Source organism: Amycolatopsis orientalis DSM 40040 = KCTC 9412 (assembly GCF_000478275.1).
GTDB lineage: Bacteria > Actinomycetota > Actinomycetes > Mycobacteriales > Pseudonocardiaceae > Amycolatopsis > Amycolatopsis orientalis.
Genome location: NZ_ASJB01000053.1, coordinates 1 through 57,671 on the forward strand (window position 1 = coordinate 1; position 57,671 = coordinate 57,671).

Sequence of the window (57,671 nt, forward strand, 5' to 3'; positions counted from 1 at the left end):
TTGCAACGACCCCTGGAATCCACCCCCTCGGCTGAGCCGAGGGAAGGGGGCCTTCACGCGCTTCACTTGACCGGACGCGGGGTGAGGTTCACCTCCACCGTGTTGCCCGGGCCGGTGGCGACCGCGGAGACGAGCTCGTTCAGGAATCCACAGCCCTGCAGCGGCGGCAAGGTGTAGGTACCGCTGAGCTTGCCACCCGCCAGCGGGTCGAAGCCCGCCTTGGACTGCAACGGGATCTGCGCGGGCGTCTTCGTCTGACAGGTCGGGCTCGACGAGACCGGGATGCCGAAGACACTGATCCGCGGCAGCTTGACCGTCACCGCCGACGTCGACTTGAGCACCCCGTTGGCCAGGGTTCCCGTGGTCTTGCCCGCCGGCGCGAATTCGATCTTCGCGTTGACCGGGACGAAGCCCCACAGCGTGAACTTCGCGCTCGTCGGGTTCAGCGTGAGGTCGGCGTCGAAGGTCCCGTTCGCCAGATTGATCGCCGCGTCGATACCGCCGCGGAGGTCGATCGGACCGCTGAGCTTCTTCAGCTGCGACTTGCCTGCCAGGTCGTAGCTGTACCGCACACCGGGCGTGCTCTTCGGCTTGGTCTTCGCCGTCACCGCCGCGCTGGGAGCCGACTTGTTGCCCGCCGCGTCCTTCGCGACCACCGTGAAGGTGTACTCGGTGTCGGCCGTGAGGCCCTCCACCGTCGCCGTGGTGCCGGTGACCGACTTCGCCAGGTTCGCGCCGTTGTAGACGTCGTACCCGGTGACACCGACGTTGTCGGTCGCGGCGTCCCAGGCCAGCACGACGGTGGTTTCGGTGGTGCCGGTGGAACGCACGTTCCCTGGCACGCCCGGGGCCACCGTGTCGGGCGCGGCCTGCGTCCGGACGGTCACCGCGGCGCTCGGGGTCGACGCGTTGCCCGCGGCGTCCTTGGCGACCACCGTGAACGAATACTCCGTACCCGCCGCGAGACCATCGATCGTCGCCGTGGTGCCGGGGACCGACTTCGCCAGGTTCGCCCCGTTGTAGACGTCGTACCCGGTGACACCGACGTTGTCCGTCGAAGCGGTCCATTCGAGGCTCGCGCTGGTCTGCGTGGTCCCGGTGGAGCGCGGGTTGCCCGGTGCGGCGGGAGCCTGCGTGTCGGGCGCGGCCTGCGTCCGGACGGTGGCCGCGGCACTGGCGGCCGACGCGTTGCCCGCGGCGTCCTTGGCGACCACCGTGAACGAATACTCCGTGTCCGGCGCGAGGCCGTCGACCGTCGCGGAGGTCTCCGTGACCGTCTTCGCCAGGGTGGCGCCGTTGTAGACGTCGTAGCCGACAACACCCACGTTGTCACTGGCCGCTTTCCAGGACAGCTTGACGCTGGACTGGCTGACGTCCGCCGCGACGAGGTCGGCCGGGACGCCGGGCGCCTCGGTGTCCGGGACGGTCGGCGTCCGCACCGTGACCGCCGCGCTGGGCTCCGACTTGTTGCCGGCCGCGTCCTTCGCGACGACGGTGAAGCTGTACTCGGTGTCGGCGGTCAGCCCGTCGACCGTGGCGCTGGGTTCCGTCACCGACTTCACCAGGGTGCTGCCGTTGTAGACGTCGTAACCGGCCACGCCCACGTTGTCGGTCGAGGCGTCCCAGGCCAGACCGACGCTGGTCGCCGCCGCTCCGGTCGAGTGCAGGCCGCCCGGCACGCTGGGTGCCTGCGTGTCGGCACCGGCCTGCGTCCGGGCGGTCACCGCGGCACTGGCGGGCGACTTGTTCCCGGCGGCGTCCTTGGCGACCACCGTGAACGAGTACTCCGTGTCCGGGCTCAGGCCCTCGACCGTGGCGCTCGTGTCCGTGACCGACTTGACCACTTCGGTACCCCGGAGCACGTCGTAGCCGGTGACACCGACGTTGTCGTTGGAGGCGTCCCACGCCAGCGTCACGCTGGTCTGCGTGACACCGGTCGAGCGCGGGTTCGCGGGCGTCGTCGGTGCCTGCGTGTCCGGGGCCTTCGTGGTGTGGGCGGTCACCGGCGCGGTGGCCGGGGAGACGTTGCCCGCCGCGTCCTTGGCCTTGACCGTGAAGCTGTAGTCCTTGTCCGGCGTGAGCCCGTCGACCGTGACCGAGGTGCCGGTCACGGACTTGACGAGGTTGGCGCCTTCGTAGACGTCGTAACCGGTCACGGCGACGTTGTCGGTCGCGGCGCCCCAGGAAAGCGCGACGCTGTTCTGGGTGACCTCACCGACTGTCGCCGCGCCCGGAGCCGAAGGCGGGACGGTGTCGGGCGCGGCCGTGATCGTGAACGTGTGCAGCACGTTGGCCTGCCCGTTCGCGGGCGTGCAGTCCGCGACGAAGGTACCGAGGCCGGTCTCCGCACCGGAAGCCGTCAGCGGCGTCATCGTCAGCACCAGGTCGTGCACCGACAGGGTCGCCGTTCCCGGCTGGTCGAACCGCAACGACGGCGCGGCACCGCCCGCGTTGACGATCAGATCGTTGCCCACCGGCGGAATCGGCTGCTGCGGGATCGCCGTCGGCACGCCCACCGCGAGATGTCCCTGCGGACTGGACACCAGCGAGGTGGCCAGCGCCGACCCCTTGATGGTTTCGGCGCCGACGAGCCGGAGGCCCTCGGTGGCCGTCTTGCCCGCGTTGGACACCGCCGTGATGTCGATCTTGGGCGTGAACTGGCCCACCGGCACCGTGTCCGGCAGCGTGGCGTTGATGTCGACCGACACGTCCTGGTTGCCGATCAAGGGGAACGGGCAGCTGTAGATCTGGCGCAGCGGCGGGTGGTTACCCGTGCCGACAACGGCTTCCGGGGTGACGGCGGAACCGGTCACCGTATAGGTCTGCAGGACGGTTTCCTGTCCCTGTCCCAGGGTGCAGTCCGAAACGAAGGTGCCGAGCCCGGTCACGGTGCCGTCCGCCTTGAGCGGCGTCATCACCAGCTGGAGACCGTTCACCGCGAGCGTCGCGGTACCCGGCTGGTCGAACCGCAACGCGGGCGCGCTGCCCTTGGCGTTGACGATGAGATCGTTGCCCGACGCGGGAATGGGCTGATTCGGCACGTCGGAGTCGACCTTCACCGTCAACGCGCCCTGAGTACCGGGCATCTTCACGGTCGAAGTCGCTTTCGCGGTGCCCTTGATGGTTTCCGCGCCGACGAGACGCAGACCGTCTGTCGCGGTTTTCCCCGCATTGGACACGGCCGCGATCTCGATGGCGGGAGTCAGCTTTCCGGCCTCGATCGTCGACGGCTGTGTCGTCTTGATCGTCACCGAGACGTTTTGATTGCCGATCAACGGGAACGGACAGGAATAGGTCTGCGTGAGCTCACCCGGAGCCGCGGCGCTGGTGCCCGAACTGACGGCGAGACCCAGCGCCACCAGGGCGGCCGTGGTCACCGCGGCGACTCCTCCGGCCAGTCTTCGATTACGTCTTCTGTGCTTCACAGGTCACTCTCCACTGATCGCTCACAACCCACTGAAACAACGACACGAGAAAAAAGCCTTTACGAGGTCCACCTCGGCGGAATACAGGGGCGCCACAGGCAGGCCACACGGAATTAACACATCCGCGGGCCGAGCAGGCAAGGGAAAGTCCAATTCCGCCGCGGCAATTCGAAACAGTTGTCACCGGCACGCGATTCTTCGTCGGCAAACCTGTCAGGCGCGGGACATCCCGAACGCGATCCCGGCACGGCGCTCGACGGATACTGGCCAACAGTCGACGGCCCGGCGAAATCTTCCACGTGCCCCCACCAGGCGGTTGCGCGCCCTTACCGGGGAGTGCTAAGAGAGAATTAGCACTCTAGGGCCGCGAGTGCCAATCGCCTGGCCTCGGTGTGCTGACGGCGGTGGCCCCGGTGCCGCGGACCACCGCCGGCTTTCACGAACGTTCTCCGAAGGTTGGAGTGCCGGATATGACAGCTGTGCTCGTTTTCAGCGCCCTGGTCACGGGCATCGTCACCGCGGTCGCCGTCGCCGCACGGAAGTACCACCTGGACGACCTCACCCGGAACTGACCAGGATCCCTTTCACCGAGCCGAAGGAGCTTTCATGGGGTTGGAGAGGGTTTGGATACGGACTCTCAGCGATGGCCTCCTCCGCGCCGATCAGGTCATCGGCCTGACCGCGCATGCCACACCGTCGATTCCCGGCAAGGCGCCGCGATGGCTGCTCGATGCCACCGTCTCCCTCCCCGCGGGCAGCGGCACCACCAGCGGCTGGGACATCGGGATCCTGCACCGCACGATCATCCAGACATCCGCCGAGCCCGTCGAAGGCCCCGAACTGCTCGCCCGCCTGCTGGCCCGCCTGGACGTTCCCGGTACGGCCGGGATCATCGAACCGGTCGCCGCTCGTTCGGCGGGTGACGCGGGCGCGGTCCGATTCGACTTCCATTCCTTTACCGAGGACCAGGAAACCGCGACCGGAACCGGCGATCCGGCCCAGTGAGCGAGCCGGTCCCGTCTCGTGAGTGGTAATGACGGTTAGAACCGTCATTACCACTCACGACGGCTCGACAACCCGCGCGGCGCGCTCCGGGTCGGCGTCCGCTGAGCGCCCCACCATCCGTGCTCTCGTTCCCGGACACCGCTAACGTCATGGTCCGTTCGCGTCGAGCCTCAAGGAGGACGGTATGTCCGAGGTCGTTCTGTTCCATCACGCCCTGGGGCTCACGCCGGGGATCACGGGTTTCGCCGACGAGCTGCGCCGTGCCGGGCACGACGTGTGGACGCCCGATCTGTTCGAGGGCCACGTGTTCGACACCTTGGAGAAGGGCATCGCCCACCTCGAACAGATCGGTTTCGGTGCGGTGCTCGAACGCGGTTCCCTGGCCGTGGAGAACCTGCCTTCGGACCTGGTTTACGCCGGATTCTCGGTGGGCGCGCTCCCGGCGCAGAAGCTCGCCCAGACCCGGCCCGGCGCGCGCGGAGCGCTGCTCTACTACGCGTGCGTGCCGGTCTCGGAGTTCAGCCCGACTTGGCCGGAAGGTGTGCCGGTCCAGGTCCATGGCATGGACGCCGACCCCTTCTTCGCCGGCGAGGGCGACCTCGACGCGGCACGCGCGCTCGTCGCCGCCACCGGGCAGGCCGAGTTGTTCCTCTACCCGGGCGACCAGCACTACTTCGCCGACCGCACACTCGCTTCCTACGACGCGGCCGCGAGCGCACTGTTGCTCGAACGCACACTGGAGTTCCTTCAGCGATGACACGCGGTCGTGTCCATAGTGGACAGTCGCTGCCCACTGATCCACCGGAATGTGACCGTCGTCACTGTTGGCCGGGATGTGGCAACCTCCGGCACCGGCGAACGCCTTGAAGCTCAGGAAGCTCCAATAGCGGAACTGGGGAACACATGAAGAGACTGTCCGCCATCCTGACCGCGATACTGGCGGTGCTCGCGTTGGCGCCTGCCGCGCCCGCCGGTGCGACGACCCGGTTCGACCGGGAACTCACGGCACGTATCGCGCAGGCCCAGGCCTACGCCGACAGCAGGCCCGGGGAGACCGGGATCGTCCTGCGGGACCGGTGGACCGGTGCCGTCTACCGGAGCGCGGCCGCCGGGACCCTCATCTGGGCCTGTTCCACCCCGAAGCTGGCCATGGTCGTCGACCTGTTGCTGCGCAATGACTCCGGTGCGGTCAAGCTGACCGCCGAAGACCGGGACCTGATGCACCGCATGCTCAACTCCAGCGACGACGCCGCCGCCCACACCCTGTGGACCCGGTACGGCGGGGAAGCCGAGTTCGCCAAGCGTTTCCCGTCCTACGGGATGACCGACATGCGGTTCACCGACCAGCACCCGCACCACTGGGGCTGGATCCTGACCACCGCGAACGACCTGGACCGGCTGATCAACTACGTCCTGACCAAGCTGCCCCGTCAGCACCGCGACTACATCGTCCACGAGATGCGCAACGTCGACGTCAACCAGCAGTGGGGCGTCTGGGGCGCCGGGTCCGCCGCACGCCCCGGCAACAAGGACGGCTGGTCCGACGACAACGACGACGGCTCCTGGATCATGAACTCGGTCGGCTTCGTCGGGCCGCACGAGCGATTCACCCTCGCGTTGATGAACAACACCAAGGTCATCCAGAACGGCTTCGAAACCGGTCAGGAGACCACCACGAAGATCAGCGAAATCCTGTTCAAGGGCTACTTCAAGGGCTGACCGTGCCGCGCGTCGGGCCCGATGGATCCCCATCGGGCCCGACGCCGCCACTCGCTCAGTTCGGCCGCTGCGGCGAGCGTTCGACGTCACCGCGCCAGGCACCGGTCTCCTGACCGTCACGGTTCTCCACGAAGACCTTGAACCGGTCCAGGTCACCCTGGACACGACGGTCGAGAATGCCGAGCTTGTCGGCCACGTTCTCGACGAAGCCTTCGGGGTCGATGTCCATCTGGACCGTGACCCGGGTGTGCGCGTCGTCGATACGGTGCACAGTCACGACTCCAGCGTGCTTCGGCCCCGACTCGGACTGCCACGCGACACGTTCGTCGGGGTGCTGCTCGGTGATCGTCGCGTCGAATTCGCGGGTCACCCCGCCGATAGTCGTCTTCCAGCGGGTGTGGGTGTCGTCGACCTGCTCGATCGAGTCCACGCCTTCCATGAACCGGGGGAATTCGGAGAACTGGGTCCACTGGTTGTAGACCGAAGGCACATCGGCTTCGACGTCGACCGATTTGGTGATCGTGCTCATCTCGATAGCTCCTTGAAAAGAGACTGGTCGCCGCACCTGCGGTGCGCGGACGCCCTTCGGCTACCCGCCCATCCGGCCCGGCAAACCGATCCGCTATCGATGCATATCTTCGGGACTGGCGACCTCTTCAGAGAAGATCGAGAGCACGCAGGATGAAGAAGCCGGCGACGCCCACGACGAGGATGCCGATCGCGATGAGGGTGATGATCGACGGCCCCCGCGAGGGAATCGGCTGCGGATGTGACAGCCCCGAGGTCTGCCCGGCGTCGGGCGGTGTGTCGCCTGGCGGCACGGATCCGCCCGTCTCCAAGCCAGGGACGTCTTCCGGTTCCGGTCCTGGTGCGCTGCTCATGACATCCAGGGTGACAGGAGCGCCGCCGGCAGGCAGAACGAGCTCAGCGGTGCCCGGTCCGCAACGCGTAACGCCGCTCGGCGTAGGCGAGGTCGTCCCGCCAGAGCCGGGCCGAAGCGCGGCGCATGAGCGGCCGCAGCAGCGGCGCGATCCGCGCGGCCCTGCCGAAACCCGGCCGGTCGGAGGTGGCGATCGTCGCCTCGATGACGCTGGTCCGGGGACGGCCGTCGGGGCCTTCGCCGAGCGGCGTGGCATGGGTTTCCACGACGCTGCCCGCCCCTTCGCCCTCGATGATGGTCATCAGCACGGTGCGCGGTTCCGGGCAGGTGAACTCGGCGATCACCGGGACGCCCAGTTTGCCGGCGAGCCGGAAGGTCACTTCGACGACGAACCGGTCGTCGGCGTCGGCGACGTCGGTTCCCCGCGGGGCCGACACCACCCGCAGGCGGGTGAACGAATACGGATGGAACCAGGCGCCGTGCCATGGATCGAGCCGGTTGGCGACGACGTCCTCCGGCTCGCAGGTACCGGTCAGGGTGGCGACCGCGTCGATGGCGACGCCACCGCTGGGGCGAGGCGGCACGACGGGCCGGTCAGTGGGGCGTTCCCCGCCGAAGCGGTCGAGGCGGACCCAGACGAGCACACCGTCGTCGTAGCACGGCAAGGCCGACCAGCCCGGTCGTTCAGGCCCGATTCTCATTCCGTGCCAACGGCAAACCAGCTCTCCACAGTGGACACGTGCTTCGTCGAGGGGAGCACCGAGGTGCGGGCAGGCTCCCGGGCCGATGACGAGCTCGTTGTCGGCACCACGCCAGGCGACGAGTTCCCGGCCGCCCACCCGGAGGCCGAACGGTTTGTCGCGGCGGATGTCCCGGCTGGCCCCGGCGACGAACCAGTTGCCCGCGGGGCGGGCGTCCGCGCGTTTGACCGCGGCCTCGATGAGCGCGGGGCTGCACTCGCGGTAAGTCGGCTCCTGCCGCGCCCAAGCCGGTTCGCGAAACGGCTGCACCGGCCACCTGGCAGGCCAACGCTCGACCACCTGCCGCCTGAAGTCCACGGGAACACTCCTGATCGACGTCGTCGGGATGAGCTTCTCCGTGGTTCATCCTGTGACACCTGGAGCGGTTCCGCAACGGTTCGCCGGTCGAGTCAGGACTTCAGCCGCCCGGCGGCGAGGTCCAGCGCACCGGCCAGGTCGTTGACCCAAGGCGCTCCGCGGACATTGAGTCCTTCCCAGCCGGGGCCCGCGACGGCGACCTCGAAACCGAGGCGCTGCAACCGCTGGCACAGCACGTCGTCGACGGTGTTCGCGGACATCGACCACAGCACGACGAGCAGCGGGTCCAATTTGGACGCCATCCCGGCCATGGTCTCCCCCGGCACCATCTGGCCGAGGTAGATCGCGGGGATACCCACCTCGATCATCGAAGCGCGCAGGACTTCGACCGGCAGACTGTGCCGTTCGTCCGGGCAGCAGGCGATGAGCACCGCCCGCTCCGGCGGCACCTTCGCGAATCTGGCGACGTATCGCTGGAGAGCGAGCGAGACCTCGGTGGTGAGCGCCCACTCCGATTCGAAGCAGACGTCACCCCGCAGCCAGCGGCCGCCGAGCGCGCGCAGGATCGGCAACAGCACGTCGGTCCACGTGCTCGCCGCGCCCAGCGCGTCAAGCGTCTCGTCGAGCAGCGCCGCGATGGACGCGAATCCCAGCTCTTCCGCGGCCTGTTCCAGCTCGTCTATGCGGCGCTCGAGCGAGACTTCGGGAACCACGTCTTCGACGTCGGCGAAGGCGGCCGCCGCCGCCTCGCGGGCACGGATACCACGCTGGATGAGTCGCTGCATGTACTGCAGCCTGCGGACATCCTCGTCGGAGTAGCGACGATGGCGCCCGTCGGCCCGCAAGGACGGCCCGACACCGTAACGGGATGCCCAGGTGCGGAGCGTGACCGGCGAGACACCCAGTGTCTCGGCCACCATGCCCGGAGTCCACGAACCCCCGGCACGGGGACCGCTACGACCGCTCACCTCACCGACATCCATCCAACACCACGTTTCCCTACCCGTTCGGCCCAGTTTACGAGTCGGCACGAAACAAAGTGCGCGAACACCGTCCACTGGAGGGCCCGGCGGGAGGCGGGGAGGTGCCCGGCGGCGCCGCGGCGTCACCGGGGGGAGGCCGGTGACGCCGGGCGCCGCCCGGCTTCCGGACCCGGCCGCGTGGGGGAGCACGCTGGGCCCGGGAGGGTGATCGAAGGTCGCGCCTTCGATCCGACGGCAGCCGTTTTCGATGCACACACGATCCACGCTTGAAGCGCGAAAGAGCGGGTACTCCTTCACTTTCAAGCCGCTGACAGCGAAGCCTCCCAGGTTGCGACGGCGTCGCTGGATCTAGTAGACAGAGTACACCCGCAGTGCAACGGTTGTGAATCGAAACTCCGATCGGTGAGAGGGGCAGTCGCATGGCGTCGACCATGGCGGCGGAGGTGCTGCCGCCGGACGAGGCGCCGGAGGGGTGGCTGGACATGCTCGGCGAGCGCTGCCGGACCGAAGCGCTCGAATTCGTCAGGGCGCGCGCGATCGAACACTTTTCCGGGCACGGTGAAGGGGAACTCGCGGAAACCGTGCTTCCCGAGTTCGTCGCCGGTGGAAAGTGTCTTCGGCCGATGTTCGCCTATGTCGGCTGGCTTTGCGGTGAGCCGGAAGCCGAGGCCGCGCTCCGGGCGGCTTCCAGTTTGGAGCTGTTGCACTGTTTCGCGCTGGCGCAGGACGACGTCATGGACGGTTCCCCGGCCCGCCGCGGCCGTCCCGCCCTGCACGTCCGCTTCGCGCGGTGGCACACCGACCAGGGCTGGGCCGGATCCGCTGACCGATTCGGCGAGTCCGCCGCGACGCTGGCGGGCGATCTCTTCCTGATCTGGTCGGAGCGGATGTTGCGTGAATCCGGCCTGGCCGCGGAAACGCTGGCCAGGGGCTGGCCACGGTACGACCTGATGCGGGCGGAACTCGCCGTCGGGCAGCTCGCCGACCTGGTCAACGACGCGCGTTCCCTTCCCGGCTGGGAGGAACTGCTGGACGTCCTTCGCCGGAAGTCGGGTAACTACACCGTTCGCAGGCCCTTGGAGTTCGGTGCCGCGCTCGCCGGCTGCGGACCGGACGTGCTGGCCGCGCTGGCCGAGTTCGGCGGGCTGATCGGTGAGGCGTTCCAGTTCCGGGACGACCTGCTCGGTGTTTTCGGCGATCCGACCGTCACCGGGAAACCCGTCGGCCAGGATCTGCGTGAACGGAAGGCGTCCAGCGTGGTGGTACTGGCGGCGGAGATGGCGGGCCGCGGGCAGCGCGCGGAACTCGACGAACTGCTCGGGCTTCCCGTCGTCGGCGGCGAAGCGGTAGCCCGGTGGAGTGAATTGATCGTCGCGTCCGGAGCCCGCGATCGCCTCGGCGAGCTCATCCGGGAACGCACCGACAAGGCGCTGGCCGTCCTCGATCCGGCGGTGTTCCCCGAGCACGCCGCCGAAGCACTGTCCCTTCTCGCCGCCCGGTGCACGGAGCGGGACCAATGAAGACGGTGACCGGCCGGACGGACCGGGTGGTCGTCGTCGGAGCGGGCTTGTCCGGTCTCTCGGCCGCCTTGCATCTGGCCGGGCGTGGTCGCGAAGTCGTCGTCCTCGAACGGGATCCGGGTCCCGGCGGCCGGGCGGGGTCGATGGAGCGCGAGGGTTACCGGCTCGACACCGGACCCACCGTGCTCACCATGCCTTCGATCCTGCAGGACACCTTCGGCGCTGTCGGCGCGGAACTGTCCGACGAACTACCGCTCACCCGCCTCGATCCGGCCTATGTGGCCCGATTCGCGGACGGCAGCGGTCTGCCCGTCCACGCGGACGCCGCGGCGATGACGGACGCGGTCCGGGAGTTCGCCGGTCCCGCCGAGGCGGCGGGATACGTCCGCCTCCGCGACTGGCTGACCCGGCTCCACCACGTCGAATTCGCCCGGTTCATCGACGCGAACATCGATTCCCCGTTGGGCATGGTCCATCCCGACCTGGCCCGGCTGGTGGCGCTGGGCGGATTCCGGCGGCTGGACGCGAAGATCGGCACGTTCCTCTCCGATGAGCGCCTGAAACGGGTCTTCACCTTCCAGGCGCTCTACGCCGGTGAATCGCCGATGCGGGCGTTGGCCCTCTACGCGGTCATCTCCTATATGGACACCGTGGGCGGGGTGTACTTCCCGCCCGGAGGGGTGGCCGCGCTCCCCCGGGCGCTGGCACGGGTCGCCGCGGCGAACGGGATCGCCTTCCACTACGGCGACGCCGTGCAGGCACTCGAACGGACAGGTGACCGGATCACCGCCGTACGCACGGCGGGTGGCGATCGTCATCCGTGTGACGCCGTCGTGCTCACGACCGAGTTGCCGGAGAGCCACCGGCTGCTGGGCCGGGTGCCTCGACGGCCGGTTCCGTTGCGTCCGGCGCCGTCGGCCCTCGTCGTGCACGCCGGCGGCCCCGGTGACGGCTCCGGGATCGCGCACCACACCATTTCCTTCGGGCGCGGATGGCGCTCCACGTTCGACGAGCTCATCACCGCCGGACGCCGGATGACCGATCCCTCGTTGCTGATCACCCGGCCGACCGCGACCGATCCGGGACTCGCCCCGTCGGGCCGTCAGCTCTACTCGATCCTCGCCCCGGTACCGAATCTCGACCGTGGCCCGATCGACTGGCGCAGCGAAGCGGGCCCGTATGCGGAAGAGATCCTCGCGGTGGCCCGCGAACGGCTGCTTCCGGGTTTCGAACCCGAGTTCACCGAGGTCATCAGCCCCGCCGACTGGGCCGATCGGGGGCACGTCGCCGGCACCCCCTTCAGTTACGCGCATTCCTTCGCCCAGACAGGACCGTTCAGGCCCAGGAACTTCCCCCGTGGCACCGACAACGTCATCCTGGCCGGTGGCGCCACGGTGCCGGGCGTCGGCGTGCCGACGGTGCTGATCTCGGGACGGCTCGCCGCCGACCGGATAACCGGTGTGCCGAAACGACGTCCACGGATTCTCGATCTCGCGAGAGAGGAGGCCCGATGACCCGTCGCGAACTGGACGCCGCCGGCATCCACGATCCCGGGCTGCGCTCCGCCTACACCTGGTGCCGTGAGGTGAACGCCCGGCACGGCCGCACGTATTTCCTGGCGACCCGGATGCTGACGCCACCCCAGCGTCCGGCGATCCACGCGCTCTACGGTTTCGCCCGGTGGCTCGACGACATCGTCGACGAACCGGAACCCGGTGCCACGCCACAGTCCCTCGCCGCCCGTCTGTCCTCTGTGGAGGATCGGTTTCTGCGGGACCTCTCGCGGGGAGCGAGCGAGGACCCGTTGCTGACCGCGGTGATCGACACCGCCACCCGGTTCGAACTGGAGGAGAAGCTCTTCCGCGCGTTCTTCACCTCCATGCGGATGGATCTGAGCGTGACCGACTACGCGACCCGCGAGGACCTCGATGTCTACGTGCACGGGTCGGCGGAGGTGATCGGCCTTCAGGTGCTTCCCGTGCTCGGCGTCGTATCGCGCCGTGAAGAGGCCGCGCCGCGGGCCGCGGCGTTGGGCAAGGCGTTCCAGCTGACGAACTTCCTCCGTGACGTCGCCGAGGATCTCGGCCGGGGACGCGTCTACCTGCCCGCCGACGAACTCAAGGAACATCGCGTCGACCGGGAACGGCTGTCGTGGTGCGCCGGGCGTGGTCGCGCCGACTCGGCCGTGCGATCCGCGATCCAGGACCAGATCGCCCGGACGCGGCGCGTCTACGCCGAGGCACGGCCGGGAATCGCGATGCTGCATCCCGTCTCGCGGCCCTGCGTGGCCACCGCCGCGGCACTGTACGGGCGGATCCTCGAGCGGATCGAGAGCGCGGATCATGACGTCTTCGCCGGCCGGGCGACGGTGTCCAAAGGCCGCAGGCTCGCGGTCGCGTGCGGCGCGCTGGCGCGTGCGCAGTGGGCACGCAGGCGGCACCCCGCGCCCGCTCCCCCGGCGGCGGTGGGCTGAATGGGCAAGGCGGAGTACTTGATCGTGCTGGCGGCGTGCGTCCTGATCACGCTGCCGCTGGAGATCGCGGGCGCCCGCGTCTACCGGCGACCGAAACGCCTCGCCGGCGCGCTCCTTCCGGTGGCGGTCGTCTTCCTCGTCTGGGACGTACTGGCGATCGCCGGTGGCGTCTGGCATTACGCGCCGGAGTTCGTCACCGGTGTCCGCGCCCCGTTCGGCGTCCCGCTGGAGGAGGTCCTCTTCTTCGTGGTCATCCCGGTGTGCGGGGTACTGACCTACGAGATGGTCCAGCTGACGCTCACCGCGGTCCGGCGACGCGAAGACCGGCAGGCGGTCCGCCGTTGATGCCCTGGGGTTACACCGTTCCGGCCGTCACCGCGGTGATCGTGGTCGTGTTCCTGGAGCTGGCCGTCCTGAAGACGGGCTTGTTCCGCAAACCCGCCTACTGGCTCACGATGGCCGTCGTCACCGGCTTCCAGATCCCGGTCGACGGCTGGCTGACCAAGCTGTCCGCCCCGATCGTCCTGTACGCGCCGGAGCACATCACCGGCTGGAGGTTTCCCTGGCACATCCCGGTCGAGGACTTCCTGTTCGGTTTCGCGCTGGTGACCGCGGTCCTGCTCCTGTGGGAACGTGCCCGGCTCGGCGAGGAGGCTCAATGAACGGTCTGGAACGGGACGGACTTCCGCGCGCGGACGTGCCTTCGGCCTTCGACACCGAAGCACGCTGGTACGACCGCCTGGTCGGCGCCAATCCCGGCTACCACGAACATTTGCGGCTCTCCGCCCGCCGTCTCGGCCTTCCCGCGGACACGCGCGGCTTGCGGCTGCTGGACGCAGGGTGCGGGACAGGCGCCTCCACCGCGGCCCTGCTCTCGGTCGCGCCCGGCGCCCGGATCACGGCTTTCGACGCGTCCGGGGAGATGCTGGCCCGGGCCCGCGCCAAAACATGGCCCGCGACGGTCGGATTCGTGCACACCCCCGTCGAGGAACTGTCCGATGTGGAGGGACCGTTCGACGCCGTCTTCGCCTCGTACCTGCTCCGCAATCTCGCCGATCCCACCGGGCAACTGCGCCGCCTCCGGCGCCTTCTGCGTCCAGGAGGACGAATCGCCGTTCACGAGTACTCCGTCCAGGACTCCCGCCGCGCACGGTGGACCTGGAACGCCGTATGCGCGGGCGTGATCATCCCGCTCGGCAGGCTCACCACCGGCGACGCGACGCTCTATCGTCACCTGCGCCGCAGCGTCCTCGGATTCGACGGGCTCGGGGCACTCACCCAGCGCCTCCACGACGCCGGATTCACCGACGTCCGCACCGGGACGGTTGCCGGCTGGCAGCGGGACATCGTCCACACCGTGCTCGGGACGAATCCGCCGGAGACGTCATGAATCCACCCCTGGGACGCGACCGTCGAGCCGTCACGAGGCCGGGAGCGCCCGGCCTCTCCGACGCGGGCATGCTGGGACGTCGTCCCACCGCGGCCGTCGTGGGTGGAGGGATAGCCGGCCTGACCGCCGCGACCGCGCTGGCCGAACGCGGCGTCGACGTCACCGTCTTCGAGCGGGAAGACCACCTGGGTGGCCGGGTCGGCGGCTGGCCCGAACGGCTGCCCGACGGCACCGCGGTGACCATGAGCCGGGGCTTCCACGCCTTTTTCCGCCAGTACTACAACCTTCGCGCCCTGCTCAAGCGAACCGACCCGCGCCTCGAACGACTGGCGCCGCTCTCCGACTACCCCCTGCTCGACGCACAGGGGCGGACGGACACCTTTGCCGGGTTGCCCCGCACGCCGCCATGGAACGCCGTCGCCTTCGCTTGGCGAAGCCCCACCTTCACCCCACGGGATCTCCTGCGGCTCAAGGGTCGTGAAGCCCTGCCGCTGGCCACGGTGAGCGTGCCGGAAACCTACGAACGGCTCGACGGGGTCGACGCGGCGTCGTTCCTCGAAGCGATCAACTTCCCCCCGGCCGCTCGGCACCTCGCCTTCGAGGTCTTCTCCCGCAGTTTCTTCGCGGACCCGCGCGACCTGTCCGCGGCGGAACTGGCGACCATGTTCCACCTGTACTTCCTGGGCTCCAGTGAAGGACTCGTCTTCGACGTGCCGAGCGACCCGTTCCCGCAGGCGCTGTGGGATCCCCTCACCGGCTACCTCGTCGCCCGGCGGACCGACATCCGCGCCGGCGTGGCCGTCACCGCTCTTCACCGCGAGCCCGGCGGCTTCGCCGTCGAGACCGGTGACGGGACAGAGCACTTCGACGCCGCGGTACTCGCCTGTGACGTGGCCGGGCTGCGCGAGATCGTCGCCGCGTCACCGAGTGTCGGATCGGCCGCGTGGCGCGGCGACATCGCCGCCTTGCGCACCGCACCACCGTTCCTGGTACGCAGGCTGTGGCTCGACCGGCCGGTGGACGCCGCGCGGCCGCCCTTTCTCGGCACCGGAAGTGTGCCGCCACTCGACAACATCAGCCTGCTCGACCGGTACGAGGGAGAGGCCCGTCGCTGGGCCGCGCGCACCGGCGGGTCAGTCGTCGAACTGCACGCCTACGCGGCCACGAGGGACGACAGCGACGGCCTGGCCAAAGCCGTCGATGCCCGGCTTCACGAGCTTTACCCGGAAACCCGGAACGCGCACGTCGTCGGGAAGACCACGCTGTGGCGCGAGGATTGCCCGCTGTTCGGCGTCGGCGACTTCGCCCGACGTCCCACCGTCGAGACCCCGGACGCGGCGTTGGCACTCGCGGGCGACGGCATCCGGATCGATCTGCCCGTGGCCCTCATGGAACGCGCGGCCGCCACGGGCTGGGCGGCGGCCAACGTCCTCCTGCGGCGCTGGGGGCTCGAAGGCCATCCGCTGCGTTCGGTACCCAACAAGGGCAGGATCGGCCTGCTGAACCGGCTCGCCGCTTCAAACCGGCCACGTCCCGCGCCGGGCTGAAGGGGCCCTTCACCGCATTACACGCGGTGAAGGGCGCTTTCCTCGCATCGGATGCGGGGAAAGCGCCCTTCAGCCCCGTCGGTCAACGGGCGTTTGGGGACTCCCCTCGGGGTTACCCATCCGGACATGCGCAGTGTCGTGGATCGGGCAGCGGTACTCCTGGGACTGGGTTTCGGCGGGTTCGTCGACGGCATCTTCGCCCATCAGATCCTGGGCTGGCATCACATGCTGTCGAGCTGGTATCCCCCCGTCACCCCGGAGGACCTGCACCTCAACATGGTCGGTGACGGGCTGTTCCACCTGCTGTGCCTGATCTTCGTGGTCACCGGTGTCGTGCTGCTGAACCGGGGAGAGCGTCTGGCTTCCCGGGTGCTCTGGGGCGGGATGGCGGCAGGCTGGGGCGTGTTCAACCTCGTCGAGGGCACCGTCGACCATCTGCTGCTCGGCGTGCACCACGTCCGCCCCGGCCCCGGCCAACTGGCGTACGACCTGGGTTTCCTGCTGCTGGGAGCCTTGCTGGTGGTGATCGGCGTGCTGCTCTCACGATCGGCTCGTCCCGCTTCGCGCCGGACGACCGGCTGAGCCGACTCACACCCGTGCCAAGCCGGGCGAGCGGTTCCCGACCGACCCGCGGCTACAGGGGCGGGGGCGCGCCCAGGGTGGGCTTGTCCTTTCCGCCGTGTTCGGCCACCTTGAGCATGAGCCCGGCGGCGACCAGGACGATCTCCCGTTCAGCGGGTGTCAACCTCGATTCGAGAGCTTCGGCGAGCCACCGGTTTCCCTCTCGCACGTGTTCGTGCAGCGCGTCTCGTCCTTGTTCGGTGATCGCGACCCGCTGCGCGCGGCGGTCATGCTCGTCCGGGCGGCGAACGACGCGGCCGTCTTCTTCCAGCGAGTTGAGCACGCGCGTCAGCGACTGCGGCTGCAGACCCTCGATCGCCGCCAACGCCGAGACCGTCAGGGGTCCGCTGTGCCGGAGGTTCGCCAGCACCGACGCACCCACCCTGGTCAGGGCCCCGACGTCACCCGACTGCTGGGCCCGCAATCTGGACGCGAGCCGGGACACCGCCCAGCGCACCGACCCCGCCACCTGCGCCGACTCAGTCATCGAAGCCCACCGACACCGCGGATCGCCGAACTCCGTAGTCGATCAGCCTCCGGCCTATACCAAGCATATGCTTACTATATGTCATTCAAGACGACAGCTGCCAAGATTCAACGACCTCCTCCCTGGCGAGTGTTCCGCGGCCTCCTGGAACGCGATCTGCTCATCACCCGGAAACAGCTCCCGGGTGTCATGGCCCAGGTCCTGATGCAGCCCTTGCTCATGCTTCTCGTGTTCGGCAAGGTCCTCGGCGCACTGGGTTACACGCCACCCGGCTACCCGCGACTGCTCCTGCCCGGGCTCATCGCGCTGAACGCCTTCTTCGCGGCGACGCAGAACGCCTCGTTCCCGCTCGCCATGGAATTCACCACCCGCACCATCGAGAACCGGCTCCGCGCGCCGGTGACCCTCCCCTGGATCGTCGCCGAACGCATAGTCGCGGCGTCCGCGCGCGGGATCATCACGGCGGTCCTGATGGCACCGCTCGGCGCCCTCCTGCTCGGCGGTCTCGACTGGCCCCTGTCCGGCCTTCCACCGGCCTTGTTCTTCACCGTGGCCGGCGCGCTGACCGGTGGCGCCGTCGGGGTGACGATCGGCTCGCTCGTGTCCCCGGCCCGCATCGGGATCACCTTCTCCTTGGTGATGCCCCCGTTGCTCTTCACCGGCTCCGCCCAGTTCCCGTTCCCGGAACTCACCGCGGTCCCGTGGTTCCGGGCACTGTGCTCACTGAACCCGATGACCTACGTCAGCGAAGGACTACGCGGCGCCCTCACCCCGGAGATCTCCCATCTGCCGGGTTGGACGTGCGTCGGCGGGCTCGTTGCCGCGGCGCTGATCTTCCTCCCCGCGAGCCTGTGGTCGTTCAAGCGCAGGGCCATCGTCTGATCCGTCGGCCACCTGATGAGCGGGCAAGCCCCCAATTCCACGAGTATTAAGCGAATGCTTGGTAACTGTTGAGCTGGACGCGGTTCGCCCAGCCACGCCGAAGATCGGTCCATGATCGTGACCCCGGCCTCACCTCACTGAGGCGGCGACACGCACCTGGCCGACTCGCTCCCCATGCGGCTGACCAGGCCGTCGTGGCGGTCGCCGAAGGTGGCCCGCAGGGAGATCGTGGGCCTGAACGGGCACAGCGCCCGCATGCACGGGAAGCTTTCCGGCGAACTCACCGGCAGCCCTTAGCCGGTACCCGTGACCGGGAAACGAGCCAACGGTCAGCCGGCCGGGCTGCGGCGTTCCAGGAACACGGTGTCGTGCCAAGTGCCTTCACGCAGGACGATGCGTTCGCGGATTCCGACGGTGCGGTAACCGGCACTGTGATGCAGGGCGATGCCGGCGCGGTTGTCGGTGAGGATCGACGTCTGGAGGGTCCAGATCCCGGCGGCGTCGGCTTCGGTGACCTGCTTGAACAGCAAGGCTTTCCCCACTCCGCGGCCACGGTGGCTTTCCGCGACGCAGACCGACGTCTCGGCGACCCCTTGCTGGTGCTCACGCGCCGACATGGGCGTGGCCGCCGTCCACCCGACGACCTCGCCGTCGATCTCAGCGACCCAGCGATGCCCGGAAAGCCAGTTCCCGTCGAGCGCTTTACGAGTCGGGACTTCGATTTCGAACGTCGTCAGTCCCGTGGCGACGCCTTCGCCGTAGATCCGGCGCACCGCGCTCCAGTCCTCTTCGGCCAGTGCACGGACGGTGACGTCTTCGGGCAGGTTGTCCGGGCAGCACGGACGCGGCGCGAGCAGGCCCATCACCGCGTCGGCGGCGTGGGGAAGCCCGCTGCAGCAGGCCTGGTTGATCGTCACGACGGTGGCCGTGCCCTCTTTGCGCAGGTGCAGGAATCCCACCTCGGCCAGCTTCCGTACGTGATGGGAGCAGGTGGACTGGCTGGTCCCGAGGATCTCGGTCAGCGCGCCGACGGTCAGGCCGCGAGATGCGGTCGCGACGGCGTGCAGGAGTTTGACCCGCATCGGTTCGGCGAGGCAGGCGAACCAGCCCGCGTACGTCGCGGCTTCGCGCTCGGGCAGGAGACCGGCGAGGGGAACGGGCACAACCGTCGTCATGCCGTCAGTATCGACCAGGATCGATGGTTGCGTCAATCGATTCTGGTCGATACAGTCCCCGGCATCGCTTCAATCGAGACAGATCGATGAAAGGTGCATGGGGATGAACGAGCTGCCTGTCGTGGTGATCGGAGCCGGTCCGGTGGGACTGGCGGCCGCCGCCGAGCTGCTGGAACGGGACATCGAGCCGCTCGTGCTGGAACGTGGGGCGCGGGCCGGGGCCGACGTGGCGGCCTGGAACCACGTGCGGTTGTTCTCGCCGTGGTCCGAGCTGGTCGCGCCCGCGGCCGGGCGACTGCTGGCGGAAACCGGCTGGGTGCGCCCCGATGGCGACACGTATCCGGTGGGCGCGGAGTGGGCGAAGCGGTATCTGCGCCCGTTGGCGACGGCTCTCGACGGGCGGGTGCGGTTCGACGCCGAGGTGGTCGGAGTGGCGCGCCGGGGCCGGGACAGGGTCGTGGACAGCGGCCGGGACCACGAGCCGTTCACGGTCCACGTCCGCACCGCCGACGGTTCGGAAGAGCGCATCACCGCCCGCGCGGTGATCGACGCCTCCGGGACCTGGTCGACGCCGAATCCGCTTGGCGGCGAGGGACTTCCCGCCATCGGTGAACGGGCGGCGGCGGACCGGATCGGCTACCGGGTCCCGGACCTGGGCGACGAAACGGTGCGGGCGCGGTACGCCGGCAAACATGTCGTGGTCGCCGGCAGCGGGCATTCCGCGTTGACCGCACTGGTCGCGTTGTCCGGCCTCGCGAAAGACTCACCGGAGACACGGATCAGCTGGGTGCTGCGCCGCGGCGCGGTCGGCAACACCTTCGGTGGCGGCGAGGCCGATCAGCTTCCGGCACGAGGCGCGCTCGGACTGCGGGCCCGGGCGGCGGTGGACTCCGGCCTGATCGAGGTGGTGACCGGTTTCCGCACCGACGCGGTCGAACGCGACACCGACGGACGGCTGACCCTGATCTCCTCCACCGGACAGCGGATCGAGCGGATCGACGAGGTCGTGACCCTGTCCGGTTTCCGTCCCGATCTCACCTGGCTGTCGGAGATCCGGCTGGAGCTGGACCCGACACTGCAGGCACCGGTGGCGCTCGCGCCGCTGATCGATCCGAACGTCCACTCGTGCGGAACCGTTTACCCGCACGGCGCGGCGGAACTGTCCCATCCGGAGAAGGACTTCTACCTGGCCGGGATGAAGAGCTACGGCCGAGCGCCGACCTTCCTGGCGATGACGGGCTACGAACAGGTGCGCAGCATCGCCGCCCAGCTGGCCGGGGACCACGAAGCCGCCGCACGGGTCGAACTGCGGCTGGCCGAGACCGGCGTCTGCGGCGGTGCCGGTTTGTTCGACGAACCGGACGACGCGCCGGCCGCTGGTACCTGCTGCGCGGCTCCGGAACTCCTGACCCTGTCCGCGCCGTCGGCCACGGTCCGCTGATCGCGGCACGGAACCACCGCACGAACGCGGCGTCACCGTCATCTGGCAGGTGAGCGAAGACCAACGGTCCGGGCGGGGCGGAAGTGCTCCGCAATCCCGCCCGGACCAACGGCTACCGTTTCGGCCCCGTCCATTGGAGCTGACTCTGTGGGTTGTCCGGATCGACCATCATGACCGTTCTCCCGCTGGTGACCCCGTTCTTGACCGCTTCGGCGACCTCCGTGTCACTGGGCTCGCGGCCGAGTTTCGCTTCGAGTTCGGTATAGATGTTCCGGCCGACATGGTTGTTGTACAAGTCCATCAACTCGGCCGAACGTTTGCCCAGGTTCGCCGACGTCGTCTCATGCGCGTCGGTGAGTTCTTTCGCCCGCTCCTTGCCGAAGTACTTCGTCAGCAAAGCGCTCCACAACGCATGTTGGTGGGCGTTGCCGATCGCCCCGTCCTTCGTCGCGTCCTCGCCGAAACCCTGGGAATCGCCAAAGTGTCCTGCGGCATTGGCCTGAGCTTCCTCGGAGAGGTTGTTCATCAGGATCAGGTCACTGAGTTTGGCCTGCTCGAAGATGGCCTTTTCCGCCGGGGTGACCTCCTTTTCCATGCGGAACTTCCGGTACATCACCTTCGGGCCCGCGTCCGGCCTCGTTGTCATCGTCGGGTACTGAATCTCCATTTCCCGCCTGGTCAAGTCGTCGATCACGGGTGACTTACCGGTGGGGTCGGTCAGGATGACCGGATTGTTGTGGGCATAGGTGTAGGCGGCCAGGTTGCCGGGGTTGGTGATACCACCCGCGGCCTTGGAGCCGGACATGAATTCGGCAAGGGCCGGATCCGCGCTCGCCCAAAGCTGCGTTCTCGGGTTGTAATAGCGAGCCCCGTGGTAGTAAAGACCGGTTTCCTCGTCGAGTTCCTTACCCGTGAACTTGTAGGGCGTACCGCTTCCCCCCGCCTTCTCTTCGACCCACGTCTCCCCGAACGGCATGTACTCGAGATGCTCGGTGACGTTGCCTTGCCTGTCGGTGACGTAACCGGACGACCCGAGGTGGTCGGCGTGGAAGTAGGACTGGGTGTTCTCGGGGCCGTCGGCGGCGACGGTCTTGGTGGTGAGGCGGCTGTCCCCGATGAAGATGTGCTTGAACCCCGTCCCGTTACGTTCGCTGTAACCGCGGTTGGGGTAGAGGGACAGACCGTCGCCCTGTTTGATGACGCGTTCGCCCGCCATGTCGTAGGTGTAGCCGACGGTGGCTCCCTGACAGCCTGCCGGGGTTTGCGGGACCGTCGCGGTGGCGGCGTCCTGGTTGCAGGCGAGGCGGTTCTCCTCATCCCACACGTACTGGCGGCGTTTGGTCTCGCCCGCCGCGGTGTTCACGGTGTCGGTGAGGTTGCCGTTCGTGTCGTAGGCCTGGGTGATCGGGCCGACCTTGCTCGGTGCGTGCGGCTTTCCGCTGCCGTAGTCGTACTTGTAGTCGTAGCTGGTGTCGTCCTCCCCCGCGACCGGCTCGATCGGCCCGACCGTCAGCGGGCCCAGCGACGCCGGGCTTCCTCCGCCGCCCCCGGCCGGTGACGCCGCACCCTGCCCGCCGCGGTTCAGCGACACCGCTTGCGTGGAGGTGCCGGTGATTTCGTGGTGCTGGGTTTTGGTGGTGGTGTTGTGGATGGAGTCATAGCTCAGCGCCAGGGTGTACTTGTCCTGCTGGTTGTCCTTGGTGGTGTACTGGCCGCCGGCGGAGGTGAGCTGGTAGAGGTCGTCGTAGCCGTAGGTCTGGCTGCTCGGCCCACCGATTGCGCCACCGGCCGCCACGGTGTTGCTCAGCTTGGTGATGTTGCCGACGTTGTCGTAGGTGTAGCCGAGGTTCTGGAACTCGGTGGCACCCGGCGTCTTCGACTTCAGCGTGGCGAGTCTGCGGTCGGCCTGGTCGTAGGTGTAGGTGGTGCGCACCCCGTTCCCGGCTTGCTGCAGGACTTTCTGGCCGAACTTGTCGTAGTCGAGGCGACCGAGGTAGAGGTAGTCGGTGCCGTTCTTGGTGCCGGTGGCGCGGGTGACCTGGCCGCCGGTGTCGTAGTCGTAGCGGAGGACCTCGCCGTCGGGATAGGTCATCTGCAGGACTCGGTTGAACGCGTCGAAGCGCCATCCGGTGGTGTAGCCGCGATCCGCCTGACCGGCGATCTTGATGGTGCGGGTTTCCCGGGTGGTCTCACCCGACGGGCCATAGCCGCGGGTGACGGTGCCCGCCGCGTCGCGGATCTCGGTGATCCGGCCTGCGGCGTTGTCCGGCGCACCGGGTGCGCCGTGGGTGTAGGTGACGTTGTTCGCCGGGAAGGTCGGGTAGCGGACCGCGGTGAGACGGTTGTGGTCGTAGTCGTACTCGACCTGTTTGCCGCCTGCGGTGATCTTCACCGTCAGGTTCCCCGCCAGGTCGAAGCGGGTCTCGGTGCGGCCCGCGTCGGGGCTGTCGAGCACGGTGCGGCGGCCGAGGGTGTCGTAGTCGGAGCGGGTGGTGTTGTTCTTGTCGTCCACCACGGTGGTGAGCTGCCCCAGCGGGTCGTAGCCGTAGCTGGTCCAGATCACGGGCTGCCCGCCGGCCGGGTTGAACTCCTTGACCGCGGTGGTCTTCTCCCGCAGGTCGGTGTAGCCGCGCTTCTGCTTGCCGTTGCCGTCGGTCGCGGTGGTTTCGAATCGGGTGACACCGGCGCGGTCGGGACCGAAACCGTAGGCCACGGTGGTCGTGACCTCGTCCGGCTGGACCGTCTTGACCGGCCGGTCCAGCGCGTCGAACGACACGCGAGTCGGGGTCACCGTGTCGAAAGCGGCGTTGAACGTGGTGTTGCCGCTCCCCTTGGGCTCGGTCACCGGGTGGTACTGCTCCACCGCGCGGCCGAGGAAGTCGAACTTGGCACGGCCGGACACGGTCATGACCTGTTCGGGGGTGTCCCCGGGATTGTCCGCGACCGACGCGTCCTTCTTCGTCTGCAGCACGCGTTTGAGGCCGTCGGAGAAGGTGACGGTGTCGATGGTGTCCTCGCGGACACCGGTGGCGTCGCGATCGAGGTGCCGGGTGGTGGCGTAGGGAACCGCGGCTTCGGGGTGGTAGTCGAAGTCGATCGTGACCTTGCCGGATCCGATCTCGTACGGTCCGGTGACCGTGTCCAACCGGCCCACGCTGTCGTAGCCGCGTAGCACCTGTTGGCCGTTCTGGTCAGTGGTGCGATCCGGCTGCCCGTACTTGAGGTTGTGCGTCGCACCCGACCGCAGGCCGAAGCTGTCCACAATAGACTCGATGTGCACGCCGACGACGGTGTCGTAGCCGTAGTCCAGCCGGTACCGCTGGCCGGTCTTGTTGGCCGGTTTGGTCACCGACTTCAGGTTCCCGTCCGGGAAGTACTCCAGATCGATGTTCGCCGAGACGGTGTCGGTCAGGTACTGGCGGACTTGCCGCACCGTTCCCGTATTGCAGTCCATTGTGGACTCTCGGTGCCGCGAGACGGCGCCGTCGGCGGTGCCGCGCTGCCTGACCAGATTGGCGGTACCGACGATGTTGCGATCGCGGCACGCCGGGTCGGACGCGCTGTAGCCGTAGGTGGTTTCCACATCGTCTGCGACACCCTCGTCGGCGGCGTCGAACGAGCGGATCAGGTTGCCGAAGTCGTCATACGCCATTTCGGTGTAAGTGGACTTGCCTGGTTTATCGGCACCTTCGTAGAAGCGTTTGTCCACTCGGGACAGCGCGGCGAACGCACTGCCCGGCGCGGTGTCGCGGAGCTGATAGCTGTTGACGGTTTCGGTGAGCGGCCGTCCGGCGTTGTCGGCGGTCAGGCTGCGGGCGACCAAGCCGGTCGTGTACGGGCTGTCGGTACGGTACTCGTCGGTGGTCGAGCGGTAGAGCGCGTCGGCCGCGCCAGGGTCGCGCTGTTCGGTGACGACCTTGCCGAAGCCGCGGAATTCGCGTTCGAGCCGGTCGTATGTGCCCTGTTCGTAGCGGTAGGTGGTGAGCTGGGTGTCGGCGCCGTCGCCGGGATGGCCGTCGGACAAGGCGGTCCGGGACAGCACCCAGCGGGATTCGGGCATGGCCTGGGTGTTGCCGGTGCGGGTGTAGTCCAGCTCGACCCGTCCGCCCATCGGACGCGTCATCGCACGGAGCAGGTTGGTGCGGCCGGTCTGGTTGGCCGCGACCAGCATCTCGTTGTCGCGGGTGGATTTGACGTGGTCGGCCAGCCCGTCGCCGTTGACGTCACGCAGGCCGATCTCGGCGCGGCCGATACCGGTGGAGGCGTTGACACCGGGATTGAACACGAACGTGCCGACAGGGGTGGGGACAGGGAAGGTGAAGTAGACGCCCGCGCCGAGGGTGGCGTTCTTGTCCACGGCGATGTCGGTGAAGCTGCCGCGGAAGGGAGTGGGCGCGGTGAAGCCGGTGCCGGTGTTGATGGCGACCTTGATCGGGTTGGCGCCATCGGTGAAGACGCGGTCGGCCAGACCGTCGCCGTTGATGTCGAGCATGCTCGCGTTGGTGAACGAGGTGCCGAGTTCGGCGGAGAGACCGCCGGCGAAGCCGTAGTTGTCGACGTTGAACCCGAGGTTGACGCCGAGGTTGCGAGTGGAGGCGTCGTTGATCGGGCCCGCCGGCCAGGGTTCCTTGGCGGCGAAGCTGTAGCCGAGGTTGAGTTGGACGTCGCCGTTGGCGAAGACCTTGTCCGGTAGACCGTCGCCGTTGATGTCGACGAGATCGACCCGGGTGTCGGACTCACCGCCGCCGAGACTGCCACCGATCCCCAGCGCCGGTTGGACCGGGCCGGAAGTGGCGGTGTTGTTGCTGCTCCCGGCTTCGGGCGCGGCCAGGCCCAGCGCGCTGGCCAGTGTCGCGGCCTCGCTGCCCGCGGAGTACGACACGTTCCCGGACAAGTTGTCGGTTTCGCGGACGTTGCCGCCGAGCGTCCCCCGCCGGGAGCCGAGCGCGCCGTTCATGTCCGTGAACTGGATCTCCTTGGCGCCGACCACATCCGGGAACCGGTCACCGTTGAGGTCGACGTAGTCCACCGACCCGGCGGTGATGCCACCGACGACGGTGCCCCCGAACGGACCGGCGGACAGGGTGCCGGACACCTGGCCGGTGACCCCACGGCGCATCACCGTACGGTCGCCTGCGACGTCGGCGTCGGTGACGATGTCGATGGTGTCCGCGCCGAGGCGGGAACTGGTCGCCATGGTGCCGGTGAACCAGGAGGATTCGTCCTGCGCGGCCCAGCCGCCCTTGGCCGGGTTGGCGGCGAAGATCGCGAGCCGGGGCATCGCGATCCGGGGGTTCGCGGCGAACCCGGGGATGTCGGCTTCCTTGGGTTCCTTGGGAAGGGAGTCCTTGAAGCTCTGGTCGATCGCGAGTTCGGCCTGCTTGATCGGCTGGGTGGCGCGGTCGCGGTTGGCCTGGTAGCCGATCACACCCCAGCCGCGGTAGGGCTGCGGGAACGCACCCTGCTGAGCGGAGCCGTGCATCGCGCTCGGTGCCGGGCTGAACGTCGGCCATGGGGACGTGAGGTCGTAGGTGACCTTCGCGGACTGTTCGGCGACCAAACCGAACAGGTAGGGATCCGTTGTGGAGTGGTCGAGATACAGCTCGTCGCCCTCGGTGACCGGGACGACCACGTCCAGGTCCTGGCCGGGCGAGCCGTACTGCCCGTTGACGATGTCGACGACCCGCTTGCCCAGCAGCTGCCCACCGCGTTTCTTCACGGTGAACGCGATCTTGTTCGGCCCGGGAAAGCCGAAGTTGAGCTTCACGCCCGGCCGGATCCGCAGCTTCCCGGTCTTGGTCACCTTGTAGGTCTGCTGCGGCGCCGTGAGGGTGTCGGCGGGATACATGTCCACGTCGAACGGCGGGCTGATCACCAGCGTCGGCTGCCCCTTGTCGTCGACCAGGGACTCCACCCCCGGCGCGGCCGTGTAATGCGCCTTCGGCACCCACGACACCGCGGAGACGTCGATCGAGGAGTCGGTTTTGATGTGCCATGACATCTTCTCGAACTGGCTGACCGGGAGGCTCATGTCGATCGTGGTGGTCCCGGTCGACCCGGCGGGCAGGACCTTGCGGAGCACCTCCGCCGGAGCGTGCACCCCGTTGCCCTTCGTGATCACCACGGTCACGTCGTCCGAGGTCGCCTTGCTCTTGACCACGTCGCCGGTCAGCCGCAGCGTGCCGGTCACCGGCACCATCACCTGCGACGAACGGCCGCCGAGGGTGAAGTCCGACGACGCGCGGAACACGGTGTTCGCCAGCCCGTTCACGTCCGTGCCCGCGGGCACGGTGGTGTAGGTGATCGTGGGGTCCCACGCCACCGTGTCGTACTTTCCGTCCAGAATGGACTGTGTGCGGAAGTAGAGCGCGTCACCCTTCTTCACCGCGATCGCCGACACGTTGGCGGGGGTGAACTCGGTGTGGTCGTCCGGGCCGATGCGCTGCGCCCAGAGTTCGGTGTCCTTGGCCTGGATGGTGACACGCACACCGTCGGCTTTGGTGTACGCGGCGCGCGCGGGCGAGGGGTCCACGGTCAGTTGCACCCGGCCGTCGACGCGCACGGTGCCGTCGAACGGCGCGACCCAGCGGCGCACCGAGTCCAGCAGCGGCGAGTTGTCGACCTGCTGGTTGAACTGGGCGGTCTGGTCACCGACGATCTCGCCGGTCACCGCGCCACCGCCGACCGGCGCCGGGGTACGGGTGGAATCCGCGCTGTAGGCGGGATTCCCGTTGGCGTCGAGGTAGCCGAACAACACGCCGCCGTTGTTGACCAGATCGGTGATGCCGTCGCCGTTGACGTCGCTGAAGAACCGGTCCGACGTGGTCGTGGTCCCCACGAAGTCCAGCTGCGCGGCGACAGCGAGGACGAACGCCTCGACACCGATCGTGCCCGACAACGTCCGCTCGGTGGAAATACCCGGCAGGTCACGCAACTTCAGCGGTGTGTCACCGAACTTCGGCGTGCCGCCCGGCGCGGCCTGATTGGGCCGGTAGTAGACGTCGTTGTCCTTGCGGAAAACCTTGTCCGGCAGGTTGTCGCCGTTCACGTCCACCAACGCCGACAGGCCATCGGACTGGCCGGCGTTGAACCCGACCTTCAGCCCGACGCCACCCTGCTTGACCGGCAGCCCCTGCACGTTGTAACCGGCGAACAGGTGCGCACCGAACCCGACGGAGGTGTTCGCCGAGATCGCACTCGCCTCACCCTCACGGATGTTCACGCCCAGGTCGTCATCCGGGACCGACCAACCTGCCGCCTTCGCGAACCCGGTGTAGTTGCCGTCCTTGTCCCGGACATCGTCGAAGTAGTCGAACGAGTGGGTGTTGAACAGCTTGTTGTCCTCACCGAACTGCGACACCGTCGCCAGCAGCGTCTTGGCGAACGCGCCGGCCCGGTAGTTCAGCTCGTAGGCGCGCACCAGCTGGTCGTCCAGCTTGACCTCGATCCGGCGCAGCAGGTCCGCGGTCACCTTCTTGAACCCGCCCCGGGCGTCGATCTGCACGTCCGCGCGACGTGGTTCGCCCCGGTCCCGGTCGCGCAGGAACGTCACCGAGTACTTGCCCTCGACGTCGCCGTGGCCGGTGTAGGTGATCCGCCGCGGATACAGGTTGCTGCCCGGCACCGTCGACTTCTCGGTACCGCCGTCGTCCACCCGCGCATACCGGTAACGCATGACATTGTCGTTGGTGTCACGGACTTCGCGGGCCGCCCAGGTCGCGATGCGGCCCTCCTTGTCGGCCAGCGTCGTATCGGGTGCCCCGCCGAACACCGTGCGCGTGCCCGCCTTGTCGGTGACCTCCCACCAGTAGTTCGCCGGTCTGTCCCCGTGGCGGACGATCCGGTCGAACCGGCTCTCCGCCCGGACGTGGAAGACCTTCTCCGCCGTCCGGGCCTGCAGCTGACCCCGATGGGCCATCGGGGTCAGCTGCTCACCGTTCAGCAGATAGGTTTCCGTCTCCAATCCGGCGTCGTACCGCGGCACACCCCAGCGGGTGTCCACCGTGATGGACGGCAGGGCAACGTCCCATCCCACCCCCAGCCAGCCGTTCGCCCCCGAGGAGTTGTAGGCCACCGACAGCTTCGGCTCCAGACCTGCCCGGCCTTGGGGAACTTCCAGCGGATACGACAATCGCGCGTCGCCCCGGTTGTTCGCCGACGGCGGTCCGATCAGGTTCACCCCGGCTCCCGGATCGGCCGCCTTGATGTCCTTGATCTGGTTCGGATCGAAGGACGTCCCCTCCGGATGTTCCGGCGCCGTGACTGCTCCATCCGCGCCCGACCCTTGCGCCGTCCCGCGTAGCGAAGGCGGTGCCGCGCCCGGGACCGTCATCGCCACCAACGCCAGGATCAGCGCGACCACCACGGCCCGGCGGTGCTGACGAACCGGACGAGTCCATGCGAAGGCAGCCATGCCCCCGACCCCCTTTTGGATCGATGAATTAGGCCAACTGGTCCCGTCCGGCGACAACGACCGTCGTGCACGGGATCGAAAGGTGCTGCGGGAGCGAAAGCACGCGGCGGACAACCGTGACCTGACAGGGCATCCGGGCGAGTATCGATCTCGGCGACGGTATCGACCGTCGATGAAATCCCGATGAAACACCACTTCCGGGAATTCCTCTTGCTACGGGAGGGTGTTCCCTTCATCGGAACACAGGGGGATCCGGGCCAGTTCCGCCGGGCACGGGCCGGGGTGCACCACGCCGAGCCTCCGCGTCGCGCGGGTCATCGCGACATAGAGATCGTTGTGACCCAAGGGTCCGGCGGTCATGATCGCCGCCGGGTCGACGATCAGCACCGAGTCGAACTCCACTCCTTTGGCCTCGCCGGGCGTGAGCAGGACGACCGGGTCCGTGAGGTCCGGCGGGACCGTGACCGGCAGCGCCACCGCGAGCCGGTCCCGGCGCACCGTCGGCGCGATCACCGCCAGACTGCCCCCGTCGTGGCGCGCGACGAGGCGGGCGACGACGTCGGCCAACTCAGCCGCCGTGGTGCGCGACCGCCACGGCCGCTCGCCGGTCGAGCGGACCGACCGGGGAGGCCGCGACTCAGGGTGATGCGCGGCGAACAGGTCCTCGGTGGCGGCCATGATCTCCGCCGGGGTCCGGTAGTTGACGGTCAGCCGGGCCAGCCGCCAGCGCTCGCCGACATACGGCCGGAGCACCTCGGCCCAGCCGATCGCGCCCGCCGCGCTCCCGGTCTGGGCCAGGTCACCGACGACGGTCATCGATTTGGCCGGGCACCGGCGCATCAGCATTCTCCAGTCCATTTCGGACAGTTCCTGCGCCTCGTCGACGACCACGTGCCCGAAGGTCGCCACGGCCTCCCCGAGCACCGCGGCGGCTTCGTCCAGCAACGGGATGTCCGCGGTACTCCACGAGGTGCCGCCGGTCAGCCCGGCGATCACCCCCTCCGCGGTCAACGGCGGCCACAGCTCGTCCAGCACACCCCGGACACCGGCGTCGGCCAGCAACGCGGCCCGCAGCCCGGCCCGGTCGGTGTCGTCCAGCAGGTCGCGCGGCGCCGGGAGCTCGTCCGGATCGACCACCACGCCCGCAGCCGCCAGCGCACGCAGATCGGCCGCGCTCAGGCTGCCGTCGGCGTTACCACCGTCGATGGCCTCGCCCTCCTCGGTGAGCACGACACTTTCCATCCGGCCGGCCAGGTCCCGCGCGAGCCGGTCCACGACCTCCTTCTCGAAGAGGAGCCGCGCCTGGCGGTACGGAAGTCCCCGGCTTCTGACGGAATCCACGATGTGCCGTAAGACAGCGGGTTCCAGCGTCAGCACCTGCTGCTCGAACTCGAATTCGACGGTCTCGTCGGGGATCCGCACCCGCGCGCGCACCGCGGCCGCCACCCGGTCGGCCATTTCCGCGCGGCCCTTCTCCGCGGCGGATTCGACCCGCTCGGCCTTGCCACGCCACAGGTCCGGCACCGTCGCCGTGACCACGGTGTGCTCGCCGAGACCGGGCAGGACCTGGCCGATGTAGTCCAGGAAGACCCGGCTGGGGCCGATCACCAGCACGCCGCGTGCGCGCAGCCGCGGCCGGGTGTAGAGCAGGTAGGCCAGCCGGTGCAGGGCGACCGCGGTCTTCCCGGTACCCGGGCCGCCCTGCACGACCAGCACGCCGAGGTGCTCGTCGCGCACGATCCGGTCCTGCTCCGCTTGCAGGGTGGTGACGATCTCGTGCATGCGCCCGGTTCGGTCCACGGACAACGCGGCCAGCAGCGCCGCCTCGCCGACCAACCGGTCTTCGCCGGTCTCCGCGTCGAGCAGTTCGTCGTCCAGCGCGAGCACTGTTCGCCCGCGGGTGGTGATCCGGCGGCGCCGCCGCACGCCCTGCGCGTCGACCGCCGTCGCGGTGTAGAACGGCCTGGCCGCCGGTGCCCGCCAGTCGAGCAGCAACGGCTCATCGCCGTCGAACAACCCGATTCGTCCGATGTGGACACGTCGGCCGTCGGTCAGGTCCAGCCGTCCGAAGCACAGCCCGTCCTCCACCGACTCCAGGCGGGCCAGTTCCCCGCGCCAGAATTCTCCTTCCCCCTCGGCCGCCTGCGCGCGCAAGGCGTCCAGCCGCCGATAAAGATCCGTCAGGTAGCGCTGCTCGATCGCGAGTTCCCCACTGCTCATGCCGACGAGGATGCGGGGGAAATCCGGGAAGGAACAGTCTTGTTCTTTTCCGCGGTGTCAGCCGCCCTGCGATCGGGCGGGCTGAAGGGGCCTTTCCTCTCATCTCATGCGGTGAAGGGCGCTTTCCTCGCATGAGATGAGACGAAAGCGTCCTTCAGCTCTCAGGAAATCCGCCGGGGCGCGAGGGTGACTTTGAGGACGTCGATCCCGACCGGGGTCCGGTGGGTGTCCAGGTCCGTGATCCGCCAAGGGTGGTCGAGCAGGGCGGTGAGGGCGATACGGGCCTCCATCCGGGCGAGGTGGGCGCCCAGGCAGAAGTGGATGCCGTGGCCGAAGGACAGGTGCGGGTTGGACTTCCGGTTCGGGTCGAAGGTGTGCGGGTCGGCGAAGACCGCGGGGTCGCGGTTGGCCGCCGTGATCATCGCGACCACCCGTTGGCCTGGTTGAAGTTCCTGACCGCCGAGGGTGGTGGGCCGGGTGACGAACCGATCCGTTCCGCCAGTGGGCGGCAGGTACCGGAGAACCTCCTCCACGGCCACGCGCATGTCGGCGGGCTTCGATGGGGAGACAAGGCAAAGGACCGCGTTCACGAGCAGGGTTTTGGTGGTCTCGTGGCCGTTGATCAAAAGCAAGGTGCAGAAGTCGATCACCTCGTCCTCGGTGAGGTCCGACGTCATCAGGGTTCCGATGATGCCTTCCGGCCGCTCGAATTCCTCGCGGAAGTAGGCACCCATTTCCGTCAACGCCTGATGGAAGGCGGTCCGGCGGGTCTCGTCCGCGGCGAACGTGCCGAAGAACGACGTGATGGCTTCGGTCCACCGGACGAAATCCGGCCACCGCTCCGGCCGCACGCCGAGCAGGCCCGCGATCGTATGCACAGACAGCGGATAGGCCACCTCGCCGATCAAGTCGAAGGTCGACCCGGCCGAGGCGAGAAGAGCGTCGACCTTCGCCGTGATCGACGGTTCCAATGCCGACACCGCCCGTGGGGTGAACACCTGGCTGACGATCCGGCGTAACGCATGATGCCTGGGCGGATCGGTCGCCTGCAGGCCACGCAACAACGGGTTCGAGCTGTGCGGGATCGGTTGCGTGCTGTGGCGCAGTTCGTCGGAGGAGAACACCGCGTGATCGGTGAGCACCCTGTTCACGTCGGAGTACCGGGTGGCCACCCAGCCGCCGAACGGCTCGTCGAACCGTAGCGGGCCGACTTCTTGTTCGTGGAAAGCGAAGATCTCCTCGATGGACATAGCCTCAGGGTGCTATCCGCCCACGGTCCGCCGCTTGGAAAAACCGGACACACGACGACCCGACCGCGCGCCGGAACTCCGCGAGCATATGCGGCTGGTCGTAGAACCCGCTGCGGACAGCGATCTCCGCCCAGTCCGGCACCGGAGACGACCGCGCCAACGCCATCGCCCGGTGCAACCGCACCACCCGCGTGTACGCCTTGGGGCTCAACCCGACCGCGACCAGGAACCGCCGCCGCAACTGCCGCTCGGACAACCCGACCGCGGCCGCGTGCCGGGAAACCGGCGCCCCAGGATCCGCGCGCATGGCCTGGAGCACCTGATCTATCACCCCATCGACCGGACGGGCCGGTGCCCGCAGCGCCCGTAGGCCGTCGTCGAGCCCCGAACCGGGAAACGGCATCCCCGACAAGGGCACCTCGTCCGCGGCGATCCCCAGCACCGAGGCACATGTCCCCGGCCGCAGCCGCACCCCCGTCAACGGCTCGGTCAGGCTCCCGGTCCTGGCCTCGGTCTCCGGCCCGGTCAACCACAACGAACCGTCCGCGAAGACCAGCAGGTCCACGGACGGTTGCGGTAACGCGGGCGGCAGCTCCCCGCTGCGCCGCCATACCCGGCTGACGCGGTCAGCCAGGTCGGCGGGCGGGGCGAAGTCGCTGGTCACAGCCCGGGGCCCGCGATGTAGTGGCGGCGCAGATGGGCGTTCCCCCGGTCGGTCACATCGGTGCTGTCGACGTACTGGTCGATCGCTCCGACCGGAGGCAGTGCCCTGATGGCCGAGTTACTGATCGTCGCGACAAGGGCGTCGGTGAACCGGTGAGCGTCCAGAACCCGGAACGGCCGGTCGTGGAAGTACCGGACCGTCGCCTCCAGCGGCTCGGTGAGACCGAGATCGTTGTGCATCTCCGCGGCGATCTCGTAGGCGGGAGAAAGGTGCTGCTCGCGCTCTTGCCAGCTTCGCGCGGCCAGCGCGCCGGACAGATGCGGAGTCAACGCCGGGGCGCAGGGCAGCGCGGCGAAGGCTGTGCCCAGCCACTTGCTGTAGGGCGGGTACACCCGGTTCATCAACAAGCACAACTTCATCAGGTCACGGACCTGCCGCGCGGCCACCACGGCCGAGCCCAGGTCGTCGCCGACCTCGCCGCAGCGGCCGACGAAAGGCTCTTCCTGGGACAGGCGCATCCACTGACATGCCAGGACATAGCGCCACACGTCGTCCGGGAACCAGGCCAGGTGATCCCGGTAAGGCTCCAGCAGGCCGAGCCCGTCGTGGAAGACCGCGCCCCCGGTCAGCTCTCGCAATACTTGTGTCGGGACCGTCAACCAGGCCGAAATCGGCAGGCCGCCCTCCGGGTCGGCGCCGAGCTGCTCGCTGAAGAAGCCCCGCAGATCCAGCACGTGCACCCAATGCCGGGCCGGTGCGCCCGACGGGAAGGCGAAACGGACCGGGTAACCGCGGAACTCGGCAGGCAGCTCGCGATCGAGTACGGCGTCCAGATCGGCGCCACGGGCGTCAAAGTCTTCACGGTCAAGGAAAACCTGCATTCGCGGACCCCAGGCGTGGTCGGTGGAACGCACCGTGTCGTAGCCCTGCACCTCCGAGCCCCAGCCGAGCAGCGCCACCGAATACGGCACCTTGCCCAGCACGTTCTCCAGGATCGGCGCGACGATTTCGGTATGGAACAGCCGGGACAGCTCAAGCCCGGGCTGGAAGGATCGCGTCACGTCAGCCACCCTGGCAGGAGTGGCCGACGACGGCCAACCGGATTTCGGCGAAGCCCGTCCTTCCTCGATCTCGGCGGCTAGGTTGGGGTACCACCCAGTCGAAGGAGCTCGTGATGCGTGTCGCCGCCGCCCAGGTCCGTTGTCCGTGGATGGACCGGGAAGCCGGGGTGCGCAAGGTGATCGAGTTCGTGGGACGGGCCGCGGAAGCAGGGGTGGAGCTGGTCGTGTTCCCGGAGACCTTCCTGCCCGGTTATCCGATCTGGCTCACTCAGCCCGAAGGCGCGAGGCTCGACGACGCCAAGCAGGAGTCGGCGTATGCGGCGTACCAGGAGGCCGCCGTCGAGCTGACCGGCCCCGAGCTACGCCTGATCGTCGAGTGCGTCCGGGACCAGGGTGTGTTCACCTATCTCGGGATCGCCGAGCGTGGGCCGGGACGCGGCACCGTGTACTGCACGCTGCTCGCGATCGACCCGGTGGCCGGGGTGTGTGGCGTGCACCGGAAGCTCGTGCCGACCTTCGAGGAACGGTTGGTGTGGGGCAACGGGGACGGACACGGTCTTCGAGTGCACCAGGTCGGCGGGGTACGGGTCGGCGGTCTGTGCTGCTGGGAGAACTGGATGCCGTTGGCGCGGCATGCCCTCTACGCGCAGGCTCCGGACCTGCATGTGTCGGTGTGGCCGGGATCGACGAGACTGACCGGCGACATCACCCGGTTCATCGCGCTGGAGGGCAGGATGTACTCGCTCGCGGCCGGTGCGCTGATCGATTACGCGGACGTGCCCGCCGGATTCCCCCTGCGGGATGAAATCCTGGCTGCCGGGCAGATCTCCCCCTATGACGGCGGTTCCGCGATAGCCGGGCCGAACGGCCGGTGGATCGCGGAACCCGTCAAGGACGAGGAACGGCTCGTCATCGCCGATATCGACCCCACGACGGTGCGTGGTGCCCGGCAGAATTTCGACCCGACCGGGCATTACGGCAGGCCGGATGTCTTCCGGGTGACCGTGGACCGGAAGCGGTTGACGTCCGCGACTTTTCTTGACTAGTTGGTGCCAGGTCTCTTTCAGCGCAAGGCTTTCTCGACCAGCGCGACGGTCGCGCGCGGGTTGTCGACTTGGAGGACCAGACGCGTGTAGCGCTCGTCGGCGAGTTCGATCACGACGGCCTTCGACGGATCCTTGACGTCCCAGAAGACCTTCTCGCCGTCGAGGTGGAACGTGCCCGCCGTGATCACGCCGGGCAGGTGGGCGCCCGGCGCGCGGATTCCCTTGGGGTCGGCGGCGATACCGGGATCGGCGGTCGCGCCGCGGACGTTGGCCAGCGGGATGGTCAGGCTGCTTTTGAAGGCCCAGAGCTTGTCGAGACCCTCAATGACGACAACGAGGTCCTCGCCGTCGATGTTGACCAGTGCCATAGCTGTTTTCCTTGTCAGTCGGGAGAATCGAGACGGTGGGCCCGCGCGGCGCCTGCCCCTTCGACGTTGCCGCGCAGGAGAATGCCCAGTGCGGCCGCCGTGAGGGCGGCGGCAAGGGCGGTGGAGATACCGAGCGCGTCGGCGATCGCCTGGTCGACGGTGGCCAGCGCCGCGGCCACCTCGGCGGCCACTTCCTCGTCGGCCGTCGCCTGTTCGACCGCCGCGAGCAGCAGCAGACCGAGGTTCGCCGACGTGACGAGCCGTAGCGCGGTCGCGGTATCCGTCGCCGCGACGAGCGCTTCGGCCAACGGCTGGACGTCGTCGGCGATGTGACGGCGCAAGGCGACCAGGTAGAGGCCACGCTTGCTGCCGAACGTCTTGTACAGGCTGTTGCGGTGCACGCCGAGGTGGTTGACGAGATCGTCGATGGACACGCCGTCGTACGCGCGGCCACCGAACAACTCCACTGCGGCGCGCACCACCTCGTCCTCGTCGAACGCCCTCCGCCTGCCCATGCCACAACGATAGACTTTTGAGGAACGATCAGTCAAGAACGATCGTTCCTCAAAAGTCAGGCGCCCTCTCGCCCGGCGCGTTCCCAGAGCCAGCCGAATCGGTCGATGCGCCACAACTGGGCCACGATGAGCAGGGTCGCACCGAAGATCGTCGGCCACGGATCGAGCCGGACCAGTCCCCACGCGATGAGCACGAAGCCCGCCGAGCCCAGCACCACCAGGATGCGAAGAACCTGCTTGTGGCCGGGCGGTACCGCCGATTTGTCGTGGACCCAGACGCGTTCTCCGTAGATTCCCCTGGCGGCCCAGGTCCGCGGTTCGACCGGCGGGAACGCCGAGGGGTTGACGAACAGCCACACGATGACGGCCGCGATCGGCACGAGGCACCACCAGCCGATCCAATCGCGACTCCAGATGGCGAGCAGCATCGCCGGGATGGCGGCGAACCGGGTCCACACGCTCCACGGGTTGGCGTGCCGACGCCATGCCTCGTCGTCCATGCGGAAGGCGCGGGCGATTCCGTCGATGAGTCCCATGGACTGTCCTTCCTCGGATCAGGTGAGGTCTTCGATCGCGGAATACGCCTTCAGCCAGCGATCGTCGGCGAACAGGCCATCGGTGAGCATCTCCATCCCGGCACGGGCACCCCGGACCGCGGTCGCGGTCTCCGCGGTGTCCCCGCCGAGAAATCGGCCCACCTGATCACCGAGCACCAGCGGCGCCAGCAGCCAGGACACATAGACGACCGTGCGGGCTCGCGGATCCGCCGACGGCCGCACCCAACCCTCGCGCTCCCCCTCGGCGAGCCATTCCTCGGTGCGTTCCACGATCTCGGCGAACAACGTCGACGCGGCCGCCGTGCCGTCGAGCAAAGCCCGCCCCAGATAGCGCCGGATCGGCGTCGCGGCCTGCAGTGCCTCGCCCAGCGCGGCGGAGCTTTCGCCGCCACCGCCACGGATCGCCGCGATCACGTGCTCGTCGCAGGCTTGCCGCAACCCCTCCTTCGACCCGAAGTGATGCAGCACCAGCCCCGGTGACACCCCCACGTCGGCGGCGACAGCACGCACCGAGGTACCGGCCACCCCGTCGGCACCGAACCGCGCCAAGGCCGCGTCGCGGATCCGCGCCCGGGCCGTCAAATCCGAATCTGAACGCATGGTCAGATGATTGAACATCTGTTCAGCCGCGTCAAGCCCCGACGGCACGGCCGGCGCTCAGCCGCCGGTCGTGCCGTCGAGCATTTCGCGCAGGATGTCCAGGTGGCCGTTGTGACGTGCCGTCTCCTCGACGAGATGGTGCAGGATCCAGCGCAGATCGACGTGGAGACCGTTGCGGACCGCTCGCCGGGCCCGCTCGTCCAGGCCGTGCGCGGCGACCAGTTCGCGGTAGCGAGCGCTCTGGGCGGCGTACTCGTCGAGTATTCGCGCGAGCGGGAATTCGACGGCGATCCGCATCTCGCGGTCGGGGTCCTCCTCGGTCCACGGGCCCTGGTCCTCCTCACCGAGGAAGACCACCTGGAACCAGTAGTACTCGACCCAGCGGAGGTGGTTGAGCACCCCGCACAGGGTCATCAACGGCGAACCCGGCAGGAGCGACTTGCGAGCGTTCTCCTCCGAGACGCCGTCGCATTTGGCACGCGCGGTGTCCCGGGCGTAGTCGAGGAACGTGGTGAGCTGGGTGCGCTCGTCCCACGCGGGCGGCGTGTCATCGATTCTGGTCATCGCGCGAAGCCTCCCCGATCTTCGCGTCCGACGCGAGGCGATTAACGGGCCCGACCTGCCCGAACCGGCGGCGCGCAGGGTTCAGGATCGCCCCGCCACGAAAGGCGTCACGCTCAGCAGATGCGCCTTGAAACCCTCGCCGTAGGTGCTGGTCGGGGTCCCGGCGTAGTCCTGGATGAGGACGTTGCCGCCGCTACAGCCCCACGGGTTCCATGTCCACGCCGTGTACCCGAGGCGGTGCGCGTCCAGCCACGCCATGACCTGGTCCAGGTAGTCGTGCGCGCACGAATCCTGACCGATCTCCCCGGCGTGCACCGGAACCTGTGCGGCGACCGCGCCGATCTGGCCGTCCCAGCAGGCGGAGGTCTTGCAGGCGTTGAAGTTGTACGAATGCCACGACGCGACCACGTTGTTCAGCGGATCGACCGGCCGGTAGGTCAGCCACTGGGAGAGGTCGTTGGTCCAGGTGAGCCCGGCGGTCATGACGACGTTCGTCGCGCCGGTCGCGCGGACCGCGTCGAGCAGATCCTGCATCCCCGCCACCTCGTAGCCGATGCCGGTGCACTGGCCGCCGTCGCGCAGGCAGCGCCATTCGGCGGCCGCGTTCGCCCAGTTGTCGGCCGCGTCCGGATAGGGCTCGTTGAACAGGTCGAACACGACGGCGTCGTTACCCTTGAACGCGGTGGCGACCTGGGCCCAGAACGTCGGTGTGTGCTGCATGCTCGGCATCGGCTTCTGGCAGGTGGCGTTGACGTCCGCACACGCCGACACGTTGCCGGTGTACTGCCCGTGCGTCCAGTGCAGGTCGAGGATCGGGTTGATGCCGTTGGCCACCAACAGGTTCACGTAGTCCTTGACCGCCTGCTGATAGGCGGGGCCGCTCGGCGAGCCGGACAGGCCCAGCCAGCAGTCCTCGTTCAGCGGGATGCGCACCGCGCGGATGCGCCAGGTCTTCATCGCGTCGACCGACGCCTGGTCGACCGGCGCACTGTCCCACATGCCCTTGCCCTGCACGCAGGCGAACTCGCCGCCGGCACGGTTGACGCCGAGCAGCCGGTAGGCCTTGCCTTCGGCGGTCAACTGGTTCCCGGACACCTTCAACGCCGGCGCGGGCCCGCCCGCCGGCGGCTCGGTCGGCGGGACTCCGGTGCAGGCGGCGCCGTTGACCGCGAACTCCGCCGGGGTGCCGTTGCTGCCGCTGTAGGAGAAGTTCGCACCCGGCTGGACACTGCCACCGGCCGCGATCGTGCCGTTCCACGTCTCGTTGCGCACGGTGACCTGCTTGCCGGACTGCGACCAAACGCCGTTCCAGCCCTGCTGAAGGGTCTGGTTGCCGCTGTAGGAATACGTCAGGGTCCAGCCGTTGGCGGCCGTGGTGCCGAGGTTCGCGATGGTCACGGAGACGCCGAAGCCCGAGCCCCAGTCCTTCGCGGTGTAGTCCACGCGGCAGGCGAACGCCGCGGCCTCGGTACTCGCTCCGGAGACCGGCGCCGCCGACAGCACCACGGCGGCGCAGGCACTCGCCACGACGAGCAGTTTTCTTGCCGTCACACCCATGGACACTCCTTTGTGCACGGTGAACCGATCGCCCTGAGAGCGCTCCCAGACTGGCCACGGTGACCGATCGGAGGATGTCGTGTCAATTCCGGACGCGACTCCGGACGGGAATTCATCCACCCGCCGACCGGTGATTGGGCCGGGCGGGCCAATCGCTCCCCGCGCGGGCTGACGGTGCCGGACCGGCTGCGGACGGTCACGCCTCGGCCGGTTTCCGCCCGTTCTCCCCTGTCCCGCCACGAAAGCGGATTAGCCTGCCGCAGTGGACGGTCAGCCTGGGACGAACCTGCTCGGAGAACTGCGGCGCGTGGCCGGACTGACGCAGGAGGAGCTGGCGGAGCGCACCGGGCTGACGGTGCGCGGGATCAGCAACATCGAACGCGGCCGTGTCGCCCGGCCGCGGCGGCGGTCGCTGGAGGCACTGGCCCGCGGACTGGGCCTGCGGAACGATCAGGTCGCCGGGTTCGTGCGGCACTATCTGCCGGACGCCGACCCCGCGCCGAGGCCGACCAGTGCGCCGCCTCCGGTTTCGGTGCCCGCCCAGCTGCCGTCCGGCAGCACGTCGTTCACCGGACGGCGTGCCGAACTCGCGACACTCGACGGCCTGGCCGCCCTTCGCGACCGGGCCGTGGTCGTCGCGGTCCTCGAAGGCATGGGCGGAGTGGGAAAGACGTCGCTGGCCGTGCACTGGGCGCAGTCGGTCGGTGCGGAGTTCCCGGACGGTCAGCTGTTCGCGAACCTGCGCGGTTACGGCCCGGGTGCGCCTGCCGATCCGAGCGAAGTGCTGCACTCGTTCCTGCGCGCGTTCGGCGTGCCGGGGGCCGAGGTGCCGACGGACCTCGACGGCCGCTCGGCACTGCTGCGGAGTGTGCTGGCCACCCGTTCGGTGCTCGTCGTACTCGACAACGCGCGGTCCGCGGACCAGGTCCGGCCGCTGCTGCCCGGGCACGCGGGCTGCGTCGTGGTCGTCACCAGTCGCTCGACGTTGCACGGGCTGGCGGTGAGCGACGACGCCCACCGGGTCACCGTGCCGCCGCTCGACGACCACGAGTCGGTCGCGCTGCTCGGCCGGTTCACGGGCCAGGCCCGGCTCGGTGCCGACGAAACCGCGCTCGCCGACATCGTGTCCGGCTGCAGCGGACTGCCGCTCGCCCTGCGGATCGTCGGGGAACGGCTGGCGCACGAACGCGGTTTGGCGGAGGTGGCGGCGGCGATGCGGTCGGCGAACGACCGGCTCGACGCGTTCACCACCGAGGAGGCGAGGACGTCGCTGCCCGCGGTGCTTTCGTGGTCGTACGAAGCGCTGCCCGGCGACGTCGCGAGCGCGTTGCGGCTGCTCGGGGCCCACCCCGGTCAGCACTGGGATCCGGCCGCGGCGGCGGTACTGCTGGACGCCGACGCGGTCGAGACGCGGCGGCTGCTGCGGGCGCTGGTGACCGGGCATCTCCTCGACCACCGCGCGGACGGCCGTCACGAGTTCCACGACCTGGTCCGCGACTACGCGCGCAGCCTCGCCGACGAACGGCGACCGGCCGCGATGCGCCGTCTCGCCGGGCACTACCTGTCCGGCGCGGCCGCCGCCGCGGACGCGATCGCACCGCGTGACCCGAACCGGCGGCCGCTCCTGACCCCGGAAGTCGGCGGCCGGACGTTCGAGGATACCGAGGAGGCGGCGTCCTGGCTGGCCACCGAACTGCCCACGCTGCTCGCGATCGCCGAGGAGTCGGCGGCCGCGGACGGCACCGCGTACGCCCGTGACCTGTCCACCGTGCTGTGGCAGGCCCTGCGCCTCCACGGCCACTACGACGTCTTGCACAGGTTGCACGGCTTCGCACTCGCCGAGGCGCGCCGGGCCGGGGACCCGTTCGGCGAACAGCAGGCGCTGACCGACGTGGCCGCCATCTGCGCCCGCGTCGGCCGGTACGACGAAGCCGTCGAGCACCTCACCGCCTGCCTCGAAGTACCGGGCAGCAGGACCGCGACCGCCCGTGCGCTCACCACGTTGGGCACGGTGTACGCGCAGCTGGGCCGGTACCCGGAAGCGGCACACCACCTCCGGGAGGCCGTCGACCTGGCCCGCGAGGTCGGCGACACGCTCAACGAAGGCCGGGCCTACGGCAATCTCGGGTTCGTCCACGAGCATCTGGGTGAACTGGACGCCGCGCGGAGGAGTTATCAGCGGGGGCTGGACATCGCCGAGCAGATCGGCGACAACGCCGCCGTCGCGATCGGGCTGCACAACCTCGGCGACGTCTACCGCGCGCTCGGCCGTTACGAGGAGGCTCGCGAGCACCTCGACCGGTCGCTGATCGTGAGCCGGGCGGCCGGGCACCGGGAGGCCGAGGGCTACGCGCTGGTGTACCTCGGGCTGGTGCACCTGCACCTCGGCGACCCGGTGACCGGGCGCGAGTACGAGGAGCAGGCACTCGAGATCGCCGCCGTGACCGGCATCCGTCCACTGGAAACGCTGGCGCACAACGGCTTGGGCGACACCGCACGGGCGGGCGGAGATCGTGCGGCGGCGCTGTCGCACTACCTGCGGGCCCGCGACGTCGCCCGGCTGACCAGCGAGCAGCACGAGGAAGCCCGGGCACTGGAAGGGATCGCGGCGACGTACGAGGACGCCGGGGAGACCGAGAAGGCCCACCCGTACCGCCGGCGCGCACGGGCACTCTATGACGCCATGGGTATTTCCGGCCGCGCGTGAAGGCTCCCTTCTCGCGGCTGGGCCGAGGGGTCCCGGCGAAGTCGGGATCGTGCAGGTCGGGGACCCGCGCACCTCGAGTGTGGAGGATTTGGGACGTTGAACGTCCCGATTCCTCCACACTCGAACCCCGCATGGTCTGTGCCGCTCCCAGGACCCCTCACTAGCGGTAACACTTGCGCGCCGCCAGCCACAGTGAGTGACCGCCTGGGGGCGAAGGCGCGGCCCGCGACGAAACCGTGCGCCTTACCCAAAAGAGACGCTTCGGTCTCGGCTCACCTGCCCGGCGACTCCCTGCGACTTTGCCGGGACCCTGCGGCTGAGCCGAGGGAAGGGGCCTTCACTGCGCCCAGACGCCAGGGCCATTGCCGGTCAGGCACCCATTCCTCATGGCGCAAGCCGACGATGAAGGAATTGGGACATTGAACGTCCCGATTCCTTCATCGTCGCAGGATCACGCCCCCGCCCCAGTGGGGAGGATTCCGGCCGTTCGATGGCTGGAATCCTCCCCACTCGACCAGGCAGACGCTTTGCCGGGACCTGACATCCCTGCCGTCACGCACGCGACGGTCCGAGACTGAGCCCCATGTCCTGAAAGTCCCCTTTATCGCCTGGTCAATCGCGGTCCGTGTGCCCGCGGTTCCGGTTGGTGAGCGACGTCGGGCGACCGGAACTTCCGCCCCCGAAGTTCCGGTCGGTTGTTCATGGCCGTGCCGGTCCGGCCCCAGTTGAATCTGCCGAGGTCCACTTCGGACCGACTGGGGCGTAAAGGAGTTCGGCGGAGTTGCGGGCAGAACTGGGCATGGCCGGCCGGGTACACGAGGCGTTCGAGGACCAGGCGGGCAGGACACCGCACCGCGAGGCGGTCGTCGCCGGGGACCGGCGGACGACCTACCGGGAACTGGACGGGGCCGCGAACGCCGTGGCGCACGCGCTGCTGCGCCGAGGTTTGTCGCGCGGCGCGCTGGTCGGCGTGCGCCTGCGTCGCGGACCGTGGCTGGTGCCTGTCCTGCTCGGTGTGCTGAAGGCGGGCTGCGCGTACGTCCCGCTCGATCCGGCCGCCCCGCGTGCGGCGGTCGCCGGGATCGTCGAGGACGCCGGGCTGCGACTGGTCGTGGTGGACGAACCCGGCGCGGACGAACCGGCTCCCGTGCTCGCCGTCGCGGACATCGACCTCGCGCACACTTCGTCCCCCGGCGTCACGGGCGCGGGTTCGGACCTCGCCTACGTGATCTACACGTCCGGCTCGACCGGACGGCCCAAGGGTGTCGAAGTCGAGCACCGCAACGTGCTCGCGTTGCTGCGCTGGGCCGCCGCCACGTACACCGACGAAGAACTGCGGGGTGTGCTCGGCGCCGCCTCGGTGTGTTTCGACGCGTCGGTCGCGGAGCTGTTCCCGCCGCTGGTCACCGGCGGCAGTCTCGTTCTCGCCGAAAACCTGCTGGCACTGCCCGATCTCCCGGCCCGCGACGAGGTCACGTTCGTCCAAGGTGTCCCGTCCGTACTCGCCGTCCTGGCCCGCACACCGCTGCCGCCTTCCGTGCGCACCGTCGCCATCGCCGGCGAACCGCTGAGCCGCGCGCTCGTCGAGCGGATCCACCGCAACGACGGCGTCCGCCGGATCGTCAACTGCTACGGCCCGACCGAGGCCACCGTGAACTGCTCGTCGTACGAGGTCGGCCGCGACGAGCCCGCCGACCCGCCCATCGGCGTCCCGCTGCCCGGCGCGGGCTTCTCCGTGCGCGACCGGCACGGCCGTCCGCTCGAGGACGGCGAAACCGGCGAGCTGTGGGTCAGCGGCGCGCTGGTGACCCGGGGCTACCTCGGACGGCCCGAACTCACCGCGAGCAAGTACGTGACCGAGGACGGCGTCCGGCACTACCGCACCGGCGACCTCGTCCGGCGGCACGACGGCGTGTACCACTTCGCGGGCCGTGTCGACGACCAGGTCAAGGTCCGCGGGTTCCGGGTCGAACCCGGTCAGGTGCAGGCCGTACTGCTCACACACCCGGCGGTCGGCAACGCGGTCGTGCTCGCCCCGGCCGACGAGTCCGGGGAACGACGGCTGGTCGGGTTCGCCGAACCGCACGGCGACCGGCCGACCGAAGCGGAACTGCTCGGCTGGTTGCGGGCCCGGCTGCCCGGCCACCTGGTCCCTTCCCGGATCGCGGTACTCGACGCGATCCCGCGCGGCACCACCGGGAAAGCCGACCGGGCGGCCTTGGCGGCCTGGGTGTTCGATCGCGACCACTCGGCCGAGTTCGTCGCTCCGCGCACCGGCACCGAACGGCTGGTCGCCGAAGTCGTCACGGCGGCCTTCGGGGTGGCGGACCTCGGCGTGCACGACCGGTTCACCGACTCCGGCGGGCACTCGCTCGCCGCGGCACGAGCGGTCGCGCGGCTGCGTGAAGCCACCCGCCGCGCGATCAGCCTGGAGGACTTCCTGGCCGACGGCACGGTGGCCGCCGTCGCACGGCGGCTCGACGCAGCATCGGCCGTCGAACCGGCGGCGGAACCGGTCGCCGACCCGCGACGCGAGGTCTTCCCGCTCACCCACACGCAACGTGACCTGTGGACCCTCGCCCAGCTCAGTCCGACGGGCACCGCCACGACGGCCGCCTGGCGCCTGCGACTCCACGGCGTGTTCTCCCGCGAGGCACTCCAGAGCGCCGCGGACGCGCTGGTGGCCCGCCATCACGCGTTGCGCGGCACCGTCCAGGAGCACGGCGGTGAACCGCTGTTCGTCATCGGTCCTCCGGCCCCCGTTCCGCTCGACGTCCACGATGTCCAGGGGGCCGACGCCGAGGAACTGGCCGCCGCCGCGGCACGGCACGCGTTCGACCTGAGCATCGAAACGCCGTTGCTGCGCATCACCGCGCTCCGCGTCGCGGACGAAATCACCGAGCTGATCGTCGTTTCCGACCACATCGCCACCGACGGCGTTTCGATCGGCGAGATCATGACCGGCCTGGCGGGAGCGGAGGCACCGGAGCCGCGGGCGCAGATCGGCGACGTCGCCCTGCGCGAACAAGCACTCGACCGGAGCGAGCGGCTGACGCGGTACTGGTCGGCCGAGCTGGCCGGAGCGGTCCCGCCGGACGCGCTGTTCGACCGGCCCGCCCCGGGGGCACAGCAGTTCCTCGGCGAGCGGGTGACCGTTCCCCTGCCCGAAACCCTGCGCGCGGCGGTGGACCGGCTCGCCTCGGCGTCCGGGGTCACGCCGTTCGCGGTCTACCTCTCCGCACTGGGCGTGCTGACCGGGTCGCTGGTCAACGGCTCGGACGTCCTGCTCGGCACCGCCGCGGCACGCCGGGATTCCGCCGACCTCGCCCATACGGTGGGGCCACTGGTGGAGGTGCTGCCCGTCCGGCTGCGCCCCGATCCGGCCGCTTCGTTCCGCGATCTGCTGCGCGCGGCCATGACGACCACCGTGCGGGCGATCGACCACCGCGGCCTGTCCTCGGGCGAACTCACCGGACTCTGGGGCGGTGATCGTCCGGCGGGGATGCCGCTCACCCCCGTGTCGCTTTCGGTCCAGCCGTCAGGGCTCCCGCTGTCGGCGCACGGGCCCGGCGTCCGGCTGGACCTGCTCGGCGAACTGCCCACCCGCGGCAGCCACACCCCGCTGACGGTCTTCGTCAACGAGCACGTCGGCGGCGGCGAGCTGATCGTCGAGCACGATCCGGCCCTGCTCTCCCCCGCCCGCGCGCGCTGGTTCAGCCGGTCACTGCTGCACATCCTGCTGACCGCGGTGTCCACACCGGACGCGGTTCTGTCCACTTTGGATTTCGTCACGGACGAGGCGCGCGCGGAACTGGGCGACTGGGGCACCGGCACCCCGCTGCCACCGTCCGAAATGGTCAGTGTCCCGGACGCCGTCCTGCGCCATGCCGAACGGACGCCGGACGCGCTCGCGGTGTCCTCGCTGACCTACCGGGAGCTGGTCGCGCGGGCCGACCGGGTCGCGAGCGCCCTGCTCGCGGCAGGTGTGCGGGCGGGGGACGCGGTCGGGGTGTGCCTGCCCCGCGACGAACTGCTCCCCGCGATGCTGCTCGCCGTGTGGCGGGCGGGCGCCGGATACCTGCCGCTCGATCCCGATCTGCCGGCGGCACGGCTTACCCAGCTCGTCACCGAGGCGGACGTGAAGGTCATCCTGACGCGCGGAAGCGCACGGGACGCCGCCGCCGCGTTGCCGGTCACGGTGCTGGACGCCGACTCGGCACCGGACGCCGCCGATGCGGAACTGGTCGTGCCGAGCGGGGACTCGCTGGCGTACGTGCTCTACACCTCGGGCTCGACCGGCCGCCCCAAGGGCGTCGAAGTGACCCATGCGAACCTGCACGCCTTCGTCCGATCGCGTCAGGTGTCGCACGGCATGGCCCCGGGCGACACCATGGCGGCCGTCGCGCCGCTGGCGTTCGACGTCTCCGTGGAAGAACTGTGGTGGCCGCTCGCCTCGGGGGCACGGTGCGCGATCGCCGACCGCGACCGCGCCGTCGACGGCCACCGGCTCGCCCGGTGGATCGCCGAAAGCGGCGTCACCATCGTCGACCTGACACCGACGAGCCTGCGGATGCTGCTCGCCGCGGACTGGCCGGGCGATCCGTCGCTGCGGCTGCTGCTCGGCGGTGAAGCACTCGACCCCGACCTCGCCGCACGTGTGCTGCCGCTGGTCGGCGAGTTGTGGAACGGGTACGGCCCGACGGAGGCGACGGTGGCGGCGACCGCGCACCGCGTCACGCCCGGGTCCACCGGGGTGCCGATCGGCAAGCCGACGCCGGGTGTACGCCTGTCCGTGCGCGACGGCGGGGGCAGGCCCGTGCCGTCGGGCGCGATCGGCGAACTGTGGGTCGGCGGGAGCGGTGTCGCGCGGGGCTACCGCGGGCAGCCGGAGGCGACCTCGTTCGTCACCGAAGAGGACGGCCGCTGGTACCGCACGGGCGACCTCGTCCGGTGGCGGCCGGACGGCACGCTGGACTTCCTCGGTCGCGCCGACGACCAGGTGAAGGTGCGGGGCAACCGGTTCGAACTCGGCGAGATCGAGGCGGCGCTGCGGTCACTGTCCGATGTGGACGACGCGGTGGTGACGGTGATCGCGGACGGCGCCGACGCCCACCTGGCCGGCTACCTCACCCCGGCGACGGCCGACCCGTCGGCCGCTCAGCGGCACGTCCGCGCACTGCTGCCGGGGTACATGGTGCCGAGCCGATGGCTGACCCTGGACGCGCTTCCGTTACTGCCCAACGGAAAACTCGACCGCCGCGGCTTGCCCCCGCTCCCGGCCGCCACCACTGCCTCCTCGGCGCCGCTTTCGCCGGACGAGGCGGTGGTCGCCGAGGTCTGGCGATCCTGCCTGGACGTCGGCGAGATCGGTCCGGACAGCGACTTCTTCGCGCTCGGCGGCCGGTCGCTGGCGGCGACACGGGTGGTGGGTTCGCTGCGCGAGCGAGCGGGCCGCCGGATCACCGTGCGGACGCTGTTCGACCATCCGGTGCTGTCGGACTTCACCGCCCAGCTGGGCGGCCTGCGAGTGGAACCGGCGGGCCCGGTCGAAGAACTGGTGGCGGTCGTGTGGGCCCAGACCCTGGGCTACGACCGGGTCGGCGCGCTGGACGACTTCTCGGCACTCGGCGGCGATCCGGCGAAGGCGGCTCAGGTGGCGGATCACCTGGCGGCGGCGCTGGGGTTCCCGATCCCGGCGGAGAGCGTGCTGGAGCGCCCGGTCCTGCGCGAGTTCGCCAAGGCGTTGAACACCCTGGCCATGACGGCCCTCGAAACCGTGCCCTCGGGCGGCACGGTATGACCACCGACCAAAGGCACCCCATGACCGAGACGGTCCCCGCAGCACAGCATCTCCAGAGCCTGCTCGAAAAGCGCGCCGCGGCCGCCCTGCGCGGCGGCGCCGGTGAACGCCCCGCGCCGCTCTCCCCCGCGCAAGCCCGGCTTTGGTTCCTCTCCCGCTTCGAACCCGACGGGCACGCCTACAACATCCCCGTCACCGTCGAACTCACCGGGCCCGTCGACACCACGGCGCTGCTCGCCGCCGTCCGGGACGTCGCCCAGCGGCACGTCGTCCTCCGCAGTGTCTACCGGGAAGCCGACGGTGAACCGCGCGCGGTTCCCCTGCCTGCCGATAGGGTTCCTGTGTCTACTGTGGACACCGCGGACCCTCTGGACGAGGAGGCCGACCGGCCCTTCGCCCTCGCCGACGAACCGCCCATGCGGGCCACCCTCTTCCAAGCGGCGGAAGACCGGCACCTCCTGCGCCTGACCTTCCACCACATCGCGATGGACGCGGCCTCCGTCGACGTCGTGCTCGAAGACCTCGCCGCCTGTTATGCCGCACGGATCGGCACCGGCCCCATGCCGGAACCGCCGTCCCGCCAGTACGCGGACCTGACCCCTCCGCGGCCGCACGGCGAAGATCTCGACTGGTGGTGCCGGAAGCTCGCCGGGACCGGGGTGCTGGAACTTCCCGCCGACCGGCCGCGTCCCGTCGTCGCCTCCGGCGAAGGCGCCGAGGTGCCCGTCGAAATCCCGGCCCCGCTCACGAACCGGCTTCAGGACGTCGCCAGGGAGACCGGTTGCACGCCCTTCGCCGTCCTGCTCGCCTGCTGGCAGGCGCTGCTCGGACGTCTCGCGGGCACGGACGACGTCGCGGTCGGCGTCCCGGAATCGGGACGGCGAGGCCCCGGTTCGGAGCGGGTCGTCGGCTGCTTCGTCGACACCCTCGTCCTGCGCACGGATCTCTCCGGAGTCACCACCGGCCGCACCCTGATCGCCGCCGTCCGAGACACCGTGCTCGACGCCTTCTCCCATCCGGACGTGCCCTTCGAACGGATCGTCGAACGGCTCGCGCCCAAGCGGAGTCTCGACGCCTCGCCGGTCTTCCAGGTCATGCTCAACGTCCTCGACGATCCGCCGGGCATGCCCGGGTGGCCCGGCCTCGACGCGCGGGTACTCCCGGCGCCGGTGCGCGGCGTCAAATTCGACCTGAACCTCGCACTGTCCCGAGTGGACGGTGCCTACCGTGGTGGGCTGTCCTTCCGCACGGATCTGTTCGACCCGGGCACGGCCGAGCGGATCGCCCGCTGGTTCGTCGCGCTCCTCGACGGCGTCACCGCCGACCTCGACCGGCCGGTCGCCGACGTCCCCCTCGAAGCGGTGACCGGCCCGGTGCTCGCCGGGCCCGCGCCGGAGGCCGCCGAGTACCCGCCCGTGCACGTGCTCATCGAGCGGTCCGCCGACCGCGTCCCGGACGCCGTCGCCGTGGTCGGCGCGACCGGGTCGCTCACCTACCGGCAGCTGGACGAGCGGGCGAACCGGCTCGCGCACCGGCTCCGCGAACTGGGCGTGACCGCCGACGAGCCGGTCGGGCTGCTGCTGGAACAGGGCACCGACGTCGCCGTGGCGGTGCTCGGCATCATGAAGGCGGGCGGGGCGTACCTGCCGATGGACACCACCTACCCGCGCTCGCGTGTGGCCGCCATCCTTGACACCGCGAAGGCGCGGATCCTGCTCGTCCAGCCCGGCCTGGACGTCGCCGTTCCCGGCGTCACCGTCCTGACCGTCGACGACGCCGTCGCGGGCAGGCCCGCGACGCGGCCGGACATCGCGGTGGCCGGGCACGACCTCATCCACGTCATCTTCACCTCCGGTTCGACCGGCTCGCCCAAGGGTGTCGCGGTCGAGCACCGCAATGTCGCGCACTACCTCGCCGGGATGCTGCCCCGGCTCGGCGATGTCGGCGGAGCGTCGTTCGCGGTCGTCTCCACCCCGGCCGCCGACTTCGGCCTGACCTGCGTGTACGGCGCCCTCACCACCGGCGGCACGGTGCATCTGGTCGACCGGGACACCGCGATGGATCCGGAGGCGTTCGCGGGCTACCTGGCGGAGCATCCGGTCGACGTCCTCAAGTGCGTGCCCAGTCATCTGGAACTCCTGGCACGACACGGAGATCTGGCCTCGGTGCTGCCGAGGGCACTGCTGATCCTGGCGGGCGAGGCCTGCCCGTGGTCGCTGGTCGAACGCGTCGAGGCGGCCAGGCCCGGGCTGCGGGTGCAGAGCCACTACGGGCACACCGAAAGCACGATGATCTCGATGACCTGCGACGTGGCCGCCATCCCCGGCCACGAGCGGGATGGTTACGTGCCGCTCGGCACGCCACTGCCCGGCGTGGTCGGCTACCTCGTCGACCGCGCCGGTGCGGTGGTTCCGCCCGGTCTGGCCGGCGAGCTGGTGATCGGCGGACCGCAGATCGCGCGTGGCTACCTCGGCGACGACACCCAGACCGTCGAGAGGTTCCGGCCGGATCCGCTCGGCACGGGCGTCCGGTGTTTCCGCAGCGGGGATCTGCTGCGCGTACGCGACGACGGCACCGTGCAGTTCCGCGGCCGCGCCGACGACCAGGTGAAGGTACGCGGCAACCGCGTCGAACTGGGCGAGGTCACCGCGGCGCTGCGGGACGTCGACGGGGTCGCCGAGGCCGTGGTGCTGCCGGTGGGCGACGGCCTCGACCGGCGTCTGGCCGCCTGGCTGGTCGGGCCGGGACTCGACGTGGCCGCCGTGCGCCGGACGCTGCGGGAGCGGCTGCCCGACTACATGGTTCCCGCGTCGCTGACCGTGCTGGATCGCTTGCCGCTCAACGCGAACGGCAAGATCGACCGCGCCGCGCTGCCCGACGTCGCGGCCTCCGCCCCGGCGGTGCGCCGCCCGGTCGCCACCCCCGCGGAACGTCTGGTCGCCCGGGTCTGGACGGAGGTCCTCGACCGGTCCGACATCGGCGCGGACGACGACTTCTTCGCCGTGGGCGGCCATTCGTTCGCCGCGGTCCGGGTCGCCGGACGGCTCGGTGAGGCGTTGCACCGGGAGGTGTCGGTGCGGACGCTGTTCGAGTACCCGGTGCTCGCGGATCTGGCCGCGATGCTGGAGGCCGACACGGACGGCGTGTCCGGCGGCGCGCCGATCCCCGTGCGACCGGACCCCGAGGCGCCCGCGCCGCTGTCGTCGGCGCAAGCCCGGCTGTGGTTCCTGGACCTGCTGGAGCCCGGATCCGCCTACAACCGGGACATCGTGCTGCGCCTGCGCGGTCCGTTGGACACCGGCGCACTGGCCCGTGCGGTCCGCGAGGTCGCGGCCCGGCATGTGGTGCTGCGCAGCGTGATCGAAGACCGCGACGGTGTCCCGATGGCCGTCCCGCTGCCAGTGGACGCGATCTCACTGTCCGTTGTGGACACAGTGGATACGGACGACGTCACGGCCGCGTACCGTGCCGAAGCGGAACGGCCGTTCGCGCTCGACCGCGAACCACCTTGGCGGGCGAAGCTGTTCCGTGTCGCCGACGACGACCACGTCCTGGCGATCACCATCCACCACATCGCCACCGACAACTGGTCGCGGGGCATCATCGGCACCGACCTCGCCGCCGCCTACAGCGGTCGGGCGCCCGCCCCGGTTCCCGTGCAGTACGCGGACTACGCGGCCTGGCAGGCCACACGGCAGCGTCCGGAAGACCTCGACTGGTGGTGCGAGCGCCTCTCCGGGCTACCGCCCCTGCTCACCCTGCCCACCGACCGGCCGCGTCCGCCGGTGGCCGCCTGGTCCGGCGGGCACGTCCGCTACACGCTCCCCACCGGACTCACCGCGACGCTCCGCCGTGTCGCCGGCGAGACGGGCATGACGCCGTTCATGGTGCTGCTCGCCGGCTGGCAGGTCCTGCTCGGCAGGCTCGCGGGCGCCGACGACCTCGCCGTCGGCGTGCCGGAGTCCGGCCGCCACCACTCGGACGTCGAAGCCACGGTCGGCTGCTTCGTCAACACGCTCGTGCTGCGCACGGATCTGGGCGGCGAGCCGACCGTGCGCGAACTCCTCGGCCGGGTCCGGGAGACCGTGCTCGGCGCGTTCGCACACGCCGAAACGCCCTTGGAAGCGATCATCGAACGGCTCAGACCGGATCGCACGATGTCCGCGACGCCGCTGTTCCAGGTGCTGCTCAACGTCCTCGACCAGCCCGCGCCCGAACCGGAGATCCCCGGTCTCGACGTCACGCCGCTGGCCTCGACGACCGAACGCGTGAAGTTCGACCTCAGCATGGCGCTGGTCAACGAAGGCGACACCTACTCGGGCGAACTCGCCTACCGGACCGACCTGTTCGACGCCTCGACCGCCGAGCGGATCGTCACGGACTTCCAGGATCTCCTCGAAGTCCTTCTGTCCGATGTGGACGCTACGGTCGGCGTCACGGTCACTCCCGGGGAAACGGTCGCCCCCGTCGCGGCGAAGCGAGGAGGTGGCGTCCCGGCGACGCCGTCCGAACAGCGGGTCGCCGAGGTGTGGGCGCGTGTGCTCGACGTTCCCGAAGTCGGTGTCGACGACGACTTCTTCGCGCTCGGCGGGCATTCGTTCACCGCGGTGCGCGCGGTGCGGCTGCTCGACGAACGGCTGCGCGTCATCGACCTGTTCCTGCGCCCGACCGTCCGCGAACTGGCCGCCTACCTCGACGCGGGCGAGGAGACCGGCGGCATGCTCCACCGCCTGTCCCCCGTGCGGGCCGCCGCGGCGGAGGTGACGCTGATCTGCGTGCCGTACGGCGGCGCGTCGGCCGCGGTGTTCCAGCCGCTGGCCAACGAACTCGACGGCGTCGACGTCCGCGCGGTCGAGCTGCCCGGCCACGACGTCGCCCGCCCGGACGAGGAGTTCGGCACGATCGACGAGATCGTGGCCGCCCTCGCCGACGAGATCGGCCGGACGGTCACCGGTCCGATCGCGCTGTACGGGCACTGCGTCGGCTCCGCCGTGGCCACCGCGCTGGCCGCCCGGCTGGAGGCCGACGGCCGGACCGTCCTGGGCGTGGTGGTGGCGGGCAGCTTCCCCGCCGCCCGCCTGCCCGGCCGTCTTTCCGCGTGGCTGCAACGGAAATTCCCGCGCGAGCGGTGGGTGTCCGACCGGCTCTACCGTGACACGCTCCGCGCGGGCGGTGGCCTCCTCGACGACATGGACGAGAAGGCGAGTGCCGCGATGCTGCGGGGCCTGCGGCACGACGCCGCGCAGGCGCAGGCCTGGTTCGGCCGCGAACTCGGCACCGAAACCCGGCTGGCCGCGCCGATCCTGTGCGTGGTCGGGGCGAGCGACCCGGCCACCGAGCTGTACGAGGAACGGCACCGCGAATGGGGTGCCTTCGCCGATCGCGTCGACCTCGCCGTCCTCCCGAAGGCCGGCCACTACTTCCTCCGCCACCAAGCGGCGGAAGTCGCCGACGTGTTGCGTACCCGGCTCTCCCGATGGGCGAACGGAGAACTGCCGCCGCGCGTGGAGGACGTCCCGGTGGCCACCGGACGCCGGGGACTGCGGGCCTTCTACACGGTCGCCGGTGGCCAGGCGATGTCGATGATCGGCAACGAACTCAGCTCGTTCGCCCTCGGCGTCTGGGCCTACCAGCGCAGCGGGCGGGTGTTCGACCTCGCGCTCGTGGTGCTGCTGGCGCGGCTGCCGAGCATGCTGCTGACCCCGGTCGGCGGCGCGCTCGCCGACCGGCTCGACCGCCGCCGGATCATGCTGGCCTGCGATGTGGTGAGCGGGGCGGCGATGGTCGCGCTCGCCGTCCTCGTCGCCTTGGGACGACTGGATCTTCCGACGGTCTGCGTGATCGTCGGGGTGACGTCGCTGGCCTCGGCGTTCCACCGGCCCGCCTACCTCGCCGCGATCGCCCAGCTGGTGCCGAAGCCGTACCTGCCGCAGGCGAACGCGCTGGCCGACATCGGCATCGGGCTCGGTACCGTGCTCGGGCCGATCCTCGGCGGTGTCCTCATGGGACTGTCCGGTCTCACGTCGGTCGTCGTGGTCGACGCCGCCACCTTCGCCGTCGGCGTGGCGACCCTGCTGGCCGTGCGGTTCCCCGACCGGCTCTTCTTCACCCGGCGGGAGCCGTTCCGCAAGGCGCTCACCGGCGGCTTCACGTTCGTGCTGCGCCGCAAACCCCTGCTGGCGATGGTCGGCTACTTCGCCGTGGTCAACTACTTCACCGCGCTGATGTGGGTGGCGATCACGCCGCTGGTGCTGTCGATCGGGACCCCGGGTGAACTCGGGTTCGTCAGCGCCGCCGGGGGTGTCGGCGCCGCGGTGGGGGCCGTGGTGGTGATCTGGTGGGGCGGTACGAAACGGCGTGCCACCGGGATGATCGGCTTCGTCGTCGGCTCCGGCATCGGGGTGCTGCTGATGGGCGTCTGGCCGTCGGCGGTGGTGATCGCCGCGGGCCTGTTCGTCCGGCTGGCCTGTATGAGCATCGGCAACGCGCACTGGCTGTCGATCATCCAGACGAAGGTCGGCCAGCATCTGCAGGGCCGGGTGCTCGCCATCAACGTCATGCTGGCCACGGCCATGTCCCCGCTCGGGTTCCTCACCGCGGGCGCGTTGTCCGACTGGTTCGGCCCGCTCGCCCGCGGGTTCCGCGCGCTGGATCCGGTCACCGCCAACGATTCCCACGCCGGGGTCGCCGCGCTGATGGTGTTCTCCGGGATCGTCCTGGTGGTCTGGGGTGTGCTCGGGCTGCGGTACCGGCGGTTGCGGGACATCGAGGACCTCCTGCCGGACGCCGCCCCGCCCACCGAGGTCGACGCCGATCTCGACCGCGTCCAGGCGCTGGCGGACCGGGCGGTGGCCCGGTGACCCGCCTGGTGACCGGGGCCGACGTCGAGCGGGCCGCGGACCGGATCCGGTACTCGGTGCGCCGCACGCCGGTGCTCGGCCCGGTCGGCGAGCTGTGGATCAAACCGGAGAACCGGCAGCGGACCGGTTCGTTCAAGGTCCGCGGGGCGCTCAACGCGGTCGCCGGACTGACGAACGCGGGCCAGGTGCTGGCCCAGTCGTCCGGCAACCACGGCCGCGCGGTGGCCTACGCCGCGGCCCGCCAAGGGGTGAAGGCCACGGTGGTACTGCCGGAAACGGCACCCGCGTTGAAGATCGACGCGGTCCGCGCGCTCGGCGCCGAAGTCGTCGTCGTGCCACCGGGAGAACGGGAATCCGCGACGGCCGCCCTGCTGGCCCGCACCGGCGCCACCCTGATCACGTCGGCGGACTTCGCGGTGATCGCGGGTCACGGCACGGTCGGCGCGGAGATCGTCAGCGACCTGCCGGACGCGGGTACCGTCCTGGTCCCGGTCTGCAACGGCGGCCTGCTCGCCGGCGTCGCCGTCGCGGTCAAGGCGTACTCGCCGTCCACGCGGGTCGTCGGCGTGGAACCCGCACTCGCCGCCGACGCGGCCGAATCGTTCCGCACCGGCCGCCTGACGCGCTGGCCGGTGTCGCGGACCTACCGGACGATCGCCGACGGCCTGCGCGCGCCCGTGCTCGGCGAACTCGCGTGGGAGCACGTCAAGTCCCTTGTGGACGACGTGGTCACCGTCGACGAGGAAAGCATCGTCGCCGCGCAGGCGTTCCTGTTCGACCGGTTCGGCGTGGTCGCCGAACCGAGCGGTGCGGTGGCGACCGCCGCCCACCTGACCGGGCGCGCCGGGCCGCCGGGGAAGTCGGTCGTCGCCGTCGTCTCCGGCGGGAACGTCGCCGCGCCACCACTGGGGACGAGAAGAGAGCAGGTGTCCGTTGAACTCGGCTGAGATCGGCGGTGTACTCGCGACGATCGGGAACACTCCCCTGGTCGCCCTGGATCGCGTCGTCCCACTGGCAGGCTCCCGGGTGTTCGCGAAACTGGAGAAGTTCAACCCCGGCGGCAGCGTCAAGGACCGGACGGCGCTGAACATGCTGCACGGCGAAATCCGCTCCGGCACACTCGTTCCCGGCCGGTCGGTGGTCGTCGAGTCCACTTCGGGCAACCTCGGCGTCGGGCTCGCGCAGATGTGCGCGTATTTCGGGCTCGACCTGGTGTGCGTGGTCGACACCCGCACGACCGCGCAGACGCTCGCGTTGCTCCGGGCCTACGGCGCCAAGGTGGAGGTCGTCACCGCCCCGGTGGACGGCGACCTGCTCGGCGCCCGGATCGCCAGGGTGCGCGAGCTTCTCGCGCTGCTGCCGGACGCGTTCTGGCCCGATCAGTACGCGAACCCGCTCAATCCGGCGGCGCACGAGCACACGATGCGCGAGATCGCCGACGCTCTCGACGGCCGCGTCGACTACCTGTTCTGCGCGGTCAGCACCGGCGGCACGATGCGCGGCTGCGCCGACTACATCCGGCGCGAAGGGCTGGACACGAAGCTGGTCGCCGTCGACGCGGCGGGCAGCGCGATCTTCCACGTGCCGACCGAAGAGCGCCGGATCCCGGGCCACGGTGCCGGACGCCGACCACCGCTGGTCGACCCGTCCGCGGTGACCGAGGTCGTCCACGTGACCGACCTCGAATGCGTGCGCGCCTGCCGCACGCTCGTCGCGCGCGAGGCCATCCTGGCGGGCGGTTCGTCCGGCGCGACCGTGGCCGCGCTGGCGAAGCTGCGCGACCGCATCCCGCCCGGCTCCCGGTGCGTCCTCGTCTTCCCCGACGACGGCAACCGCTATCTCGACACCATCTACTCCGACGCCTGGGTCCGCGGTCACTTCGGTGAAGTACCCGAAGTGACCACCCGCGTCCTGGCCACCACCTCCTGAGGAGTTTTTCCTTGCGCCACCTCATCTCACTCGACGACCTGACCGATGACGAGCTGCGCGCCATCGTCCGCCGGGCGGTCCTCCTGGCGGAACGGCCGCGCGCGACCTATTCCACTTTGGACGGTATGGTCGTCGGCATCCACTTCCGCAAGACGTCCACCCGCACGCGCACCGCGTTCTCGGCGGGCGCGCTACGGCTGGGCGCCCGGATCATCGCCTACGGCCCGGACGACCTCCAGACCAACACCGGGGAGTCCATAGAGGACACCGGACGCGTGCTGTCGTCGATGCTGGACGTCCTGGTGGCGCGCACCGCGGCCGATCCGGCGGAGCTGCGGGCCATCGCGACACAGGACCGGATGGCCGTCGTCAACGCGATGAGCGCCGACGAGCACCCGACCCAGGCACTGGCCGACCTGACGACGATCGTCCAGCGCTTCGGCCGCGTCGACGGCGTCCGCATGCTGTATCTCGGCGAGGGCAACAACACCGCGGCGGCACTGGCACTGGCGCTCAGCCGTTTCCCCGGCACCGAACTGCACCTTCGCACCCCGCCGGGTTACGGCGTCGACCCCGACGTGCTCGAACGCGCGGGCAAGCACGCCGCCCGCCACGGTTCGTCCCTTGTGGAGCGACACGACGTCCTCGATCTGCCCGCGGACGTCGACATCGTCTACACCACCCGGTGGCAGACCACCGGAACGTCCAAACCGGACCCGGACTGGCGCACGGTCTTCGCGCCGTTCCAGGTGACGACGGAGCTGTGGCGGACCAGCCCGAACGCGCTCTTCCTGCACGACCTGCCCGCGCACCGGGGCGAGGAGGTCACGGCCGACGTGCTCGACGGGCCGCGCTCCATCGCCTTCGCCCAGGCGGAGAACAAGCTCTACAGCGCGATGGCCGCGCTCGAGTGGTGCTGCGGGGAGGAGCGGGCATGAGCTGGTTCGACGTGGC

General features: G+C 69.7%; 40 protein-coding genes (1 of these 40 running past the window's edge). 22 read left to right on the forward strand and 18 right to left on the reverse strand.

Annotated features, from left to right (window positions below; genetic code table 11):
* Positions 1-62: 62 nt before the first annotated feature.
* Positions 63-3,377: a fibronectin type III domain-containing protein gene (locus L324_RS17450; RefSeq protein WP_235783557.1), complete on the reverse strand. Its 3,315-nt coding sequence runs from the start codon at positions 3,375-3,377 to the stop codon at positions 63-65.
* Positions 3,378-4,031: 654 nt separating this feature from the next.
* Between L324_RS17450 and L324_RS17455 the strand changes: the two genes are divergently transcribed.
* The 3 genes from L324_RS17455 to L324_RS17465 all read left to right on the forward strand — a co-directional run bounded on the left by L324_RS17455 (position 4,032) and on the right by L324_RS17465 (position 6,149).
* Entirely contained in the window at positions 4,032-4,430 is a 399-nt protein-coding gene (locus L324_RS17455) for a hypothetical protein (RefSeq protein ID WP_037309088.1), read from the forward strand.
* Positions 4,431-4,614: 184 nt separating this feature from the next.
* Positions 4,615-5,187 carry a dienelactone hydrolase family protein gene (locus L324_RS17460; RefSeq protein WP_037309091.1) on the forward strand — a complete coding sequence of 191 codons (573 nt, stop codon included), beginning with the start codon at positions 4,615-4,617 and terminating at the stop codon, positions 5,185-5,187.
* Positions 5,188-5,333: 146 nt separating this feature from the next.
* Positions 5,334-6,149, forward strand: coding sequence for a serine hydrolase (locus L324_RS17465; protein ID WP_037309093.1), 816 nt, complete (start codon positions 5,334-5,336; stop codon positions 6,147-6,149).
* A gap of 55 nt (positions 6,150-6,204) precedes the next feature.
* Here L324_RS17465 and L324_RS17470 read toward each other — a convergent pair whose 3' ends face one another.
* The 4 genes from L324_RS17470 to L324_RS17485 form a co-directional block, all read right to left on the reverse strand.
* A complete protein-coding gene (locus L324_RS17470; RefSeq protein WP_037309096.1) occupies positions 6,205-6,678 on the reverse strand; it encodes an SRPBCC family protein in 474 nt (157 codons plus the stop codon).
* A gap of 127 nt (positions 6,679-6,805) precedes the next feature.
* The gene (locus L324_RS17475; protein ID WP_037309098.1) at positions 6,806-7,030 is read right to left on the reverse strand and encodes a DUF6480 family protein; all 225 of its coding nucleotides are present in this window, start codon (positions 7,028-7,030) and stop codon (positions 6,806-6,808) included.
* 43 nt (positions 7,031-7,073) lie between these two features.
* Positions 7,074-8,087, reverse strand: coding sequence for a Rieske (2Fe-2S) protein (locus L324_RS17480; protein WP_081736377.1), 1,014 nt, complete (start codon positions 8,085-8,087; stop codon positions 7,074-7,076).
* A 92-nt stretch (positions 8,088-8,179) separates the two neighbouring features.
* The gene (locus L324_RS17485; RefSeq protein ID WP_037309104.1) at positions 8,180-9,070 is read right to left on the reverse strand and encodes a MerR family transcriptional regulator; all 891 of its coding nucleotides are present in this window, start codon (positions 9,068-9,070) and stop codon (positions 8,180-8,182) included.
* A 419-nt stretch (positions 9,071-9,489) separates the two neighbouring features.
* Between L324_RS17485 and L324_RS17490 the strand changes: the two genes are divergently transcribed.
* The 8 genes from L324_RS17490 to L324_RS17525 all read left to right on the forward strand — a co-directional run bounded on the left by L324_RS17490 (position 9,490) and on the right by L324_RS17525 (position 16,582).
* Positions 9,490-10,590 carry a polyprenyl synthetase family protein gene (locus L324_RS17490; RefSeq protein WP_037309107.1) on the forward strand — a complete coding sequence of 367 codons (1,101 nt, stop codon included), beginning with the start codon at positions 9,490-9,492 and terminating at the stop codon, positions 10,588-10,590.
* The gene (gene crtI / locus L324_RS17495; protein WP_037309110.1) at positions 10,587-12,104 is read left to right on the forward strand and encodes a phytoene desaturase family protein; all 1,518 of its coding nucleotides are present in this window, start codon (positions 10,587-10,589) and stop codon (positions 12,102-12,104) included. The genes L324_RS17490 and crtI overlap by 4 nt, the downstream gene beginning before the upstream one ends.
* The gene (locus tag L324_RS17500; RefSeq protein WP_037309113.1) at positions 12,101-13,063 is read left to right on the forward strand and encodes a phytoene/squalene synthase family protein; all 963 of its coding nucleotides are present in this window, start codon (positions 12,101-12,103) and stop codon (positions 13,061-13,063) included. The genes crtI and L324_RS17500 overlap by 4 nt, the downstream gene beginning before the upstream one ends.
* Positions 13,064-13,408, forward strand: coding sequence for a lycopene cyclase domain-containing protein (locus L324_RS17505; RefSeq protein ID WP_037309116.1), 345 nt, complete (start codon positions 13,064-13,066; stop codon positions 13,406-13,408). It begins immediately after the preceding gene.
* Entirely contained in the window at positions 13,408-13,725 is a 318-nt protein-coding gene (locus L324_RS17510) for a lycopene cyclase domain-containing protein (protein ID WP_081736378.1), read from the forward strand. The genes L324_RS17505 and L324_RS17510 overlap by 1 nt, the downstream gene beginning before the upstream one ends.
* A complete protein-coding gene (locus L324_RS17515; protein ID WP_037309121.1) occupies positions 13,722-14,453 on the forward strand; it encodes a class I SAM-dependent methyltransferase in 732 nt (243 codons plus the stop codon). Before L324_RS17510 ends, L324_RS17515 begins: the two co-directional genes overlap by 4 nt.
* A complete protein-coding gene (locus L324_RS17520; protein ID WP_037309124.1) occupies positions 14,450-16,000 on the forward strand; it encodes an FAD-dependent oxidoreductase in 1,551 nt (516 codons plus the stop codon). The genes L324_RS17515 and L324_RS17520 overlap by 4 nt, the downstream gene beginning before the upstream one ends.
* Positions 16,001-16,126: 126 nt before the next feature.
* Positions 16,127-16,582, forward strand: a complete 456-nt coding sequence (locus L324_RS17525) for a DUF2243 domain-containing protein (protein ID WP_037309127.1) — start codon at positions 16,127-16,129, stop codon at positions 16,580-16,582.
* A gap of 52 nt (positions 16,583-16,634) precedes the next feature.
* Here L324_RS17525 and L324_RS17530 read toward each other — a convergent pair whose 3' ends face one another.
* Positions 16,635-17,108, reverse strand: a complete 474-nt coding sequence (locus L324_RS17530) for a MarR family winged helix-turn-helix transcriptional regulator (RefSeq protein ID WP_037309130.1) — start codon at positions 17,106-17,108, stop codon at positions 16,635-16,637.
* A 129-nt stretch (positions 17,109-17,237) separates the two neighbouring features.
* Here L324_RS17530 and L324_RS17535 point away from each other — a divergent pair, with 129 nt between their 5' ends.
* Both L324_RS17535 and L324_RS43890 read left to right on the forward strand, forming a co-directional pair.
* Positions 17,238-17,990, forward strand: coding sequence for an ABC transporter permease (locus L324_RS17535; RefSeq protein WP_235783558.1), 753 nt, complete (start codon positions 17,238-17,240; stop codon positions 17,988-17,990).
* Positions 17,991-18,164: 174 nt separating this feature from the next.
* Positions 18,165-18,287, forward strand: a complete 123-nt coding sequence (locus L324_RS43890; protein WP_268871922.1) for a hypothetical protein — start codon at positions 18,165-18,167, stop codon at positions 18,285-18,287.
* Positions 18,288-18,319: 32 nt separating this feature from the next.
* Here L324_RS43890 and L324_RS17540 read toward each other — a convergent pair whose 3' ends face one another.
* Positions 18,320-19,165 (reverse strand): helix-turn-helix domain-containing GNAT family N-acetyltransferase, encoded by an 846-nt coding sequence (locus L324_RS17540; RefSeq protein ID WP_037309134.1) that lies wholly within the window; start codon positions 19,163-19,165, stop codon positions 18,320-18,322.
* A 103-nt stretch (positions 19,166-19,268) separates the two neighbouring features.
* Between L324_RS17540 and L324_RS17545 the strand changes: the two genes are divergently transcribed.
* Entirely contained in the window at positions 19,269-20,606 is a 1,338-nt protein-coding gene (locus L324_RS17545; protein ID WP_037309137.1) for an NAD(P)-binding domain-containing protein, read from the forward strand.
* A gap of 112 nt (positions 20,607-20,718) precedes the next feature.
* On the opposite strand, the gene L324_RS17550 is transcribed toward L324_RS17545, so the two are convergent.
* The 5 genes from L324_RS17550 to L324_RS17570 all read right to left on the reverse strand — a co-directional run bounded on the left by L324_RS17550 (position 20,719) and on the right by L324_RS17570 (position 34,214).
* The gene (locus L324_RS17550) at positions 20,719-29,019 is read right to left on the reverse strand and encodes a SpvB/TcaC N-terminal domain-containing protein (RefSeq protein WP_081736379.1); all 8,301 of its coding nucleotides are present in this window, start codon (positions 29,017-29,019) and stop codon (positions 20,719-20,721) included.
* A 213-nt stretch (positions 29,020-29,232) separates the two neighbouring features.
* Positions 29,233-31,239, reverse strand: a complete 2,007-nt coding sequence (locus L324_RS17555; RefSeq protein ID WP_037309139.1) for a HelD family protein — start codon at positions 31,237-31,239, stop codon at positions 29,233-29,235.
* A 161-nt stretch (positions 31,240-31,400) separates the two neighbouring features.
* Positions 31,401-32,489 (reverse strand): cytochrome P450, encoded by a 1,089-nt coding sequence (locus L324_RS17560; RefSeq protein WP_051173946.1) that lies wholly within the window; start codon positions 32,487-32,489, stop codon positions 31,401-31,403.
* A 4-nt stretch (positions 32,490-32,493) separates the two neighbouring features.
* A complete protein-coding gene (locus L324_RS17565) occupies positions 32,494-33,153 on the reverse strand; it encodes a helix-turn-helix domain-containing protein (protein ID WP_152546891.1) in 660 nt (219 codons plus the stop codon).
* Positions 33,150-34,214 carry a DUF4037 domain-containing protein gene (locus L324_RS17570; protein WP_037309243.1) on the reverse strand — a complete coding sequence of 355 codons (1,065 nt, stop codon included), beginning with the start codon at positions 34,212-34,214 and terminating at the stop codon, positions 33,150-33,152. The genes L324_RS17565 and L324_RS17570 overlap by 4 nt, the downstream gene beginning before the upstream one ends.
* Positions 34,215-34,327: 113 nt before the next feature.
* On the opposite strand from L324_RS17570, the gene L324_RS17575 reads away from it, so the two are divergent.
* Positions 34,328-35,260: a carbon-nitrogen hydrolase family protein gene (locus L324_RS17575; protein ID WP_037309145.1), complete on the forward strand. Its 933-nt coding sequence runs from the start codon at positions 34,328-34,330 to the stop codon at positions 35,258-35,260.
* 17 nt (positions 35,261-35,277) lie between these two features.
* Here L324_RS17575 and L324_RS17580 read toward each other — a convergent pair whose 3' ends face one another.
* From L324_RS17580 to L324_RS17605, 6 genes are all read right to left on the reverse strand, one after another.
* Entirely contained in the window at positions 35,278-35,628 is a 351-nt protein-coding gene (locus tag L324_RS17580; RefSeq protein ID WP_037309147.1) for a hypothetical protein, read from the reverse strand.
* 14 nt (positions 35,629-35,642) lie between these two features.
* Positions 35,643-36,143: a TetR/AcrR family transcriptional regulator gene (locus L324_RS17585; RefSeq protein WP_037309150.1), complete on the reverse strand. Its 501-nt coding sequence runs from the start codon at positions 36,141-36,143 to the stop codon at positions 35,643-35,645.
* Positions 36,144-36,199: 56 nt separating this feature from the next.
* Positions 36,200-36,679, reverse strand: a complete 480-nt coding sequence (locus L324_RS17590; protein WP_037309153.1) for a DUF6653 family protein — start codon at positions 36,677-36,679, stop codon at positions 36,200-36,202.
* An 18-nt stretch (positions 36,680-36,697) separates the two neighbouring features.
* Positions 36,698-37,300: a TetR/AcrR family transcriptional regulator gene (locus L324_RS17595; RefSeq protein WP_037309250.1), complete on the reverse strand. Its 603-nt coding sequence runs from the start codon at positions 37,298-37,300 to the stop codon at positions 36,698-36,700.
* A 57-nt stretch (positions 37,301-37,357) separates the two neighbouring features.
* On the reverse strand, positions 37,358-37,864 hold the full coding sequence (locus tag L324_RS17600; protein ID WP_037309155.1) for a DinB family protein: 507 nt from the start codon (positions 37,862-37,864) through the stop codon (positions 37,358-37,360).
* Between the two features lie 81 nt (positions 37,865-37,945).
* Positions 37,946-39,421, reverse strand: a complete 1,476-nt coding sequence (locus tag L324_RS17605) for a cellulase family glycosylhydrolase (RefSeq protein WP_051173947.1) — start codon at positions 39,419-39,421, stop codon at positions 37,946-37,948.
* A 262-nt stretch (positions 39,422-39,683) separates the two neighbouring features.
* On the opposite strand from L324_RS17605, the gene L324_RS17610 reads away from it, so the two are divergent.
* The 7 genes from L324_RS17610 to L324_RS17640 form a co-directional block, all read left to right on the forward strand.
* Positions 39,684-42,128, forward strand: coding sequence for an ATP-binding protein (locus tag L324_RS17610; RefSeq protein ID WP_051173948.1), 2,445 nt, complete (start codon positions 39,684-39,686; stop codon positions 42,126-42,128).
* A gap of 781 nt (positions 42,129-42,909) precedes the next feature.
* Positions 42,910-47,928, forward strand: a complete 5,019-nt coding sequence (locus tag L324_RS17615; protein WP_152546892.1) for a non-ribosomal peptide synthetase — start codon at positions 42,910-42,912, stop codon at positions 47,926-47,928.
* A gap of 20 nt (positions 47,929-47,948) precedes the next feature.
* Entirely contained in the window at positions 47,949-54,788 is a 6,840-nt protein-coding gene (locus tag L324_RS17620; RefSeq protein WP_037309161.1) for a non-ribosomal peptide synthetase/MFS transporter, read from the forward strand.
* Positions 54,785-55,735: a threonine ammonia-lyase gene (locus L324_RS17625; protein WP_037309164.1), complete on the forward strand. Its 951-nt coding sequence runs from the start codon at positions 54,785-54,787 to the stop codon at positions 55,733-55,735. Before L324_RS17620 ends, L324_RS17625 begins: the two co-directional genes overlap by 4 nt.
* On the forward strand, positions 55,722-56,717 hold the full coding sequence (gene sbnA, locus L324_RS17630) for a 2,3-diaminopropionate biosynthesis protein SbnA (protein ID WP_037309166.1): 996 nt from the start codon (positions 55,722-55,724) through the stop codon (positions 56,715-56,717). Before L324_RS17625 ends, sbnA begins: the two co-directional genes overlap by 14 nt.
* Positions 56,718-56,728: 11 nt before the next feature.
* Entirely contained in the window at positions 56,729-57,655 is a 927-nt protein-coding gene (locus tag L324_RS17635) for an ornithine carbamoyltransferase (RefSeq protein WP_235783559.1), read from the forward strand.
* Positions 57,652-57,671: the 5' end (the start) of an ornithine cyclodeaminase family protein gene (locus L324_RS17640; protein WP_051173949.1), read on the forward strand. Its footprint extends 1,021 nt past the window's final position; the window shows 20 of its 1,041 coding nt (coding positions 1-20); the start codon lies at positions 57,652-57,654; its stop codon lies beyond the right edge, outside the window. The genes L324_RS17635 and L324_RS17640 overlap by 4 nt, the downstream gene beginning before the upstream one ends.

Bases quoted from the DNA above. Each gene is read 5' to 3' on its own strand.
- L324_RS17455 (WP_037309088.1), top strand. From the start codon at position 4,032: ATGGGGTTGGAGAGGGTTTGGATACGGACTCTCAGCGATGGCCTCCTC.
- L324_RS17460 (WP_037309091.1), top strand. From the start codon at position 4,615: ATGTCCGAGGTCGTTCTGTTCCATCACGCCCTGGGGCTCACGCCGGGG.
- L324_RS17465 (WP_037309093.1), top strand. From the start codon at position 5,334: ATGAAGAGACTGTCCGCCATCCTGACCGCGATACTGGCGGTGCTCGCG.
- L324_RS17470 (WP_037309096.1), bottom strand. From the start codon at position 6,678: ATGAGCACGATCACCAAATCGGTCGACGTCGAAGCCGATGTGCCTTCG.
- L324_RS17475 (WP_037309098.1), bottom strand. From the start codon at position 7,030: ATGAGCAGCGCACCAGGACCGGAACCGGAAGACGTCCCTGGCTTGGAG.
- L324_RS17485 (WP_037309104.1), bottom strand. From the start codon at position 9,070: ATGGATGTCGGTGAGGTGAGCGGTCGTAGCGGTCCCCGTGCCGGGGGT.
- L324_RS17490 (WP_037309107.1), top strand. From the start codon at position 9,490: ATGGCGTCGACCATGGCGGCGGAGGTGCTGCCGCCGGACGAGGCGCCG.
- crtI (WP_037309110.1), top strand. From the start codon at position 10,587: ATGAAGACGGTGACCGGCCGGACGGACCGGGTGGTCGTCGTCGGAGCG.
- L324_RS17500 (WP_037309113.1), top strand. From the start codon at position 12,101: ATGACCCGTCGCGAACTGGACGCCGCCGGCATCCACGATCCCGGGCTG.
- L324_RS17505 (WP_037309116.1), top strand. From the start codon at position 13,064: ATGGGCAAGGCGGAGTACTTGATCGTGCTGGCGGCGTGCGTCCTGATC.
- L324_RS17510 (WP_081736378.1), top strand. From the start codon at position 13,408: ATGCCCTGGGGTTACACCGTTCCGGCCGTCACCGCGGTGATCGTGGTC.
- L324_RS17515 (WP_037309121.1), top strand. From the start codon at position 13,722: ATGAACGGTCTGGAACGGGACGGACTTCCGCGCGCGGACGTGCCTTCG.
- L324_RS17520 (WP_037309124.1), top strand. From the start codon at position 14,450: ATGAATCCACCCCTGGGACGCGACCGTCGAGCCGTCACGAGGCCGGGA.
- L324_RS17525 (WP_037309127.1), top strand. From the start codon at position 16,127: ATGCGCAGTGTCGTGGATCGGGCAGCGGTACTCCTGGGACTGGGTTTC.
- L324_RS17530 (WP_037309130.1), bottom strand. From the start codon at position 17,108: ATGACTGAGTCGGCGCAGGTGGCGGGGTCGGTGCGCTGGGCGGTGTCC.
- L324_RS43890 (WP_268871922.1), top strand. From the start codon at position 18,165: ATGCGGCTGACCAGGCCGTCGTGGCGGTCGCCGAAGGTGGCCCGCAGG.
- L324_RS17540 (WP_037309134.1), bottom strand. From the start codon at position 19,165: ATGACGACGGTTGTGCCCGTTCCCCTCGCCGGTCTCCTGCCCGAGCGC.
- L324_RS17545 (WP_037309137.1), top strand. From the start codon at position 19,269: ATGAACGAGCTGCCTGTCGTGGTGATCGGAGCCGGTCCGGTGGGACTG.
- L324_RS17550 (WP_081736379.1), bottom strand. From the start codon at position 29,019: ATGGCTGCCTTCGCATGGACTCGTCCGGTTCGTCAGCACCGCCGGGCC.
- L324_RS17555 (WP_037309139.1), bottom strand. From the start codon at position 31,239: ATGAGCAGTGGGGAACTCGCGATCGAGCAGCGCTACCTGACGGATCTT.
- L324_RS17560 (WP_051173946.1), bottom strand. From the start codon at position 32,489: ATGTCCATCGAGGAGATCTTCGCTTTCCACGAACAAGAAGTCGGCCCG.
- L324_RS17575 (WP_037309145.1), top strand. From the start codon at position 34,328: ATGCGTGTCGCCGCCGCCCAGGTCCGTTGTCCGTGGATGGACCGGGAA.
- L324_RS17580 (WP_037309147.1), bottom strand. From the start codon at position 35,628: ATGGCACTGGTCAACATCGACGGCGAGGACCTCGTTGTCGTCATTGAG.
- L324_RS17585 (WP_037309150.1), bottom strand. From the start codon at position 36,143: ATGGGCAGGCGGAGGGCGTTCGACGAGGACGAGGTGGTGCGCGCCGCA.
- L324_RS17590 (WP_037309153.1), bottom strand. From the start codon at position 36,679: ATGGGACTCATCGACGGAATCGCCCGCGCCTTCCGCATGGACGACGAG.
- L324_RS17595 (WP_037309250.1), bottom strand. From the start codon at position 37,300: ATGCGTTCAGATTCGGATTTGACGGCCCGGGCGCGGATCCGCGACGCG.
- L324_RS17600 (WP_037309155.1), bottom strand. From the start codon at position 37,864: ATGACCAGAATCGATGACACGCCGCCCGCGTGGGACGAGCGCACCCAG.
- L324_RS17605 (WP_051173947.1), bottom strand. From the start codon at position 39,421: ATGGGTGTGACGGCAAGAAAACTGCTCGTCGTGGCGAGTGCCTGCGCC.
- L324_RS17620 (WP_037309161.1), top strand. From the start codon at position 47,949: ATGACCGAGACGGTCCCCGCAGCACAGCATCTCCAGAGCCTGCTCGAA.